Consider the following 57,671-nt stretch of genomic DNA (forward strand, 5'->3'; position numbering starts at 1 on the left):
AGATCACGCGGCGGTGGGCCAAGCGGGGAACACGCCCCTCGGCTCCCCATGACCAGCGCACCCAGTCCGCCTACATCTTCGGCGCCATCTGCCCCGAGCGCGGCGTCGGTGCCGCCCTGGTCCTGCCGCGCTGCGACACCCTGGCCATGCAGTGGCACCTGGATGAGATCGCATCCCAGGTGAGGCCGGGAGCCCACGCCGTCCTCATGCTCGATCAAGCGGGACGGCACACCACCGACAAGCTGACCGTGCCGGACAACATCACCATCCTACCTTTGCCGCCCCGCTCGCCGGAACTCAACCCGGTTGAGAACATCTGGCAGTTCATCCGCCAGAACTGGCTCTCCAACCGTGTCTTCGAATCCTACGATCAGATCATCGCTCTGTGCTGCCATGCCTGGAACAAGCTCATCGACCAGCCATGGAAAATCATCTCCATCGGTCGGCGCCAGTGGGCCCATGGGTTTTAATCAATGCAGGTTGGTATAAGTCCCTTCGCATTGGTTCTTTTCCAACCCTTTCATCCCGGCCCATGGCACGGATTGCCCCCTTGACCCGCCTCAAGGCGCGGCGACCGGCGATGGAGCACCATCCGCCGGTCGTTTGCTTCAGGATGCTTGTTCATGGCCACGATTCCGTTGATGGAACCCGTCTACAAGGGCTCGCAGGGGCCGGTGTTCTTCGCCGCCGGCTTCCGCCCGTTCTTCCTGTTCGCCGCCGTGCAGGCGGCGGTGATGCTGCCTTTGTGGCTGCTGGCCTTCGCCGGCATCCTGCCGGTGGGGCCCAACTGGAATCCGGTGGTCTGGCACTCCCACGCCATGGTGTTCGGCTTCGCCGGCGCGGCGGTGGGCGGCTTCCTGCTGACGGCGGTGCCCAACTGGACCAATTCCCATCATGTGTCGGGCAAGCCGCTGATGGCGCTGTTCGCGCTGTGGCTGGCCGGGCGGGTGGCCGTCGCCCTGGCGGGCGTGCTGCCGCCGGTCCTGGTCGCCGTGCTCGATCTCGGCTTCCTGCCGCTGCTGGCCTTCCTGCTGGCCAAGCCGCTGATTCAGGCGGGCAAGTGGCGCAACATCGTCTTCCTGCCCATTCTCGGCGTGCTGTGGCTGGCCGGGCTGTGCGCCCATGTCGAGGCCCTGACCGGCAATCCGGTGGGGCTGAAGGGCGTGACCCTGGGCATCTTCATCCTGCTTCTGATGATCGCCATCGTCGGCGGGCGCATCATTCCGTCCTTCACCCAGAACTGGCTGCGCATGCAGGGCCGTCCCGTGGATGTGGCGCCGGTGGGCTGGATCGAGCAGGGCGGGGCGGGGGGCGTCGTCGCCCTGGCCGGCCTCGCCCAGGTGTTCCTGCCGTCCACGCCGCTGGCCGGGGCGCTGCTGCTGGCCGCCGCCGCCATCCATGCCTGGCGGCTGTCGGGCTGGCACGGGCTCAAGACCGTCTCCAACCCCATCCTGGTCATCCTGCATGTGGGTTATGCCTGGATGGTGCTGGGCTTCGCCCTGCGGGCCTTTCGGCCTTCATGGACGCCCTGCCGCCATCGGCGGCGCTGCACGCGCTGACGGCGGGCTCGGCGGCCACCATGATCATCGCGGTGATGAGCCGCGCCGCCCTGGGCCATGCCGGGCATCCCCTGGTGGTGGCCAAGGCCACCGTGTGGGCCTACGGCCTGATTTCGGCCGGCGCCATGCTCCGCGTCATGGCGCCGGTGATTCCCGACGGCACTACGACGCTGACCATGGTCGGCGGCGTCGTGTGGAGCCTCGGCTGGGTCCTCTACGTCGTGGTCTACTTCCCCATCTGCACCCGGCCGCGCGCCGACGGGCGGCCGGGGTAAGGGGTATTTGGGCTATCGCCCAAGCCGGGCGACGGCTCCACCGGCCGGCAGCCGCAATCCTCGGGCCCCAGCCCGGCGGCGAGGCGGGCGGCCACCGGGGCGAAGAGATCGCGGCCGTGGAAGCTGGCCGACAGACGCTCGGGGCGCCAGACGATCTCCCAGGCGCGGAAGGTCCTGGCACGCCGCGCCAGGATCTCGAACAGGCCGTTGTCGGGACCGAGATAGAGCACGCCGTCCGCCTCGACCACCAGGGCCAGCCGCTCGCCTCCCACTCCGGGATCGATCACCGCCAGCACCACGGACTGGCGGGGAATGCCGGCGGCCAGGGCGGCCAGCAAATAGGCCGACGCCTGGGGATCGAAGCGGGGAGCGTCGGCGATCAGGTTGACCACCGGCTCGGCCGGCAGGGTCTGGCGGATGACCATCTCCATCTGGCCGAGATACGGCCCCTGCGCCCCGAAATCGGTGAAGAAGACGATCATCCGCTTGCCTCATTCCATCATGGGCTGCCGCCCATACCCGCTTGGGGCCTTGGGCCCCAAACCCCATTCATTAAATCAAAATGGGGTCCGGGGCATTCGCCCCGGATGGGCTTGGGCGATAGCCCAAATACCCTTACCCCGGCCGCCCGTCGGCGCGCGGCCGGGTGCAGATGGGGAAGTAGACCACGACGTAGAGGACCCAGCCAAGGCTCCACACGACGCCGCCGACCATGGTCAGCATCATCATGCCGTCGGGAATCACCGGCGCCATGACGCGGAGCATGGCGCCGGCCGAAATCAGGCCGTAGGCCCACACGGTGGCCTTGGCCACCACCAGGGGATGCCCGGCATGGCCCAGGGCGGCGCGGCTCATCACCGCGATGATCATGGTGGCCACCGAGCCCGCCGTCAGCGCATGCAGCGCCGCCGATGGCGGCAGGGCGTCCATGAAGGCCGAAAGGCCCAGCAGGGCGAAGCCCAGCACCATCCAGGCATAACCCACATGCAGGATGACCAGGATGGGGTTGGAGACGGTCTTGAGCCCGTGCCAGCCCGACAGCCGCCAGGCATGGATGGCGGCGGCGGCCAGCAGCAGCGCCCCGGCCAGCGGCGTGGACGGCAGGAACACCTGGGCGAGGCCGGCCAGGGCGACGACGCCCCCCGCCCCGCCCTGCTCGATCCAGCCCACCGGCGCCACATCCACGGGACGGCCCTGCATGCGCAGCCAGTTCTGGGTGAAGGACGGAATGATGCGCCCGCCGACGATGGCGATCATCAGAAGCAGGATGAAGATGCCCAGGGTCACGCCCTTCAGCCCCACCGGATTGCCGGTCAGGGCCTCGACATGGGCGCACAGCCCGGCCAGCCACAGCACGCCGAGAATGGGCAGGAAGACGATGTTGCGCCACTTGCCCGCCTGAATCAGCGGCTTGGCCAGCAGGAAGGCCAGCAGCGGCAGGAAGCCGAGATCGAGCACGGCGACCAGGACCGGCGGCAGCACGCCCGCCAGGGCGACGGCCACCCGCCCGGCCAGCCACAGCGCGAACAGCGCCATCAGCGGCTTGCCCGACACATGATGGGAATTGGTCCAGTTGGGCACCGCCGTCAGCAGGAAGCCGCCCACCGCCGCGCCGGCGAAGCCGAACACCATGGCGTGGGAGTGCCAGACCACCGGATTCCAGTTGGGCCCCACCGGCAGGATGCCGGCGAAGGCCAGCAGCCACAAAGGCAGCATCACCGCCGCCTGCACGGCGGCGAACAGGAAGAACGGGCGGAAGCCGGCGGCGAAGAACACCGGCCCCTGCGAGCCCTTGTAGACGGGTTCCATCAACGGAATCGTGGCCATGAACAAGCATCCTGAAGCAAACGACCGGCGGATGGTGCTCCATCGCCGGTCGCCGCGCCTTGAGGCGGGTCAAGGGGGCAATCCGTGCCATGGGCCGGGATGAAAGGGTTGGAAAAGAACCAATGCGAAGGGACTTATACCAACCTGCATTGATTAAAACCCATGGGCCCACTGGCGCCGACCGATGGAGATGATTTTCCATGGCTGGTCGATGAGCTTGTTCCAGGCATGGCAGCACAGAGCGATGATCTGATCGTAGGATTCGAAGACACGGTTGGAGAGCCAGTTCTGGCGGATGAACTGCCAGATGTTCTCAACCGGGTTGAGTTCCGGCGAGCGGGGCGGCAAAGGTAGGATGGTGATGTTGTCCGGCACGGTCAGCTTGTCGGTGGTGTGCCATCCCGCTTGATCGAGCATGAGGACGGCGTGGGCTCCCGGCCTCACCTGGGATGCGATCTCATCCAGGTGCCACTGCATGGCCAGGGTGTCGCAGCGCGGCAGGACCAGGGCGGCACCGACGCCGCGCTCGGGGCAGATGGCGCCGAAGATGTAGGCGGACTGGGTGCGCTGGTCATGGGGAGCCGAGGGGCGTGTTCCCCGCTTGGCCCACCGCCGCGTGATCTTGTTTTTCTGCCCGACCCTGGCCTCGTCCTGCCACCAGACCTCTACGTCGGTTCCGTGAGGCAGCTTGGCCCGGATCGCCGCCAGCTCGGAGGGGAAACTTTTTTAAAATCCTCGACGGCATCGCCGTTCTGGGCATGATGGCGGGGGCGGGCCGACAGCTTGCGGAAGCCCAGGGCCTTCAGTTCCCGCCCCAGCGTCGTCTCATCCAGCGAGATGCCGAAATCCTCGAAAATCCACAGGGCCAAATCCTTGAGCCGCCAGCGGACGACGCCATCCACCGCCGGGATCGGGCCGCGCTCCACTTTGTCCACCAAGGCCTGGCGTTGGGCGGTGTTCAGTTTCGACACCGGACCAGGAGCCTTGCGGTCGATCAGGCCAACCGGGCCGTGCGTGTTGAACCGAACAACCCAATCCCGGACAATTTGCAGGCCAACCCCGCCCAGCTTGGCCGCCGATCTCCTGCTGCCACCGTCGTAGATTGACGCCAGCGCCAGAAGACGACGCGTCTGGTCAGCATCCCTCGACCGACGAGCAAGAGCCCGAAGGACGGGACCATCATAATCGAGGCGAAGGGGGATCGGCGCTGCCACGGCAAATCTCCGGCTGTTTGCCAGAGTGACTCACATTCTGCCCTTCTTGGGAATCCCCTTCGTGAGTCGCGGTCAGCGCAGGCTGGTATTAGTCCCTTCGCGCATCCCCATTCCTTGTTGCTCATCACCGACGCCGCCACTCCGTTTCGTTGTAGCGGTCACGGGAGTCGGGGAAAAGATGGCGGAGCGGCATGGCTGTGGTGGTGGCGGACGAGCACTTCTTCTCGACGGCCAAGGCCGCAACCATACAGCGTCTCACTGTTGCCCCCCGAAAGTAAGTTATGAATCTGCCTTCTGCTGTTGTTTGGACGCCTGGGCCTGGACAAAGCTCAGGGCAGCCTTTAGCTTCTCCTGATTGTTGAATCTCGCCAGCACCTGCTTTCCAGCTATCTGCTTATGACTATCGGCAAGTTTCCGTTCCTGTTCGGCGGTAATTTTTCCCCACTTTTTTAGCCCCGCACACAATTGAACGGCAGACTCATAGAAGATGACCGCGTTTGACCACTGGGCGTATAACGTGTCCAAATCCAGATGAGATAGGTCACCCTCCTCAAGGAATTTGAGGAACAAATCTATCGCGGCCCTCAATTGAAAAGCCGCCGACATAAACGTGTAGTATGTGGCCGAAACCTCCTGGGGCAGCTTTGCGAGATTTTCTGCGGAAATGGTGAAATCTAAAAGTTCTGCGGCAGCCTCCTTCGCGTATTCCACAAAAAATGCGGCTTTCGCAATTTCAGCTTTATTAGCATCACTACCATCATGAATTATTTGAAATATCGCCGCAATAATTGCGTGAGACACGCCAAATTCAGAGAGCTTTGTTTCATCAAGTTTCTTTAAAAAATAATCTCTGTATGGCATATAAATTTTAGCCACCAAATCAACGCAGGTAACAATGTTTAATACGCGCACAAAGTAGACGTAGGCGAGCCTCCGCTCTTCCTGTCGTTTATTTCTCACAGCAAGACGCGTCTGAACAAAATAATTCAGGCCGGCTGCAATCAGCGCGCCCGCCGTACCGGAGAGCAACATTTGGGTCAGCGATGCGTCAGCCATAGGTTACCAGCGCGAGGTTAGAGCCTGCGGAAAAACTACCGTCTTCTCTCTCGCGAAGAAACCAGAAGCGTTGGCTGGGGGATTTGGGGGAGTAGGGGCGGCCGGCCGCTGGGCCATTTGTCACCCTGAACGCAGCAAAGGGCCTTTCAGGCAGAATCGGTAGCCGTTTCAGGCTGAAAGATGCTTCGCGGTGCTCAGCATGACGATAGGGGGGCACCGGATGGAAGGGGGATGCGCGAAGGGACGAGTCCCTTCGCACTGGTTTTTTGCCCCTCACCCCTCTCCCTGAGGGAGAGGGGTTTCCGGCTACATTCCCCGCACTTCGCCCAGGAAGCGGTCGACGCCGCTGCGCAGGGTTTCGGATTCCCGGGCCAGGCCGGCGGCGGCGGAGAGCAGTTCGCGGGCGGCGATTCCGGCTTCCGAGGCGGTGTGGCTGATGGAGGAGATGTGGCGCGACACTTCCTGGGCGCCGCCCGCCGCCTCGTGGACGTTGCGGGCGATTTCCTGGGTGGCGGCGCCTTGCTGGTCCACCGCCTCGGCGATGGCGGAGGCGATCTCGTCCATGCGGCCGATGGTCTTGCCGATACCCTCGATGGCGCCCACCGCGTCGGCGGTGGTGGACTGGATGGCGGCGATCTGCTGGCCGATCTCGTCGGTGGCCTTGGCGGTCTGGCTGGCCAGATGCTTGACCTCGTTGGCGACGACGGCGAAGCCCTTGCCGGCCTCGCCGGCCCGGGCGGCCTCGATGGTGGCGTTGAGCGCCAGCAGGTTGGTCTGGCCGGCGATGTCGTTGATCAGGCGCACCACCTCGCCGATGCGGTCGGCGGCCTCGGACAGGCCGCGCACCACGGAATCGGTCCGCCGGGCGGCGTCCACGGCGTCCCTGGCGATCTGGGTGCTCTCCTGCACCTGCGAGCCGATGCCGCGGATGGACGCCGAAAGCTCCTCGGCGGCGGCGGCCACCGTCTCGACGTTGGACGAGGTCTGCTGGGCGGCGGCGGCGACGGCCTGGCTCTCCTGCGAGGCCTGATCGATGGAGGTCGCCATGCCGTTGGCGGTGGATTGCATGCGTTCGGCGGATTCGTTGACGGTCACCACGGTGGACTTGACGCCGCGCTCCAGTTCGCCGGCCAGCTTCTCCAGGGTGGAGCGGCGCTCGGCCTCGGCCTGGCGGCGCTGCTCGGCCCGTTCGTCCGACATGCGCTTCATGGCCAGGGAATGCTCGCGGAAAACCTCGGCGGCACGGACCAGATCGCCGATCTCGTCACCCCGTTCGGCGCCCCTGATCTCCACGGCGGTGTCGCCCTCGGCCAGCTTGCGGATGCCGCCGGTGGCGGCGTTCATGCCGGCGACCACGTTGTTGCCGACCCACCACGACACCAGCAGCACCAGCAGCATCACCCCGGCGGCGACGCCGCCCAGCTTGGCGACCTCGGACCGGAAGGCGGCATCGACGTCATCGATGTAGATGCCGGAGCCCACCAGCCAGCCCCATTCCTCGACACCCTTGACGTAGGACACCTTGGGCACCGGCTGGTCGAAGCCGGGCTTGGGCCACAGGTAATCGACGAAGCCGGCCTTGTCCTTGTTGACCACGGTGATCATGGCCTCGAAGAACAGCTTGCCCGCCGGGTCCTTCAGACCCATCAGGTCCTTGCCCGCCATGTCGGGGCGGATGGGGTGGACCACCATCTTGCCGGCCAGGCTGTTGATCCAGAAATACTCGGTCCCGGCATAGCGCATGGCCTTGACCGCCTCGATGGCGGCGGCCTGGGCGGCCTCGGTGGTCATGGTTCCGGTCTTGGCCTGGGCGATGTAATGGGCGATGACGCTGTGGGCGGTCTCCACCACATGCTGGGTCTTCACCTGCCGCGCCGCCATCAGCTCCTCGCGGAGATTGGACAGGTTGATGGCGATGATTGCCCCCATGCCGAACAGGGACAAGACCACGATAAGAAGTATCTTGGCGCGCAGGCGCCAGTTGCTGATTGACATTCGCCGAGTATCCCAAGGCAGCCGTTAAGACGGACCCTCCATCCAATTCTGTTCTATGACAAACGTCTGAACTAGTCAATAAGTCCAAGTGTCAAAATGATATAATCATACCAAAGAAGGCAACCTATGCGGGATGTTGTCAGAACTGAAACTCGCCGGCACAAAAAGTCGGCAAGTCGAGCCTGATCACCCGATCAAATTCGATTTGACGATTTCAGAAAACAAATACTGTTGTATTGAACAACAAACGCCGCCCACCAGAGCCATTCTGGTATGACCAATCGGGAGGGCGCGATCAACATGATCGCCCCTCCCGATCACTTGCGTGGATCAGCAGGCCGGCAGGTCGCTGCTTCCCATGAGATAGGCATCCACGGCGCGGGCGGCCTGACGGCCTTCGCGGATGGCCCAGACCACCAGGCTCTGGCCGCGACGGATGTCGCCGGCGGCGAAGACCTTGGGATTGGAGGTCTGATAGGAGGTGGTGTCGGCCTTGACGTTGCCGCGCGGATCCTTGTCGAGACCCAGCCCGTCCACCAGCCCCTCATGGATGGGATGGACGAAGCCCATGGCCAGCAGCACCAGATCGGCGTCGAGCTTGAACTCGGTGCCGGGGATGGGCTGGAACCTGGAATCCACCTGGACGCAGTCCAGACCGGTGACCTTGCCGCCCTCGCCCGTGAACTTGACGGTATTCACCGACCAGCGGCGCTCGCAGCCCTCGTCATGGGAGGACGAGGTGCGCAGGCGGTTGGGCCACAGCGGCCAGGAGACGCCCTTGTCTTCCTTCTCGGGCGGACGGGGCATGATCTCGATCTGGGTGACCGAGGCGGCGCCGTGGCGGTTGGAGGTGCCGACGCAGTCGGCGCCGGTGTCGCCACCGCCGATCACCACCACCTTCTTGCCCGTGGCCAGGATGTCCTCGGCTCCCACCGCCTCGCCGCCATTGCGGCGGTTCTGCTGGGTGAGGAAATCCATGGCGAAATGCACGCCCTTCAGCTCGCGGCCGGGGACCGGCAGATCGCGGGGCTTTTCCGAACCGCCGGTCAGCACCACCGCGTCGAAGCCGTCCAGCAGGTCCTTGACCGGAAGAGTGACGCCCACATGGGTGTTGCAGCGGATCTCGACGCCCTCGGCCTCCATCTGGGCGACGCGGCGGTCGATGACGTCCTTCTCCAGCTTGAAGTCGGGAATGCCATAGCGCAGCAGGCCGCCCACCTTGGCGTTCTTCTCGAACAGGGTGACGGAATGGCCGGCGCGGGCCAGTTGCTGCGCGGCGGCCATGCCGGCCGGGCCGCCGCCCACCACCGCAACCGTCTTGCCGGTCTCGCGCTTAGGCAGATCGGGCACCAGCCAGCCCTCGGCGAAGGCGCGCTCCACCACCGCATGCTCGATGGTCTTGATGGCCACGGGGCTGTCGGTGATGTTGAGCGTGCACGCCGCCTCGCAGGGCGCGGGGCAGACGCGGCCGGTGAATTCCGGGAAGTTGTTGGTGGAATGCAGGACCTCCGAGGCCTCCTGCCAGCGGTTGCGGTACACCAGATCATTCCAGTCGGGAATGATGTTGTTGACCGGGCAGCCCTGGTGGCAGAAGGGGATGCCGCAATCCATGCAGCGCGCCCCCTGCTTGGCCAGCTCTTCGTCGGTCAGCGGCTTGGTGAACTCGCGGTAGTGCTTCACGCGCTCGGCCGGCGCTTCATAGCCGGGGGTCTGGCGGGCGAATTCCTTGAAACCGGTAGCCTTTCCCATGTCAGCGCCCTCCCCCGACTGCGACCTTGGGTTCCTGGGCCTTCTGCATTTCGAGCAGGGCGCGCCGGTAATCGACCGGCATCACCTTGACGAACTTCGGCATGTAGTACTCCCAGTTCAGCAGGATGTCGTGGGCCCGCTTGGACCCGGTGTAGTGCTGGTGGTTCCTGAGCAGCGCCTGGATGCGCGACGCATCGTCGCGGGTCATGTCGCCCATGACGTCCACCAGGCCGTGGCCTTCCAGGTCGCCGGCCTGGTTCTCGTGCTTGGAATTGGCCTCTTCCTCGGCGGCCACCGGCTCCAGCTCGACCATGGAGAGGTTGCAGCGCTTCTTGAAGTCGCCGGCCTCGTCCAGCACGTAGGCGACGCCGCCCGACATGCCCGCCGCGAAGTTGCGCCCCGTCGGGCCGATGACCAGCACCACGCCGCCGGTCATGTATTCGCAGCCGTGGTCGCCCACGCCCTCGACCACTGCGATGGCGCCCGAGTTGCGCACGGCGAAGCGCTCGCCGGCCACGCCGCGGAAATAGCACTCACCCTCGATGGCGCCGTAGAGCACGGTGTTGCCGACGATGATGTTGTCCTCGGCCGGATAGCTGAAATCCTTGGACGGATAGATGATCACCCGCCCGCCGGAGATGCCCTTGCCCACGTAATCGTTGCCCTCGCCTTCCAGCTCGAGCGTCACGCCCCGGGCCAGGAAGGCGCCGAAGCTCTGGCCGGAGGTGCCGGTCAGCTTGACGTGGATGGTGTCGCCGGGCAGGCCGGCATGGCCGTAACGCTTGGCCACCTCGCCCGACAGCATGGCGCCGACGGTGCGGTTGATGTTGCGCACCGGCTTCTTGATGCGCACCGACACCCGGTCTTCCAGGGCCGGCTTGGCCTCGGCGATCAGCTCGCGGTCCAGGATGTCGACCACGTCATGCTCCTGGGTCTCGCAATGACGCTCGGCCACGCCCGGCTGGGACGGAATGCGGTGGAACACCTTGGAGAAGTCCAGGCCCTTGGCCTTCCAGTGGTCGATGGCCTTGTTGACGTCCAGCAGGTCGGTGCGGCCCGTGAGCTCGGACAGCGAGCGCACGCCCAGCCTGGCCATCCATTCCCGCACTTCCTCGGCGACGAAGAAGAAGTAGTTGATGACGTGCTCGGGCTGGCCGACGAAGCGCTTCCTCAGCTCCGGGTCCTGGGTGGCGACACCCACCGGGCAGGTGTTGAGGTGGCACTTCCTCATCATGATGCAGCCCGCCGCGATCAGCGGCGCGGTGGCGAAGCCGAACTCGTCGGCGCCCAGGAGCGCCGCGATGATCACGTCGCGGCCGGTCCTGAGGCCGCCGTCGGCCTGCACCACGATGCGGCCACGCAGCTGGTTGAGCACCAGGGTCTGGTGGGTCTCGGCCAGGCCGATCTCCCAGGGGCTGCCCGCATGCTTGATGGAGGTCAGCGGCGAGGCGCCGGTGCCGCCGTCGAAGCCCGAGATGGTGACGTGGTCGGCCTTGGCCTTGGACACGCCGGCCGCCACGGTGCCGACGCCGATCTCGGACACCAGCTTGACGGAAATGCGGGCCGCCGGATTGACGTTCTTCAGGTCGTAGATCAGCTGGGCCAGATCTTCGATGGAATAGATGTCGTGATGGGGCGGCGGGCTGATCAGGCCGACGCCGGGGGTGGAGTGACGCACCCGGGCGATGACCTTGTCCACCTTGTGGCCGGGCAGCTGGCCGCCCTCGCCGGGCTTGGCGCCCTGGGCCATCTTGATCTGGATGTCGTCGGCGTTGACCAGATACTCGGCGGTGACGCCGAAGCGGCCCGAGGCCACCTGCTTGATGGCCGAGCGCATGGAATCGCCGTTGGGCAGCGGCACGAAGCGCTCCGCCTCCTCGCCGCCCTCGCCGGTGTTGGACTTGCCGCCGATGCGGTTCATGGCGACCGCCAGGGTCGAGTGGGCCTCATAGGAAATGGAGCCGAACGACATGGCGCCGGTGGCGAAGCGCTTGACGATCTCCTTGGCCGGCTCGACCTCGTCGATGGAAATGCCGTTACCGGCCGGCTTGATCTCGAACAGGCCGCGCAGCGTCAGGAGACGCTTGCTCTGGTCGTCGATGGCCTTGGAGAACTCGCGGAACTTGTCGAGCGAGCCCGAACGCACCGCGTGCTGCATGGAGGCGATGGTCTCGCTGGTCCAGGCATGGTCCTCGCCCCGGAGGCGCACGGCGTATTCGCCGCCCACATCCAGCGCGTTGCGGTAGACCGGGGCGTCGGAATAGGCGATCTGGTGGCGCCGCACGGTTTCCTCGGCGACGCCGGCCAGCGAGATGCCCTCGACCCGGCTGGAGGTGCCGGCGAAGTAGGTGTTGAGGAAGCCCGACGACAGGCCGATGGCGTCGAAGATCTGGGCGCCGCAATAGGACTGGTAGGTGGAGATGCCCATCTTGGCCATCACCTTGAGGATGGCCTTGGCCATGGCCTTGATGTAGCGCTTCTGCACCTCGTAGGAGGACAGCGGCTCGGGCAGGTTGGGGCGCATCTCCTCCAGCGTCTCGAACGCCAGATAGGGATTGATCGCCTCGGCGCCATAGCCGGCCAGCACGCACATGTGATGGATCTCGCGGGCCTCGCCCGTCTCCACCACCAGGCCCGCCTTGGTGCGCAGGCCTTCCCTGATCAGGAAGTGATGCACCGCCGACACCGCCAGCAGCGACGGAATCGGCACGTTGTCCGGCCCCACCGAGCGGTCGGACAGCACGATGATGTTGTAGCCCTCGCTCACCTTGGCCTTGGCCTGGCGGCAGATGCCGGCCACGGCGGCCTCCAGGCCGGCGGCGCCTTCCGAGGCCGGCCAGGTGATGTCGATGGTCACCGACTTGAAGCCGGATCCCGGCAGGGTCTCGATGCGGCGGATCTTCTCCAGGTCCTCGTTGGTGAGGATGGGCTGGCGCACTTCCAGGCGCTTGGCCTGGCCGCCGTCCTGGCCGAGACCCAGCAGGTTGGGGCGCGGGCCGATCAGCGACACCAGGCTCATCACCGATTCCTCGCGGATGGAATCGATGGGCGGGTTGGTCACCTGGGCGAAGCACTGCTTGAAGTAGTTGAACAGCAGCTTCGGCTTGGCCGACAGCACGGCGATGGGCGTGTCGGTGCCCATGGAGCCCACCGCCTCCTGGCCGGTGACGGCCATGGGCTGCATCAGGAACTTGACGTCTTCCTGGGTGTAGCCGAAGGCCTGCTGGCGGTCCAGCAGGGTGGAGGGATCGGGCTTGACCGTCTCGACCGGGATGTCCAGGTCTTCCAGCATGATCTGCGACTGGGCCAGCCACTCGGCGTAGGGCTTGTCGTTGGCCAGCTGGGCCTTGATCTCGGAATCGTCGATGATGCGGCCCTGTTCCAGGTCGATCAGCAGCATCTTGCCGGGCTGCAGGCGCCACTTCTTCTTGATGCGGTCCTCGGCGATGGGCAGCACGCCCATCTCGGAGGCCATCATGAACTTGTCGTCCTTGGTCACCAGATAGCGGGCGGGGCGCAGGCCGTTGCGGTCCAGCGTGGCGCCGATCTGGCGGCCGTCGGTGAAGCACACGGCGGCCGGGCCGTCCCACGGCTCCATCAGGGCGGCGTGGTACTCGTAGAAGGCCTTGCGCTTCTCGTCCATCAGCGGGTTGCCCGACCACGCCTCGGGGACCAGCATCATCATGGCGTGGGCCAGCGGATAGCCGCCCATGACCAGCAGTTCCAGCGCGTTGTCGAAGCAGGCCGAATCCGACTGGCCTTCGGGGATCAGCGGCCACAGCTTGGCCAGATCGTCGCCCAGGACCTTGGATTCCATGGTCTGGCGCCGGGCGTTCATCCAGTTGAGGTTGCCGCGCAGGGTGTTGATCTCGCCGTTGTGGCAGATCATGCGGAAGGGATGGGCCAGCCGCCAGGAGGGGAAGGTGTTGGTGGAGAAGCGCTGGTGCACCATGGCCAGCGCGCTGACCATGCGCTCGTCGGTCAGCTCCTTGTAGAACACGCCCACCTGATCGGCCAGCAGCATGCCCTTGTAGATCAGGGTGCGGGTGGACAGGCTGGGGATATAGAAGTCGCGTTCCGAGCCCTCGGGGGCCTTGTTGAACACCTGCTTGCGGATGACGAACAGCTTGCGCTCGAAGGCCTGCTGGTCGGGACAGTTGGCGCCCTTGCCGATGAACACCATGCGCACCACCGGCACGGTGGGCAGCACCGAGTAGCCGAGCGACGAGGAATCGGTCGGAACGTCGCGCCAGCCCAGCAGCGCCTGCCCCTCGGCCTTGACCAGGGCCTCCACATGGGCTTCGCACGCCTTGCGGATGGTCTCGTCCTGGGGCAGGAACACGCAGCCGGCGCCGTAGGCGCCCTCGGCCGGAAGGGTGATGCCCTGCTTGGCCGCCTCTTCCCGCAGGAAGGCGTCGGGCATCTGGATCAGGATGCCGGCACCGTCGCCCGCCTTGGGATCGGCGCCCACCGCCCCGCGATGGGTGAGATTGACGAGGATCTCCAGGCCATCGCGAACGATGTCGTGCGACTTGCGGTTCTTGATGTCGACGATGAAGCCGACACCGCAGGCGTCGTGTTCGTGGCGCGGGTCATAGAGTCCCTGTGCTTCGGGCAATCCGCTGATCTTCACTTCGTATTCCTTTATGCCGCCCCGCGGCCCCTACCGGCCGCAGAGACTGATGCAACACACCCAAACCGTCACTTGGGCGGGCAGACAGCCCCCCTCCCGATCACCTGCGGCGATCGGCCAAGTTGGACTTCATACGGCATTCCGCACTGTTCGCCAAGAGTAGGTTGCACCCTGCCCGCCGCCCTTGCCCGCGCCAGTGAAATGCGGCCCCTGACGACGGCCGGTTTTCGCAAGGCGCCGCCATAGACTTGAGGGGGCGCATCGGTGCCGTGCGCCCCCTCTTGTAAAATGGCGGATCAATTCCCTCATTCTTTGTCGAGGGGATCATAGACTTCGCCTCCCGGCAACTGGCCGCGAGCCCTTGGAATAGGGTGTTCACCCGATAGGCGCCGAGCAACAATTCCATGCTTTGACAGGGTGCGATTTTGATGGCCTTATTTGATGAATAATATTCAGGCGAGCATGAAGACGGGGATTACACCCGCGCCAGCCCGCCGGATTCAGGTCGCCGCAGGGAGGTGTCCGCATGGGTGACGACTTGATCGTCGAGACCCGCTCCTTGACCAAGGAGTTCAAGGGTTTCGTCGCGGTATCCGACGTCAACCTCAAGGTTCGCCGCCATACCATCCACGCGCTGATCGGCCCCAACGGCGCCGGCAAGACCACCTGCTTCAACCTGGTGACCAAGTTCCTGACCCCAACCAGGGGCCAGATCCTGTTCAACGGCACCGACATCACCCATACCCAGCCGGCCGCCATCGCCCGCCAGGGCATGGTGCGCTCGTTCCAGATCTCGGCGGTGTTCGGCCATCTGACGGTGCTGGAGAACGTGCGCGTCGCGCTGCAGCGCAAACAGGGAAAGTCGTTCCAGTTCTGGCGCTCGGGCGAATGCCTGGACGAGCTGAACGCCCGGGCCGAGGAACTGATCGAGGCGGTGGGCGTCGCCGAATACCGCGACACCCCGGCCGGGGAACTATCCTACGGCCGCAAGAGGGCGCTGGAGATCGCCACCACCCTGGCGCTCGACCCGGAAATGCTGCTGCTGGACGAGCCCATGGCCGGCATGGGCACCGAGGACGTCCGGCGCACCGCCGAGCTGATCCGCCGGGTGGCGGCCAACCGCACCATCCTGATGGTCGAGCACAATCTCAGCGTGGTCGCCGACCTGTCCGACACCATCACGGTGCTGAAGCTGGGCCGGGTACTGGCCGAGGGCACCTACGCCGAGATCACCGACAACCCCGAGGTGGTCGAGGCCTACATGGGCTCGGGCCATGGAGCGGCAGGCCATGGCTGATCCCGAAATCCTCCTCTCGGTCCGGGACCTGCACGCCCATTACGGCGAATCCCACGTGCTGCACGGCATGAGCTTCGACGTGCCCCGGGGCGAGGTGGTGACCCTCTTGGGCCGCAACGGCGTCGGCAAGACCACCACCATGCGCTCCATCATGGGCATCGTCGGCAAGCGCGCCGGATCGGTGAAATACCAGGGCACCGAGACCATCGGCCTCACCTCCAACCGCATCGCGCGCCTCGGCCTCGCCTATTGCCCGGAAGAGCGCGGCATCTTCTCCTCGCTGTCGGTCAGGGAGAACATGGTGCTGCCCCCGGTGATCAAGCCGGGCGGCCTGAGCCTCGACGAGGTCTACGCCCTGTTCCCCCGTCTGCTGGAGCGCGCCTCCAGCCAGGGCACCAAGCTGTCGGGCGGCGAGCAGCAGATGCTGGCCATCGCCCGAATCCTGCGTACCGGCGCCGACATGCTGCTGCTCGACGAACCCACCGAGGGCCTGGCCCCGGTCATCGTCCAGCAGATCGGCGACATCATTCGCACCCTTAGGGAGAAGGGCTTCACCATCCTGCTGGTGGAGCAGAACTTCCACTTCGCCGCCACCGTCGCCGACCGCCACTACGTGGTCGAGCACGGGCAGGTGATCGACATGATCCCCAACGAATCCCTGGCGGCCAACATGGACAAGCTGAAGAGCTATCTCGGCGTTTAATCAACGGGAGGACCCAAACATGGTGATGAAGAGGCTTCTGCTCGGCGCCGCGGCGCTGGCCCTGTCCACCGGCATGGCGCATGCCCAGTACAGCGACGGCAAGGTCAAGATCGGCATCATGACCGATCTGTCGGGCACCTATTCCGACCTGGCCGGAAAGGGCACCATCGTGGCCGCCCAGATGGCCATCGACGATTTCGGCGGCAAGCTGAACGGCCAGACCATCGAGCTGATCTCCGCCGACCACCAGAACAAGGCCGACATCGCGTCGGGCATTGCGCGGAAGTGGTACGACACCGAGCAGGTGGACGTGATCGCCGAGCTGGTGACCACGGCGGCCGCCATCGCGGTGCGCGAGGTGTCCAAGGAGAAGGGCAAGGTCGACCTGGTGTCGGGCGCCGCCTCGACGCCGCTCACCAACGACAAGTGTTCGCCCACCGGCTTCCACTGGACCTACGACACCTACGCCATGGCGGTGGGCACCGGCGACGCGGTGGTGAAGAACGGTGGCAAGACCTGGTTCTTCCTCACCGCCGACTACGCCTTCGGCCACAACCTGCAGGCCCAGACCGAGCGCGTGGTCAAGGCGGGCGGCGGCACGGTCAAGGGCGCGGTGAAGCACCCCTTCCCCAATTCCGACTTCTCGTCCTTCCTGCTGCAGGCCCAGGCCTCGGGCGCCCAGATCATCGGTCTGGCCAATGCCGGCGCCGACACCATCAACGCCATCAAGCAGGCCAAGGAATTCGGCATCACCCAGGCGGGCCAGTCCCTGGCCGGCCTTCTGGTGTTCATCACCGACGTGCATTCGCTGGGCCTGGAAAACGCCCAGGGCATGATGCTGACCACCGGCTTCTACTGGGACATGGATGATCAGACCCGCGCGTGGTCCAAGCGCTGGTCCGAGAAGATGGGCGGCGGCAAGATGCCGTCCATGGTCCATGCCGGCACCTATTCCCAGGTGCTGCACTACCTGAAGGCCGCCGCCAGCGCCAAGACCGACGAGGGCATCAAGGTCGCCGACGAGATGCGCAAGCTGCCGATTCAGGATTTCTTCGCCAAGAACGGCAAGATCCGCGCCGACGGCCGCATGGTCCACGACATGTATCTGGCCCAGGTGAAGAAGCCGTCCGAATCCAAGGGCCCCTGGGACTATTACAAGATCGTCCGCACCATTCCGGGCGACGAGGCCTACCAGCCGCTGTCCGAGAGCACCTGCCCGCTGGTGAAGAAGTAAGAGTGCCCGCAACCGACCTGTCATCCTGACGACCGAAGGGAGGAAGGATCTTTCAGCCTGAGGCGACAATCGCCATCGTCTGAAAGGTCCTTCGGCTTCGCCTCAGGATGACGGGTTGGATTGTTCGGGAAGTATAGAAGGGGGAGCCCCAAGCCCATGATGACCATTCTCGGCATACCGACCCAGGCCCTGTTCGGGCAATTGCTGCTCGGTCTCATCAACGGCGCGTTCTACGCCATGCTCAGCCTGGGGCTGGCGCTGATCTTCGGGCTTCTCAACATCATCAATTTCAGCCACGGCGCCCTTTACATGATGGGCGCCTTCGTCGCTTGGTTGGCCCTGAACTTCCTGGGGCTGGGCTACTGGCCCGCCCTGCTCCTCGCGCCCCTGGTGGTGGCCGTGGTCGGCATCGTCATCGAGCGCACCATGCTGTGCCGGCTCTACAAGCTGGACCACCTCTACGGCCTGCTGCTGACCTTCGGCCTCGCCCTGATCATCGAAGGCCTGTTCCGCGAGGGCTACGGCGTGTCGGGCCAGCCCTACGCCGTTCCCAAGGAACTGGCCGGCGGCTGGAACCTGGGCTTCATGTTCCTGCCCATCTATCGCGGCTGGGTGGTGGTGGCCTCGCTGATTCTCTGCCTGGGCACCTGGTACGCCATCGAGAAGACCAAGCTGGGCGCTTACTTGCGCGCCGGCACCGAGAATCCCACCCTGGTCCAGGCCTTCGGCATCAACGTGCCGCTGATGATCACGCTGACCTACGGCTTCGGCGTGGCGCTGGCGGCCATCGCCGGCGTGCTGGCCGCCCCCATCTATCAGGTCAGCCCCAAGATGGGATCGGACCTGATCATCGTGGTGTTCGCCGTGGTGGTGATCGGCGGCATGGGCTCGATCCTGGGCTCCATCGTCACCGGCTACATGCTGGGGCTGGTGGAGGGGCTGACCAAGGTGTTCTACCCCGAGGCCGCCAGCACCGTGATCTTCATGGTCATGGTGGTGGTGCTGCTGATCAAACCGGCCGGCCTGTTCGGCAAGGGAGCCTGAGGCCATGACCGTGACCGCCATTCCCTCGCGACAGAAAGCCTTCGTCCTGGCCCTGCTGGCCGTGGCGCTGGTCCTGCCCTTCACCGTCTATCCGGTGTTCCTGATGAAGGGGTTGTGCTTCGGCCTGTTCGCCGCCGCCTTCAACCTGCTGCTGGGCTATGTGGGCCTGCTGTCCTTCGGCCATGCCATGTTCTTCGGCTGGTCGGCCTATCTCACCGCCCATGCCGCCAAGGAATGGGGCCTGACCCCCGAAATCGCCATCCTGCTGGGCGTGGCGCTGGCCACGGTGCTGGGCGCCGTGGTCGGCTGGCTGGCCATCCGCCGCCAGGGCATCTACTTCTCCATGATCACCCTGGCGCTGGCCCAGCTGGGCTTCTTCGTGGCGGTGCAAGCCCCCATGACCCATGGCGAGGACGGCATCCAGGGCGTGCCGCGCGGCCATCTGTTCGGGCTGATCGACCTGTCCAACACCATGACCATGTACTATTTCGTGCTGGCGGTGTTCGTGGTTTCGCTGCTGTTCCTGCACAGGGTGGTGAATTCCCCCTTCGGGCAGGTCCTGAAGGCCATCCGCGACAACGAGCCCCGCGCCATCTCGCTGGGCTACGAGGTCACCCGCTACAAGCTGATCGCCTTCGTGCTGTCGGCCGCCTTCGCCGGCCTGGCCGGCTCGCTGAAAAGCCTGGTGTTCCAGCTGGCCTCGCTGGCCGACGTCAACTGGCACATGTCGGGCGAGGTGGTGCTGATGACCCTGCTGGGCGGGGTCGGCACCGTTCTGGGGCCGACGGTGGGCGCCTTCCTGGTGGTGGCCATCCAGGATTACTTCGCCGGAGTGGGCTCCTGGGTCATCATCATCCAGGGCATCATCTTCGTTGTTTGCGTGTTGTTGTTCCGTAGCGGTATGATCGGCGTGCTGGCGCCCTGGCTGAAGAGGCGCGGCATTACTGGCTGAGGTGGGGAGATAGGCTTTAGCATGCCGGAAACCGTATTGCGTCGCCGCGAGATGCTGGCGAACACCCCCCTGTTCGCGTCGGTCCGGACCGACCTGCTCGACGAGCTGGCGGCCAAGGCCAAGATGGTCAAGGTCGATGCCCGCGAGACGCTGTTCTCCAAGGGTGATCCCGGCGACCGGCTCTATCTGGTGGCCAAGGGCATGATCCGCATCGGCGTGCTGTCCGCCGACGGGCGCGAGGTGACCTACGGCCTGATCAAACCCGGCCAGCTGTTCGGCGAGATCGCCGTGCTGGACGGCAAGGAGCGCTCGGCCGACGCCACCGCCATGGAGGCCACCGAGCTGATCGCCCTGGAGCGCAAGGACGTCCACGCCTTCCTGCACAACCACCCGGTCCAGGCGCTCCACCTGATCGAGGTGCTGTGCGACCGCATCCGCAAGGCCGACAACCAGCTGGAGGACATGGTGTTCCTGTCCCTGCCGTCCCGGCTGGCCAAGCACCTGCTGATGCTCGACCAGACCCTGGGGACCAGGGCCAAGGCCGGCGCCCCCTCGACCATCAAGCTGTCGCAGCAGGAAATCGCCGACCATCTGGGCATCAGCCGCGAAAGCGTCAACAAGGTGCTGTCCAAGTGGGAACAGGCCGGAATCGTCACCCTGGGCCGGGGCCAGATCACGCTCAACAAGGTCGCCGCCCTGGAGGGGCTGACCTCCCTCGACTGATTTTCGGCTTGTGTGAGACTCTTCACAGACGCGGCACCCCGCCCGCCCCTACCTTGGTCCTGTCACGAATTGTTGTCCGTCCCCTCCTCGAACGAACGAACGGGACAGAAAGACGGGCCCGAGGGTGACTTTTGGGGCACTACCTCTGGGCAAAAGCCCCCGGCGTCGATCCTCCGCCGGGGGCTTTTTCCGTTCTTGCCCGCCGAGAGCCCTACCTCGGCACCATTCCCGCCAGCGGCTTGGTCAGCACCGTGGCGAACAGGGCCATCAGCACCATGGCCCCGAAGGTGGTTTCCGAGATCAGCCCGGCATCGGCCAGCAGGGTGAGAACCACCAGTTCCATCAGCCCCTTGCAGGTCAACAGGCCGCCCAGCATCCATGCCTCGCGCCCCGTGCAGCCGCCCATCCAGGCGGGCAGCGCCGAGACCAGCTTGCCGAGGATCGCCGCCGCGCTCATCACCCAGAAGATGGTCATGGCGCCGCCGCCCAGATCGATGCGGGTCTTCAGCCCCACCGAGATGAAGAAGAACGGCAGCAGCACCACCTGCACGAAGGTCTCGAAGCTGCCGACGATGGCCATGGCCAGGGTGCGGGGCATCACCGCCCCGAAGACGAAGGCGCCGATCACCGCGTGCAGCCCCATGGCCTCGGTGGCCAGCGCCGAGGCCGACAGGCCGATGGTCAGCAGCACCACGTCGCCGGGCGACACCCGGCCGCTGGCCTCGACGCCCGCGAAGACCCGCGACAGCAGCGGCCGGACCACCACCACCATGAAGCCGACGAACAGCTGGGCTCCGGCCGCCGCCCACCCCGCCGACCACGGGTCGCCCCCCTGGGCCACCGCCAGCAGCAGCGCCACCGCCACCCACAGGGCGGCATCGTTGAAGGCCGCCGCGCCGAGCGCCATGACACCCACCTTGTGCCGTTCCAGCCCCATCTCGCGCACCACGGCGCCCAGCACGGGAAGCGCCGTCACTCCCGCCGCGATGCCCATGGCGGCGGCGAAGATGGGCCGCGAGGCGAAGAAGCCGGCGGATTCGGGAATGGCGGCGAACAGCCACCAGCCGCCGAAGGCGCCGGCCAGGGTGGGAATCGCCACGCTGGACAGCGCCACCACCGAGAAGCACCGCCCCTGCCCCCGGATCTGGGCCAGATCGAAATGCAGGCCGATGGAAAAGGCGAAGAACACCACGGCAAGGCGCACCAGCCCATCGAGGGCGGCAAGCGAGGCCGGCGGGAACAGAAGCAGGGACAGCTGGGGCGCCAGCCAGCCCATCAGGCTCGGTCCGAGCGCGATGCCCGCCGCCATCTGCACGGCGGCCAGCGGCATCAGGCGGCCGACCGGCCCCAGACGCCACAGGCCATAGGGCAAACCGATGATCAGGGCGGTCTGGATGAGGAAAAGAGTCATGCCGGCAAACCTGTCATGATGCGGGCGGGACGCCCGCGCTCCCAAATAGGGGCCATGTCCCGGAGCGCGGGCGTCCCGCCCGCATCGGCCTTATCCGCCCCGGCTTTCCTTGCTCATCATCACCCGCCCGGCAACGGCGATGGCGATTCCCACCAGGGCCACCACGATGGTGGCGAGCGCGTTGATCTCGGGGCTCACCCCCAGGCGGACCTTGGAGAAGATGACGATGGGCAGCGGCGTGGCGCCGGGGCCGGAGACGAAGGCGGAGATCACCACGTCGTCCACCGACAGGGTGAAGGCCAGCAGCCAGCCCGCCGCCAGGGCCGGCGCGATGATCGGCAGGGTGATCTTCATGAACACGGTCAGCGGCCGGGCGCCCAGGTCCATGGCCGCCTCTTCCAAAGAGCGGTCCATGCTGGCGAGGCGCGAGCGCACCACCACGGTGACGAAGGACAGGCTGAAGGTGACGTGGGCGATGACGATGGTGGTCATGGATCGCCCGTCGGGCCAGCCCAGCATCTGCTCCATGCCGACGAACAGCAGCAGCAGGGCCAGACCGGTGATGATCTCGGGCATCACCAGAGGCGCCGAGACCATGCCGGTGAACAGGGCGCGGCCGGGAAAGCGCTGGAACCGCACCAGCACCACCGCCGCCAGGGTGCCCAGCCCGGTGGCGAGGCAGGCGTTGAGGAAGGCGATCTTGAGAGACAGCCAGGCCGCCCCCAGCACCTGCTCGTCCTGCAGCAGCTCGGCGTACCACTTGGTGGAAAAGCCGCCCCACACCGTCACCAGCTTGGAGGCGTTGAAGGAATAGATCACCAGCAGCGCGATGGGCAGGTAGAGGAAGGCGTAGACCAGCGCCAGGGTGGTGTAGAGGGCGAAGCCGCGGTTGTTCATCCCACTGCCCCCGCTGTCATCCCGACGACCATCGGGAGGAGGGATCTCGTCCTGATCCGATTTTTGCGATATGGCGACAATGGTCCAGGCGGAGATCCCTCGACTTCGCTCGGGATGACAGACAGCGGAACGGAAATGACAGCGCGGTTGTTCATCCCTCGCGCTCCGCCCTTTTGGCCTCGAAATGCTGGAAGATCATGATGGGCACCACCAGGAGCACCAGCATGGCCACCGCCACCGCCGAGGCCGTCGGCCAGTCGCGGTTGTCGAAGAACTCGGCCCACAGCACCTTGCCGATCACCAATGTGTCGGGGCCGCCCAGCAGATCGGGAATGACGAACTCGCCCACCGCCGGAATGAACACCAGCATGCAGCCCGCCACCACGCCCGGCATGCTGAGCGGCAGGGTGATGGCAAGGAAGGCGCGGAACGGCCGGCAGCCCAGATCGGCGGCGGCCTCCAGCAGCGACAGGTCCATCTTCTCCAGCGTGGCGTACAGCGGCAGGATCATGAACGGCAGGTAGGAATAGACCATGCCGATGGTCACCGCGACGTCGGTCTCGAGGATCTGCAGCGGCTCGGAAATAATTCCCAGCGCCATCAGCGCCATGTTGAGCAGCCCCTCGGTCTTCAGGATGCCGATCCAGGCGTAGACGCGGATCAGGAACGAGGTCCAGAACGGCAGCGCCACCAGCATCAAGAGCGCCTGCCGGTGGGCGCGCGGCGCGCGGGCGATGGCATAGGCGGCGGGATAGCCCAGCAGAAGGCAACCCAGCGTCGCCATGCCGGCCAGCTTCAGCGAGCCGAGATAGGCCAGCAGGTAGAGATTGTCGCCCAGCAGCGTGTTGTAGCCGGCCAGCGTGCCCTTGAACACGCCATCCACCCACAGCGGCATATAGGGCGGAATGCCCATCTGCGGCTCGGACAGGCTGATCTTCAGGACGATCAGGAAAGGCACCAGGAAGAACAGCAGCAGCCAGGCATAGGGCGCCAGCCCCACCAGGAAGCGACCGCCCCTGCCCTCCCCCAAATTCTTCATTTGGTCAGCACCAGGGAATCGGCGGGATGCCAGGCCAGGAACACCGGGTCGTCCCAGGTCAGGCGGCTTTCCTCGCCGTGATGCAGGTTGGTGCGCAGGGCCTGCACCTTGCGGCCCGAGGCGAGGCGCACGTGGTAGACGGAGACGTCGCCGAGATAGGCGATGTCGCTGACCACGCCTTCGGCCCAGTTCAGGCCCGCCTGCGGCCTGTCGCGGCCGATGATCATCTTTTCCGGCCGCACCATGACGGTGACCGCAGCGCCACCCGCCACCGCGCCGCCGCCGGTCACCGTCAGGTCGTGCTCCAGTTCCGGGCAGGAGACGGCGAGCGTCCCCTCGCCGCCCTTGGCGGTGCCTTCGAACATGTTGGCGACACCGATGAAATCGGCCACGAAGCGGGTGCCGGGATATTCGTAGATGTCCACCGGGCTGCCCACCTGCTCGATGCGGCCGGCGTTCATCACGCCGATACGGCTCGACATGGTCATGGCTTCGCCCTGGTCGTGGGTGACCATGACGAAGGTGATTCCCACCCGGTCCTGGATGTTGACCAGCTCCAGCTGGGTGGCTTCCCGCAGTTTCTTGTCCAGCGCCGCCAAGGGCTCGTCCAGCAGCACCACCTTGGGCTCCTTGGCGAGGCAGCGGGCGAGCGCCACGCGCTGGCGCTGGCCGCCGGACAGCTGGTGCGGCTTGCGGCCCGCGAACTTGCCCATCTGGACGAGGTCCAGGCTGGCCGCCACCTTGTCCCTGATCACCGCCGCCGCCAGCCCATCCTGCTTCAGGCCGAAGGCGATGTTGTCGGCGACGCTCATATGGGGGAACAGGGCGTAGGACTGGAACATCATGTTCACCGGCCGCTCATAGGGCGGCACATTGGTGACGTCCTGGCCATCGATGAGGATGCGCCCCGTGGTGGGGGTCTCGAAGCCGGCCAGCATGCGCAACAGCGTGGTCTTGCCGCAGCCCGAGGCGCCGAGCAGCGAGAAGAACTCGCCCTTGTGAATGGCCAGATCCACGTGCTCGACGGCGGTGAAGTCGCCGAACCGTTTGGAAATCCCCTCGAAGCGGATCAGCGGAACCGCCTGGGGATCGTTCCAGGGAGCATCCGCCTCCCGCTTGACCGCCGCCTGTGCCATGCCCTCAGCGACCCGTTTTGACGGTGGTCCACAGGCGGGTGCGCTCGCGCTCCTTGCCCATGTCGGCCGGGGGAACCTGGAACAGCTTGGCGGCAATCGCCTCGGGCGGGAACACCACCGGGTCGGCCTGGATGTCCTTCCTGATCAGGCTCTTGGAATCGAGCACCGGGTTGGCGTAGCCGGTCAGGTTGGTGAAGCCCGCCGCCACCTCGGGCTTCATCAGGAAGTCGATGAAGCGGTGGGCGTTCTCGGGATGGGGCGCATCCGCCGGAATCACCATGGAATCGATGTTGATCACCGCGCCTTCCTTGGGCACGACGATCTTGATGTTGACGCCCTTGCCGGCCTCGGCGGCGCGGTTGCGCGCCTGGACCAGATCGCCCACATAGCCGTGCGCCATGCAGATGTCGCCATTGGCGAGATCGTTGATGAACTTGGACGAGTGGAAATACTTGATGTTGGGCCGCACCTTGCCCACCGCCTCGGCCGCCGCCTTGAGATCGGCGGAGTCCAGCGAGGCGCCGTTCTTGCCCAGATAGGTCAGCGCGGCGGGGAACACCTCGGTCGGCGCGTCCAGCAGGCTGACGCCGCACCCCTTCAGCTTGGACACCTGGGCGGGGTCGAACAGGGCCGACCAGCCGGTGAGGTCCATGCCCGGCGCCGCCTTGGCCACCTTGTCCACGTTGTAGGCGTAGCCGGTGGGCGAGATGGCGTAGGGAACGGCGTAGAGATTGCCCGGATCGGCCGAGCGGTTCAGCGTCACCATCACCTGGGGGTCCAGGTTGCCGTAATTGGGCAGCTTGGAGCGGTCCAGCTTGCGGTGGATGCCGGCCTTGATCTGGTTGGCGAGGAAGGGCGAGGCCGACGGGAACACCACGTCGTAGCCCGACTTGCCGGCCTGCAGCTTGGCCTGCAGCACCTCGTTGCTGTCGTAGACGTCGTAATTGACTTTGATGCCGGTCTGGGCCGTGAACTTCTCCAGCGTGTCGGGAGCGATGTAATCCGACCAGTTGTAGACGTTCAGCACCTTGTCTTCCGCCGCCTGGGCCGAAGAAAGGACCGCAACCAGCGACACCGCGACAGCCGTCAAGGAAACGCGCATGACCTTATCCCCCAGCCAGGAAGCCTGATGCCGGGCCGCTCGCCGCCGTCCCGCGCGGGGCCGATATTTCCGGTCCCGGGAGTGCATTGTCAACGGGCAATGCTCAAAAAAAAGCCCGCCGGAGAAGAACTCCGGCGGGTCTCGCAGTTTGCGGGAGGTAACTCTAGTGATTCGAGGCCGAGGCCGCGCCGATTCCGGTCTGGGCGCGGACGTACTGGTCGTCGAACTGCGCCTTCTCCGCCTTAGCCGCCTCGCTGCCGTCCAGCTTGGAAACCAGGATGGTGACGGCGAAGGCGAAGGTCATGGAGAACAGGGCGGGATGCTCGTAGGGGAAGATGGGCGCCGCGTTGCCCAGCACCGCCACCCACACCGTCTTGGACAGCACCACGCAGGTCACCGCCGAGACCAGGCCGGCGATGCCGCCCCACAGGGCGCCCTTGGTGGTCAGGCCCTTCCAGTACATGGACAGGAACAGCACCGGGAAGTTGGCCGAGGCCGCGATGCCGAAGGTCAGGCCCACCAGGAAGGCGACGTTCTGCTTCTCGAACATGATGCCCAGCACCACGCCCAGCACGCCGAGAACCAGCGAGGCCAGCTTGGAGACGCGCATCTCCTCGGCCTCGGTGGCGTGGCCCTTGCGGATCACCCGGGCATAGATGTCGTGGGCGATGGCCGAGGCGCCGGCCAGAGCCAGCCCCGACACCACCGCCAGGATGGTGGCGAAGGCCACCGCCGACAGGAAGCCCAGGAAGATGTCGCCGCCCAGGGCCTTGGCCAGATGCATGACCGGCATGTTGCCGCCGCCCAGCAGCTTGCCGCCCACCTTGCCGCCCTCGAAGAACTGCGGGTCGGTGCCGACGATGCTGATGGCCGCCAGGCCCAGGATGCACACCACCAGGAAGAAGAAGCCGATGAAGCCCGAGGCGTAGAACACGCTCTTGCGCGCCTCCTTGGCGTTGGGCACGGTGAAGAAGCGCATCAGGATGTGCGGCAGCGCGGCGGTGCCGAACACCAGACCCAGCGACAGCGACACCGCCGAGACCGGATCGGCCAGCAGGGTGCCGGGCCCCATGATCTTGGCGCCCGCCTTGTGCGACGACACCGCCTTGGCGGCCAGGGTCTCGATGCTGAAGCCGAACTTGGACAGGGCCAGCACGCCCAGCAGGGTGCCGCCGCCCAGCAGCAGCACCGCCTTGATGATCTGCACCCAGGTGGTGGCGATCATGCCGCCGAAGGTGACGTAGACCACCATCAGCACGCCCACCAGGATCACCGCCACGGCGTAGTCGAGGCCGAACAGCAGCTTGATCAGCTGGCCGGCGCCGACCATCTGGACGATCAGGTAGAAGCACACCACGGTCAGCGACCCCATGGCGGCGAAGGTGCGCACCTTGGTCTGGTCGAGGCGGTAGGAGGCGATGTCGGCGAAGGTGTACTTGCCGAGATTCCTGAGGCGCTCGGCCAGCAGGAACAGGATGATGGGCCAGCCGACGAAGAAGCTGATGGTGTAGATGAAGCCGTCGAAGCCGGTGGCGAACACCATGGACGACAGGCCCAGCAGGGTGGCGGCCGACATGTAGTCGCCGGCGATGGCCAGACCGTTCTGGAAGCCCGAGATGCCGCCGCCCGCCGTATAGAAGTCGCTGGCCGACTTGGTGCGCTTGGACGCCCACCAGGTGATGCCCAGCGTGCTGGCGACGAAGACGAAGAACATGATGATGGCGGTGACGTTCACCGGCTGCTTTTCCGAGCCGCCGAGATCGCCGGGACCGGCCAGGGCGGGCGAAGCGACCAGCAGGGCCGCAATGGCGAGGGAGGCCGTACGGCCGACAGCCGCCATTGAGGCGGCGGCCAAGGGCGCGGAGGCGCCCGCCCGGCGAGGGGCAATGATAGTCCTATTCATTATTCCAGCACCTCGCGCACCACGTCCTTGTTCAGCTCCTCGAACTCGCCGTTGGCGAAGTGGGAGTAAAGGCCGGTCAGCAGCCACGACACCACGATGATGGCGGCGCCCACCGGCACGCCGACCGTCAGGGTCGAGCCCTCGGACAGCGGCGCGCGCAGGATGTTCGGCGCGAAGGCCACGATCATCATGAAGCAGTAATAGGCCCCCAGCACGATCACCGACAGGGTGACCGCCAGGCGCGACCGCTTGCGGACCAGTTCGTGGAATTTCGGATTCTGGCGAACCCGTTCGTAGATGGATGAGTTGGACATGTCCCCTCCGGAGGTTTTCCTTGGCCTCCCCACCTATCAAAGGAGCGTGTCCGAATTTTTCCCCAATTGTTGCCAATTGTTGCCGGGACGCTGCCATGCGGGATCATCAGCGCGGTTGAACTCGGCGAGCGTTTCACTAGACTCCGCCTCATGTCATCCTGAGCGTAGCGAAGGATCTTTCAGCCAGGAACGGTACCGCCTTGACCTGAAAGATGCTTCGCCGAGGCTCAGCATGACATCGACTCGGATCGCATGCTTTTTCCATGGCCCAAAGGCGGCCTTTCACCGGTCGGTACCTCGATGATCCGCTCGCGCCTGTTCTTCCGGCTGTTCTCGGCCATCCTCGCCGCCGTGGCGCTGTTCGCGGCGGCCATCTACGTCTTTTCCGTGCCCCTGATCGAGGAAAAGGCCTACGAGATCGAGCTGAATGCCAGCCGCACCATCCTGGACAACGTCTTCGCCATGGCCGGCAAGATCGACGGCAGCCTGGAGGACCGCCGGGCGCTCACGGTGGAGTCCTACAAGACCCAGTTGAAGAACGTGGTGTCGCTGGCCGCCTCGTACCTGGACCACGCCTTCGCCCGCGCCGACAAGGGCGAGATCAGCGAGGCCGAGGCGCGTCGTCTGGCCTTCGATGGCCTGCGCGCCTTCAAATGGGGCAACAACGACTACATCTGGGTGACCGACTACAATTCGGTGATCCGCTCCCACCCCGACCCCGAATTCCAGGGCCGCGACGCGTCGCGCGTCCAGGGGCCCGACGGCCGCGCCATACTGCCGACCATCATCGCCATCGCCCGGGACAAGGGCGAGGGCTTCCATACCTATCCCTGGCAGCGCCTGGGCGACACGAAACCCACCGAGAAGCTGTCCTATTTCATCGACCTGCCCCATCGCGGCCTGGTGATCGGCACCGGGGCCTATCTCGACGACATCGACCGCGAGGTGGAGCGGCGCAAGGAAGAGGCCATCGAGGATCTGCGCCAGGCCCTCCGCAACATCCGCATCGCGCGCACCGGCTACGTCTACATCTTCGATGCCGCCAAGCGGATGATCATTCATCCCAATCCCAACATCGAGGGCCAGGATTTCGGCACCCGCCCCGACCCCGCCACCGGGCGGCCCATCAGCGAGGAACTGATGGAGGTGGCCGACAGCGACCGGCCGCTCACCTATCTGTGGGACAAGCCCTCCGACCCCGGCAATTACGCCCATGAGAAGATTTCCTGGGTGCGGCATTTCAAGGGCTTCGACTGGTACATCGCCTCGTCGGTCTACGTGGATGAGCTGAAGCGCTCGTCGGCCGTGCTGGGCAACCGGCTGGTGACCATCGCGCTGGCCCTGATGGTGGTGGCCGGCGCGCTGGGCTATCTGGCGGTGGACTGGCTGACGCGGCCCCTGAACCGCCTGGCCGAGACCGCCGAGCAGGTGCAGGCCGGCAATCTCGACGCCCAGAGCGGCATTCGCCGCGACGACGAGATCGGCCTGCTGGCCGAGGCCCTGGACGGCATGGTGCGGCGGGTCAAGGACGACATCCTGACGCTGGACACCCGCGTGCGCGAACGCACCACCGAGCTGGAAGAGGCCGAGACCCGCCGCCGCCTGATCCTCGACGCCATTCCGGCCGCCATCGCCTATCTGGGCCGCGACGAGATCATCCGCTTCGTCAACCGGGGTTGGGCGGAGCTGGTGCGCCAGGACGCCGGTACCCTGATCGGCCGCGACCTCAAATCGGCCATCGGCCGCTTCGCCCACAATTCCATCCAGCCCCACATGGAGCGCACCTGGGCGGGCGAGGAGGTGACCTTCACCTATTCCTTCCCCCACCCCGACGGCCACGTGGTCACCACCCGCAATACCCTGATCCCTCAGCGCGCAGCCAATGGGGCCGTAACCGCCATGTTCGTCCTGGCGCTGGACGTCTCGGCGGAAAAGGAGACCGAGGCCCGCCTGATGGAGGCCCAGCGCATGAAGGCGGTGGGCCAGCTGTCCGGCGGGCTGGCCCACGACTTCAACAACCTGCTGTCGGTGATTTTGGGCAATCTGGCGGCGGCCCGCGACCGCTATGGCGAGGTCGATGGGCTGGATTCCTATCTCGAGCCGGCGGTGCGCGCCAGCCGCCGGGGCGCCGACATCACCTCGCGCCTGCTCGCCTTCTCGCGCCAGCAGCCCTTGAAGCCCCAGCCGGTGGACGTCTCCGCCCTGGTGCGCGAGGTCTCGGTGCTGCTGTCGCGCTCGCTGCCCTCCTCCATCACCATCACCGTTCCGGATGAAGGCGGCGAATGCTGGGCCATCGCCGATGCCAACCAGCTGGAGAACGCCCTGATCAATCTGGCGCTCAACGCCAGGGACGCCATGCCCGACGGCGGACGGCTGGAGATGGACGTGCGCCTGCGGACCGTCACGGATTCCCTGACCTTCGACGAACAGGTGGAGCCCGACGACTACCTGGAAATCCGCGTCTCGGACAACGGCACCGGCTTCGAACCGGAAGCCATGATGCGGGCCTTCGAGCCGTTCTACACCACCAAGCGCCTGGGCTCGGGCCTGGGGCTGTCCATGGTTTACGGCTTCGTCAAGCAGTCCCGGGGCTACATCACCCTGGACAGCCGCTTAGGCTCGGGCTCCACCGTCACCATCCTGCTGCCCCGCGCCGCGCCGGTGGCGGTGGACGGTGAGGAAGAGGATGCGCCGTCCTCGTCGTCCCGCTGGCAGGGCCAGCTGGCGCTGATCGCCGAGGACGACGCGGATGTCCGCGCCGTGCTGCGCGGCCAGCTGGTGGATCTGGGCTTCTCGGTGGTCGAGGCGGAAAGCGGCGACGAGGCCGCCGAACTGGTCAGCCAGATCGAGGGCCTGTCCCTGGTGGTCTCGGACATCGTCATGCCCGGTATGAGCGGCATCGATCTGGCAACGCGGATCAGGGGGGAACACCCCGCCCTTCCGGTAATTCTGATCAGCGGATTCTCCTTCGACACTAGCCCCGAGGCCGATGATCTGGTCATATTGCGCAAGCCATGGGAGATGTCCGACCTGGCCTCGGCGATCGCCCGGACGGCGGAGCCGTCGGACGCGGCTTGAGGGCAGGAAGGCCGGGGCTTGCGAAAGACCCGGCAGGCCCAAGGGGCCGCGCGCCTTATGGCGCGGGAGCCAGGCCGCCACCGGCGGCGCCCGGCGATTGAGGGGCAAGGGCGAAGGAATGAGCGGGAAAAAACGCATCTACGTCATCGACGACGAGCCGGACATCCGCGCCCTGCTGCGGCAGGTGCTGGAGGGCTACGGCTATCAGGTCACGCCGCTGGCCAGCGGCGCCCTGGCCCGTCAGGCGATCCGGCGCGAGACGCCCGATCTGTGCATCGTCGATCTCGGCCTGCCCGACATGGACGGCCTGACCCTGGTCCGCGAATTGTGGGAGGACGTGCGCTTCGGGGTGATCATCCTGACGGGGCGCGGCGGCGTCTCCGACCGGGTGCTGGGCCTGGAACTGGGCGCCGACGACTACATCGTCAAGCCGTTCGAGCCGCGTGAACTGGTGGCCCGGGTCAATTCCGTCATCCGCCGCCGCGAGCAGCTGGCGGCCAGCGGCGGGCCGGCGACCACCCGGGCATTCTTCGGCGAGTGGGTGTTCGAATCCGGCGATCTCAGCCTGACCCACGCCGATGGGCGGCAGGAGACGCTCACCGCCGCCGAGGCGCAGCTCCTCACCGCTTTGCTGCGGGCACCCAAGCGGGTTCTGTCGCGCGAACAGTTGCAGAGCGCCGAGCCGGAGAAGGACGACATCGCCTTCGACCGCGCCATCGACGTGCGCATCTCGCGCATCAGGAAGAAGATCGAGACCGACCAGAAGTCACCGCGCCTGATCAAGACGGTCTACGGGGCCGGCTACCTGTTCGCCGCCGACGTGACGTGGGAGTAATATCCCCTCGCCCGCTTGCGGGAGAGGGTGGCTCGGCGAAGCCGAGACGGGTGAGGGCGCGCGCGTCGGCGCGCCAAACGACTTAACAGGCCCTCACCCCGGCCCTCTCCCGCAAGCGGGAGAGGGAGAAGAAGGCCGAAGCTTTGCTTCTGTTATTCCAGCCCGCCGATATAGGCCGCCACCGCCTTCATCTCCAGGGTGGTCAGCTTGGTGGCCACCGCGTGCATGATGGACTTGTCGTTGGTGCGCGAGCCCGACACGAACTCCATCAGCTGGCTTTCCACATAGGCCGGATGCTGCCCGGCCAGACGGGGCAATTGCTCGGTCCCGTGGCCGGATGCGCCATGGCACGAGGCGCAGGGCGCGATGCCGGAATAGCGGTTGCCGTTGTGGAAGATGTACTTGCCCACGGCGGCGAAATCGCCGTCCAGGGGACGCTTGGACTGGGCCTTCTTGCCGCTGAAATAGGCGGCCAGCCCGGCGGCCTCCTCGTCGGTGAGGTCCTTGGCCATCTCGTTCATGGTGCCCTTGCGCCGGCCGTCGCGGAAATCCTTCAGCTGCTTGACCATGTAGGTCTCGTTCTGGGCGGCCAGACGGGGATAGACCGAGGTCGCCGCCTCGCCCTCCATGCCGTGGCAGAGCGAACAGCGCTCGGCGACGATCTCCTTGACCCGGGCCTTGATGTCCGCCGCCTGGGCCGGAACACCCAGCAGCAGGACGCATCCGGCCAGCATCGATCCAAAGCGCATCATACCCATGCCCCTCTCCTTTCGCCCATGTCGGACCTTCTGATTGCACCACGGCGGCCCCGCCCGTCCAGCGGAAACAATTCGTTATAATCCGGAGACACTTGGGCAATGACGGGCCGCTACAACCCTTCACAAAATACTGGAAGGGAGAGTCCATGATGTCCGCCAATCCCTATGAACTGGGTCTCGACAGGAACGCCGCCAATTTCGTCGCGCTGACGCCGCTCACCTTCCTGGAGCGCTCGGCCGCCGTGTGGCCCGACCGTCTGGCCGTCATCCACGGCCCGGTGCGCCGCACCTGGGCCGAGACCTATTCCCGCTGCCGCCGCCTCGCCGCCGCGCTGACCCGGCGGGGCATCGGCCTGGGCGACACCGTGGCGCTGATGGGCGCCAACACGCCCGAGACCTTCGAGGCCCATTTCGGCGTGCCGCTGACCGGCGCGGTGCTGAACGCCATCAACACCCGGCTCGACGCCGACGCCATCGCCTTCATCCTCAACCACGCCGAGGCCAAGATCCTCATCACCGACCGCGAGTTCTCACCGGTGGTGAAGAAGGCCCTGGCCGGCTTGGGCCGCGCCCTTCCGGTGATCGACATCGACGATCCCCAGTTCAAGGGCGGCGAATTGCTGGGCGAGAAGGATTACGAGGCGCTGCTGGCCGAGGCCGGGGAGGAAGCCCCCTGGACCATGCCCACCGACGAGTGGCAGGCCATCGCGCTGAACTATACCTCGGGCACCACCGGCAATCCCAAGGGCGTGGTCTACCACCATCGCGGCGCTTATCTCAACGCGGTGTCCAACGCGCTGTCCTGGCAGATGGGCGACGGCACGGTCTATCTGTGGACGCTCCCCATGTTCCACTGCAACGGCTGGTGCTTCCCCTGGACCATGGCGGTGGTGGCGGGAACCAGTGTCTGCCTGCGCCACGTGCGGGTCGATGCCATCATGGCCGCCATCAGGGACGAGAAGGTGACCAATTTCTGCGGCGCCCCCATCGTGCTCAACATGATCAACAACGCCCCCGCCGGCCTGAAGGACGGCATCAGCCATCCGGTCAAGGTGATGACCGCCGGCGCCGCCCCGCCCGCCCCCGTCATCGCCGGCATGGAGCGCATGGGTTGGGAAGTGACCCACGTCTACGGCCTGACCGAATGCTACGGCCCCACCGTCCAGTGCGTCTGGCACGACAAGTGGAATCCCCTTTCCATCGAGGAGAAGGCCCAGATCAAGGCCCGCCAGGGCGTGCGCGGCCCCATGCTGGAAGGCCTGATGGTCGCCGATCCCCTCTCGCTGGAGCCGGCTCCTAAGGACGGCAAGACGGTGGGCGAGATCTTCATGCGCGGCAACAACGTCATGAAGGGCTACCTCAAGAACGAGAAGGCCACCCAGGAAGCCTTCGAAGGCGGCTGGTTCCACACCGGCGACCTGGCCGTCTGCCATCCCGACGGCTATATCGAGATCAAGGACCGCTCCAAGGACATCATCATCTCAGGGGGAGAGAACATCTCGTCCATCGAGGTGGAGGACATCCTCTACGCCCACCCCGCCGTGCTGGAAGCCGCCGTGGTGGCGCGGCCCGACGAGAAGTGGGGCGAAACCCCCTGCGCCTTCATCGCTTTGAAGGATGGCGCGGACGCCACCGAAGCCGATATCATCGCCTTCTGCCGCGAGCGCATGGCCCACTTCAAGGTGCCCAAGACCATCGTGTTCGGCGGCCTGCCCAAGACCTCGACCGGCAAGGTCCAGAAGTTCATGCTGCGCCAGAAGGCCAAGGAGCTGTGATGATCAAGGTACTCGTCGCGATCAAGCGGGTGATCGATTACAACGTCAAGATTCGGGTGAAGTCGGACGGGTCCGGGGTCGAGACGCAGAACGTCAAGTTCTCCATGAATCCGTTCGACGAGATCGCGGTGGAAGAGGCGGTTCGCCTCAAGGAAGCCGGCAAGGCCACCGAGGTGGTGGTGGTGTCGGTGGGCCCGGCCGCGTGCTCCGAGACCCTGCGCACCGCGCTGGCCATGGGCGCCGACCGGGGTGTTCTGGTGCAGACGGACGACGAGGTGCAGCCCCTGGGCGTCGCCAAGGTGCTGAAGGCCCTGGTGGCCAAGGAATCCCCCGGCCTGATCATCCTGGGCAAGCAGGCCATCGACGACGACAGCAACCAGACCGGCCAGATGCTGGCGGCCCTGCTGGGCTGTGCCCAGGGCACCTTCGCCAGCAAGGTGGAGATCGGCGCCGATGCCGTCACCGTGACCCGCGAGGTCGATGGCGGCCTGGAGACGGTGACCCTCAAGCTGCCCGCCGTGGTGACCACCGACCTGCGCCTGAACGAGCCGCGCTACGCCAGCCTGCCCAACATCATGAAGGCCAAGAAGAAGCCCATCGACACGGTCAGCCCGGCCGATCTGGGCGTCGACGTGGCGCCCCGCCTGGTGACGCTGAAGGTGGAAGAGCCGCCCAAGCGCAAGGCCGGCATCAAGGTGGCCGACGTGGCCGCCCTGGTGGACAAGCTGAAGAACGAAGCGAAGGTGATCTGAACCCGGCTGTCATGCTGAGCGCGAGCGAAGCATCTTTCAGCCGCTGTTGGCGACGATCTTGGTGAAAGATCCTTCGCCTTCGGCTCAGGATGACGCGAAAGAGGACGAACGAATGACCATTCTGGTTCTGGCAGAGCATGAAGGCGGCGCTCTCAAATCCGCCACGCTGAACACCGTCACCGCCGCGACCAGGATCGGCGGCGAGGTCCATGTGCTGGTGGCCGGTTCCGGCATCGGCGCGGTGGCCGAGGCCGCCGCCAAGGTGGCGGGCGTCGCCAAGGTGCTGAGCGCCGATTCCGCCCTCTACGCCAACCATCTGGCCGAGCCCCTGGCCGCCCTGGTGGTCAGCCTCGCCGGCGGCTACAGCCACGTCCTGGCCCCCGCCACCACGTCGGGCAAGAACGTCAGCCCCCGCGTCGCGGCGCTGCTGGACGTGGCGCAGATTTCCGAGATCACGGCGGTGGTGTCGCCCGACACCTTCGTGCGTCCCATCTATGCCGGCAACGCGCTGGCCACCGTGCAGTCCAAGGACGCGGTCAAGGTGATCACCGTGCGCGGCACCGGCTTCGAGGCGGCCGCCGCCACCGGTGGCTCCGCCGCGGTCGAGACGGTCGCGGCCGCCGCCGATCCCGCCCTGTCCTCCTTCGTGGACAGCCAGCTCAGCAAGTCCGAGCGCCCCGAACTGACCAGCGCGCGCATCATCATCTCGGGCGGACGCGGCATGCAGTCGGGCGACAACTTTCCCCTGCTGGAAGCGGTGGCCGACCGCTTGGGCGCCGCCGTGGGCGCCAGCCGCGCCGCCGTGGACGCCGGCTTCGTCCCCAACGACTTCCAGGTGGGCCAGACCGGCAAGATCGTCGCCCCCGACCTCTACATCGCCGTCGGCATCTCGGGCGCCATCCAGCACCTGGCCGGCATGAAGGATTCCAAGGTCATCGTCGCCATCAACAAGGACGAGGAGGCCCCCATCTTCCAGGTCGCCGATTACGGCCTGGTGGCGGATCTCTTCAAGGTGCTGCCTGAACTGTCCAACGCCCTGGGAGGCTGATCCATGTCCACCTACATTCCGCCGCTCCGGGACATCCGCTTCACCATGGAAGAGGTGGTGGGCCTGGACGCCATCACCGCGCTCCCCGGTTTCGAGGACGCCACCGCCGACACCGCCGATTCCATCCTGACCGAGGCCGGCCACATCGCCGAGGGCATCCTGTCGCCCCTGAACCGGGTGGGAGACCAGGACGGCGCGGCCCAGGAAAACGGCGTGGTGCGGACCTCACCGGGCTGGAAGGAGGCCTGGACCACCATCGTGGACGGCGGCTGGAACGGCCTGCCGTTCTCGCCCGATTTCGGCGGCATGGGGCTGCCCAACCTCTTCAACCACGCCGTCCACGAGATGTGGCAGGCGGCCAACATGGCCTTCACCCTGAACCCCATGCTGACCCAGGGCGCCGTCAACGCCCTGTCCCTCTACGGCACCGAGGCGCAGAAGGCCTATTACCTGCCCAGGATGGTGACCGGCGAATGGACCGGCACCATGAACCTGACCGAGCCCCAGGCCGGTTCCGACCTCGCCGCCATCCGCACCAAGGCCACCCCGGACGGCGACGGATACCGCCTGTCGGGCCAGAAGATCTTCATCACCTACGGCGACCACGACATGACGGACAACATCGTCCATCTGGTCCTGGCCCGCCTGCCCGACGCGCCGCCCGGGGTCAAGGGCATCTCGCTGTTCGTGGTGCCCAAGATCCTGCCCGACGGTAGAAGCAACGACCTCAAATGCGTGTCGCTGGAGCACAAGCTGGGCATCCACGGCAGCCCCACCGCCGTGATGAGCTTCGGCGACCATGAAGGCGCCCTGGGCGAGCTGGTGGGCCAGCCCCATCGTGGCCTGGAATACATGTTCGTGATGATGAACCACGCCCGCCTGGCGGTGGGCCTGCAGGGCCTGGCCATCGCCGAGCGCGCCTACCAGCAGGCCCGCAACTACGCCCGCGACCGGGTGCAGGGCAAGCCGGTGGGCTGGACCGGCTCGGGCCCGGCCGGCATCGTCCACCACCCCGACGTGCGCCGCCTGCTGATGACCATGAAGAGCGGTATCGAGGCCATGCGCGGCATCCACTACACCGCCGCCGCCTGCGCCGACATCGCCCATCATCACCCCGAGCCCAACGCCCGCTACGAGGCCAGCCAGCGGCTGGAATTCCTCACCCCCATCGCCAAGGGCTGGTGCACCGAGCTGGGCCAGCACATCGCCTCGCTGGGCGTGCAGGTCCACGGCGGCATGGGCTACATCGAGGAAACCGGCGCCGCCCAGCACCTGCGCGACGCCCGCATCACCACCATCTACGAAGGCACCACCGCCATCCAGGCCAACGATCTGGTCAACCGCAAGATCCTGCGCGACAAGGGCGCCTTCGCCCATACCATGCTGGCGGAAACCGCCGGGCTGGCGGTGGAATTGTCGGCCAGCCCGCTCCTCCCCCTCCAGGCGGTGGGAAACAGGCTGTCCGAGGCGGCGGCGGCCGCCGCCCGGGTGGTGGACTGGCTGGTGGGCCTGGGCGGAGAGGACCCGCGCCTCGCCGCCGCCGCTTCCGTGCCCACCCTGGAACTGATGGGCATCGTGGCCGGCGGGCATCAGGTGGCCCTGGCCGCCAAGGTCGCCAAGGCGGCCATGGACCAGGGCCGCGACCATGACGGCTTCTACGCCGCCAAACTGGCCACCGCCCATTTCTACGCCGAGCACACCCTGCCCCATGCTGGCGCCCTGGAACGCGCGGTCGTCGGCGGTTCCGCCACCGTCATGGGGGTGGACGAGGCCATTCTGTAATCCCTCGAGCCACCCGTCACGAACTGGATGTCAAGGCCGGGCGGCAACGCCCGGCCTCTTCTTTTGCCCCAACCACCGGCACTCATGGCACCCAGCCACCTCAATTGGAAGTATACCAACACAAAATGGCAAGAAATTCCAATTGCGGACGGTAACGCCATACATCAATACTTTGATATTCGGCTGAAAGCCGAAGGCAAATACAAATGGCTTTCGACTTTGCATATGACACCACTAAAAGTTATTATCACCGACGACTCGATCATCACGGTCAAGAAACTGATTGTCCTGATGGAGGGGCTGGGCCATCAGGTGATCGCCACCGCCTCGACCGGACGCGGCGCCATCGAGGCCTATCGCAACCACCGTCCCGACCTGATGACCATGGACATTTCCCTGCCCGACATGGACGGCATGGAGGCCACCGCCCGCATCGTCGCGGAATTCCCCGCCGCCCGCATCATGATGGTGACCTCGCACGGGCAGGAGCGCATGGTCATTGATTCGCTGGACGCCGGCGCCAAAGGATATGTGCTAAAGCCAGTGCGAATCGAGAAACTCTCCGATATGATCGCCAAGATCATGGAGCGCGCCCCCTAGAGCGGCGCGGGCGAGAAACCGATGTCGGCAGCTTTTCCCGGTGGCAATCCTAGCGATCCCGGTTATTGGGAAGTCATCTTCGACGTCATCCCGTTCCCGGTCTATGTGGCCGACAGCAAGACCTATGACGTCATCTGCGCCAACCGCGCCATGATGCAGCGGGTCGCCGTCAGGCCCGGCGACAAGTGCCACGCCGCCATCAACCAGCAGGCCGAGCCTTGCAGCTTCTGCCGGATGCAGGAGTTGGAAAGCATCGCGGCCTGCGGCACCAACTACCTGGAATTCGAGCTGTTCAACGACATCGACGACCGCTGGTACCAGTTGCGGGAAACCATGGTGGCGTGGTTCGACGGGCGGCGCGCCAAGTATTCCATCGCCGTGGACATCAGCGCGCTCAAGGAGGTGCAGAACGCCCTGGCCGAGGCCCACGCCGAACTGGCCCTGAAGAACCGCCGCCTGAACGGAGCCCTGCTGTCCGAGCAGGAAGTGACCCTGAACCAGCGCAATTTCCTGTCCATGGTCTCCCACGAGTTCCGCATGCCGCTGTCCATCATCGCGGGCGCGGCCCAGGTTCTGGAACTTTATGCCGGCGACAAGCCCGAGGCCGATGAGGAGATCGCCAAGATCGACCGCGCCGTCCATCGCATGTCCAACCTGATCGACGTCTGCCTGGCCGACGACCGTTTCACCTCGGCGGTGGCGGCGCTGCAGGTCCGTACGGTGGACCTGTCCCAGCTGCTCATGGACATTTGCCGGGAGAAGACGGAACTGGGGGGGCAGGAGCGCCTGAGCGCCAACATCCCCCCCTCGGTCACCCTCACCGCCGACCCCGTCCTGCTGCGGGTCGCCGTATCCAATCTGGTGGACAACGCCTTCAAGTACTCGCCGCCCGGCAGCGGCCCCGTCCTGGTCGGCCTGGAAGCCGATCTCTCCGAGGCCCGCATCTCCGTCACCGACAACGGCCCGGGCATTCCCGCCGACGAAGCCGACCGGGTGTTCGAGAAGTTCTACCGCTCGCCCTCCGCCACCGGCACGCGGGGGGCCGGACTTGGCCTCTACATCGTCAAGCAGATCGCGGAAAGCCATGGGGGCCGGATCGGGGTCGAACCCGGACCGACCGGAGGAACGGTGTTCACCATCACGATTCCGGTCACTTCCGGCTAAGGTACCCCCTCTGGAAGGGATCGCGCAGGTTGCGAATTCATGGCAATATCCCCGCCGGCAGCCCACTGGCCGGTTCCACGCAAGGATCGACACCGAATGGCCTTCAATAAAACCATCATTCCCCGCGTCATGGCTTCGATTCTCGGGCAGACCAGGGAAGTGCTGGCCGCCGAGGCGGTGATCGCCGTCGATGGGGCGGAAACCTTCGATTGCGACGTCACCAAGCTTCACCTTCACGACATGACGGTGATCGCCGGGCTGGGCGGCCCCATCAGCCTGCTGATCGCCTTCAGCTTCGAAAGCTCGCTGCTGGAGGCCCTTTACACCCGGGTCACCGCCGATATCGAGGTGCCCCCCGGCGAGGAGGATCTGTACCGGCGGGAGACCGCCGCGGAAATCGTCAACACCATTCTTGGGCTGTGCACCACCGATTTCCAGAACATCGAAGAGAGTATCGCGCTGTCCCCACCTGTGATCATCGAGGATGCGCGTTGCATTCATCGACCAAAAAACGCAGTATTCGCCAATATGCGGATACGTACCGAAAGAGGTATCGTCAGCGTAAGCTTCGTCGGTCCGCGCGACCTGTTTGATGACCACCTGAACTATCAATCCTAGGGCGGAACCGATGTCAGCGCTTAAAGTCCTCATCGTCGATGATTCCCTTATCGCGGTTAAGAAGCTGACCCTGATGCTGGAGGGGATGGGCCATCAGGTGGTGGGAACCGCCGGAACCGGGGCCAAAGCGGTGGATGCCTACCGCACCAGCAATCCCGATCTCGTCACCATGGACATCACCATGCCCGACATGAACGGCGTCGAGGCCACCGCCAGGATCATCGGCGAGTTCCCTTCGGCCCGCATCATCATGGTCACCTCCCACGGGCAGGAGCGCATGGTCATCGATTCGCTGGACGCCGGGGCCAAGGGCTACGTGCTGAAGCCGGTGCGGGCGGAAAAGCTTTCGGACATGATCGACAAGGTCATGGCCCGCTCGACCTGAACCGGGGACGTCCCACCCCATGACCTCGCCCTTCCCAGGCCTCAATCCCGGCGATCCCGGCTACTGGGAAGTGATCTTCGACGTCATTCCGTTCCCGGTCTACGTGGCGGATTTCACCACCCACGAGATCATCTGCACCAACCGCGCCATGCGCCAGAAGGTCGGCGTGGTGCAGGGACGCAAGTGCTTCGAGGCCATCTACCAGCAAACCCACCCCTGCCGCTTCTGCAAGATGCCGGAAATGGCGGCCCAGGGTGTGGAGACCTCGCTGGAATTCGAGCATTTCAACGACCGCGACGACCGCTGGTACCAGTTGCGCGAGACCATGCTCACCTGGTTCGACGGAAGGCGCGCCAAGTACTCCATCGCCGTGGACATCAGCGCCTTGAAGGGCTTCCAGAACGCCCTGGCCGAAGCCCACGCCGAACTGGCCCTGAAGAACCGCGACCTGGAAAAGGCCGTCACCCAGGCCCGCGACGCCGAACGCGCCAAGAGCGAGTTCCTGGCGGTGATGAGCCACGAGATCCGCACCCCCATGAACAGCATCCTGGGCATGGTCCACCTGCTGATGGACCGCCCCCTGGCCGCCGAGGACCGCGAGAAGCTGGCGGTGGTCCACGATTCCGGCGCCGCCCTGCTGGGCATCATCAACGACATCCTCGATTTCTCGCGCCTGGAAGCCGACGGCGTGCAGTTCGAGACCGCCCCCTTCCACCTGGGCAACACCGTCGAGGGCGTGGTGTCGCTGTTGCGGGGCCGCGCCTCGGAAAAGGGCCTCAGCCTGTCGCTGGACGCCCCCGATCCGTTGCCCGGCTGGGTCGGCGGCGACGGCGCCCGCCTGCGCCAGGTGCTGATCAACCTGATCGGCAATGCCGTCAAGTTCACCGCCCAGGGCGGCATCGTCCTGCGTCTGGCCCGGGTGGCCGGGGCGAACCGCTATGAATTCTCGGTGATCGACACCGGCATCGGGCTGGACGCCGAACAGGCGGCCTCGCTGTTCCAGCCCTTCCATCAGGCCGACGCTTCCATCAGCCGGCGTTTCGGCGGCTCGGGCCTGGGGCTGGCCATCTGCAAGAAGCTGGTCGAGGCCCAGGGGGGGGCCATCGGCGTGGACAGCGCCAAGGGTCTGGGCAGCCGCTTCTGGTTCCACCTGGATTTTCCCCCGGCCGCCGCCCCGACCGTCGAATCGTCGCGATTGGACGCCCCGCCCGTGCGCCCCCTGTCGATCCTGCTGGCCGAGGACAACGTCTTCAACCAGAAGGTCGCCGCCGGTCTGCTCACCCGCGAGGGCCATCGCGTCACCGTGGCCTGCAACGGCCTGGACGCGCTGGACAAGCTGCGGCAGGAGAATTTCGACCTGATCCTGATGGACATGCAGATGCCGGAAATGGACGGTCCCGAGGCGGCCCGGCGCATCCGCGCCATGCCCGGCCCGGTGGCCTCCATGCCCATCATCGCGCTCACCGCCAACGCCATGGCGGAAGACGTCGCCCGCTGTCGGGCGGCCGGCATGGACGCCCACGTGGCCAAGCCCATCGACCCGCTGCTGCTGCGCTCCACCATCGCCGAGGTCCTGATCCGCCAATGCCCGGAGACCAGCCGAAGCGAGGGAGGCTATTCCCTCACCCGCATGGCCGAGCAACTGGGCAGCGAGAACGCCGCCATCCTGGCCCGCACCTTCGTGGACAGCGGCGAGGAGATCTGCGGCCGCCTGGAGGATGCCGGCGGCGATCCCCGGCTGGTGGGGGCCGCCATCCACGAGTTGAAGGGCCTGGCCGCCTATTCCGGCACACCCTGGCTGGAAAACCTGGCGATCGCCATCGGCAAGGCCCTGCAGGACGGGGATACGGACGAGGTCCGACGGATGATCGGCCGCCTGCGCCGCCAGTGGGACGAGACCAAGGCAGACCTGACCCGGCAGTTCGGCCTGTAATCGGGTCTACGAGCCGCTCCCCGCTCTCCCCATATCAACGACAACGCCCACTGCCCGAGATTGCCTCCATCATGAGCCATTGCCTGGTGATCGACGATTCCAAGCTGATCCGGACCATCCATTGCGGCATGCTGACCCAGCTCGGCCTGACGGTGAGCGAGGCGGAAAACGGCGAGGAAGCCCTGAGCGCCTGCGCCTCCCGGATGCCGGACATCATCCTGGTGGACTGGAACATGCCGGTGATGGACGGGTTCACCTTCCTCAAGACCCTGCGCGCCATGCCGGCGGGAAAGACCCCCAAGGTGGTGCTGTGCACCATCGAGAGCGATTTGGACCACATCTCCCGCGCCCTCGCCGAGGGCGCCGACGAATACATCATGAAACCCTTCGACGTGGAGATTCTGGCCACCAAGCTGATGGCCGCCGGGCTCCCCCTGTCGCCCCATCCGCGACGCCCCGATCCCCTGGCCGACGGGAGATGACGGCAAACCTGCTGATCCTGGGCGGCACCGCCGAGGCCGCCGGTCTGGCCCGCATCCTGGCCGGGGATGCCGGCCTGCGGGTCATCTCGTCCCTGGCCGGCCGCACCGGGGCACCCCGCCTTCCCCCCGGTGAATGCCGCGTCGGCGGCTTCGGGGGCGAAAGCGGCCTGGCCGAGTATCTGCGCCGCGAAGCCATCGCCTTGGTGGTCGATGCCACCCATCCCTTCGCCGGCCGCATGGGATGGAACGCCGCCCGGGCCTGCGCCGCCCGGGCGGTGCCGCTGCTGCGCCTCGACCGTCCCGCCTGGGTGGCGGGGCCGGGGGATCGCTGGACCGAGGTGGGCGGCTGGGACGAGGCAATCCCGCTTCTGCGCCGCGCGGCGAAGCGGGTCTTCCTGGCGGTGGGGCGCCAGGAGCTGGCCCCCTTCGCCGGGCTGGAAGAGGCGTGGTTCCTGCTGCGCTTCGCCGAACGGACCCCGCCGACCGGTCCCACCCCCGCCCGCTTCGCCCTGATCGCCGATCGCGGCCCCTTCACCCCGGAGGGGGAGCGCGCCCTGCTGCGCGCCCATGGCATCGACACCATCGTCTGCCGCAACAGCGGCGGAGCCGCCGCCGGGGCCAAGCTGGTCGCCGCCGCCCAATTGAACCTGCCGGTGATCATGTGCCGCCGCCCGCCCCGCCCCGAAGGCCCCAGCGTCGGCTCGGCCGAGGAGGCCGCCGCCTGGGTCAGGGCGACACTGTCAGGCCCGGGACGTCAACCCGGCCCGTAGAGCTGCCGGGCACGCTTCTCGAAGGCGCCGACCATCAGCTTGACCGCCTCGTTGAACAGGGCGCCGATCATGGTCTGGAGCAGCTTGGAGCGGAACTCGAAATCCACGTAGAAGTCGATTTCCGTTCCCTGGGGGTGGGGCTTGAAGATCCAGTGATTGTCGAGGTGCTTGAACGGCCCCTCGGTATAGGTGACGTCGATGCGGCCGGGACGCCCCAGCGTCACCTTGGAGGTGAAGCGCTCCCTCACCATCTTGAAGCCGATCACCAGATCGGCGAAGAACACGTCGCCATCGCGAGAGCGGATACGCGACGCCACGCACCACGGCAGGAATTCGGGATAGCGGGCCACGTCGGCCACCAGCTCGAACAATTGCTCCGGGGTATAGGGCAGGACGCGCTGCTCGGCGTGGGTCGGCATCTTACCCCTGGCGGCGAAGACGTTCGGCCTTCAGCGCCTCGAAATCGCGGTCGGCGTGATGGCTGGAACGGGTCAGCGGGGTCGCCGCCACCATGAGGAAGCCCTTGGCCCGGGCGATATCGCGGTATTCGGCGAACTCGTCGGGGGTGACGAAGCGCTCGACGGCGGCATGCTTCAGGGTCGGCTGCAGGTACTGGCCGATGGTGATGAAATCGACGCCGGCCGAGCGCATGTCGTCCATGACCTGCAGCACTTCGTCCTTCTCCTCGCCCAGGCCGACCATGATGCCCGACTTGGTGAAGATGGCCGCATCGGCCTCCTTGGCGCGCTGCAGCACGCGCAGCGAATCGAAATAGCGCGCCCCCGGCCGGATGGCGGGATAAAGGCGCGGCACCGTCTCGAGATTGTGGTTGAAGACGTCGGGCCGGGCGGTGGCGATGCGCTCGACCCCGTCGCCCTTGCCACGGAAATCAGGCGTCAGCACCTCGATGGTGCAATGGGGCGAGGTGGCGCGGATGCGCTCGATGCAGGCGACGAACTGGAAGGCGCCGCCATCGGCCAGATCGTCCCGGTCCACCGAGGTGATCACCACGTGCTTCAACCCCATGGCCTTGACCGAATCGGCCAGATGCTCGGGCTCGGCCAGATCGATGGCGCCCTTGGGATTGCCGGTCTTGACGTTGCAGAAGGCGCAGGCCCGGGTACAGGTGTCGCCCAAAATCATGAAGGTGGCGTGCTTGTGCTTCCAGCACTCGCCGATATTGGGGCAGGCCGCCTCCTCGCACACCGTGTGCAGGTTCTTTTCCCGCATCAGCCGGCGCACTTCCGCCGCCTCTTCCGAGGTCGGGGCCTTGACCCTGATCCAGTCGGGCTTGCGCGGACTGATCTGGTCCGGCTTCCTGGCTTTTTCCGGGTGGCGAAGGGGCTGCGTGTCGCTCATGGCTTGGATATCGTCCAGCATTGGCCGCGGGTCAAGGATTTCTGAACCACGAAGGCGCAAAGGCACGAAGGAGCACGAAGAAATCTTTGCCTCTTCTTCATGCCCTTCGTGCCTTCGTGGTGAAAATGCCGGCTAGAAGTGAACCGCCCTTCCGTAAGCGTCCAGCACCGATTCGTGCATCATTTCCGACAGCGTCGGATGGGCGAAGACGGTGTGCATCAGCTCGGCCTCGGTGGTTTCCAGGGTCTTGGCGACCACGTAGCCCTGGATCATCTCGGTGACCTCGGCGCCGATCATGTGGGCGCCCAGCAATTCGCCGGTACGCGCGTCGAACACCGTCTTGATCATGCCCTCGGTCTCGCCCAGGGCGATGGCCTTGCCGTTGGCCATGAAGGGGAAGCGACCGACCTTGACGGTATAGCCCTTGTCCTTGGCCTTGGCCTCGGAAAGGCCCACCGACGCCACCTGGGGATGACAGTAGGTGCAGCCGGGGATCTTGCGCATGTCCAGCGGATGGACGTCGGGCAGGCCCTTGATCTTCTCCACGCAGATCATGGCCTCGTGGCTGGCCTTGTGCGCCAGCCAGGGCGCGCCGGCGATGTCGCCGATGGCGTAGATGCCCGGCTCGTCGGTGCGGCAATAGGGATCGGTGATGACGTGGGTGCGTTCCACCTTCACCCTGGTGCCTTCCAGGCCGATATTCTCCACATTGCCGACGATGCCGATGGCGGTGATCACCCGGTCGACGGTCAGCTCATGGGTCTTGCCGCCCGCCTCGATGGTGACGGTGACGTCGGCGGCGTTCTTCTTGAGCCCCTTGATGTTGGCGCCGGTGAGGATCTTCATGCCCTGCTTCTCGAAGCTCTTCTGGGCCATGGCGCTGATCTCGGCGTCTTCCACCGGCAGGACGCGGTCCATGGCCTCGGCCACGGTGACCTGGGCGCCCAGGGCGTTGAAGAAGCTGGCGAACTCGATGCCGATGGCGCCCGAGCCGATGACCAGCAGACGCTTGGGCATGGTGTCGGGAACCAGGGCTTCCTTGTAGGTCCAGATGAACTTGCCGTCGGGCTCGAAGCCGGGAAGGATGCGGGCCCGCGCGCCGGTGGCCAGGATGATGTGGGGCGCCGAGATGGTGGGCTTGCCCTCGATGGCCACCTTTCCACCACCCGCCAGCTTGGCGGTGCCGTCGATGACGGTGACCTTGTTCTTCTTCAAGAGGTGCTTGACGCCGCCCTGCAGCTGAGCCGAGACGCCACGCGAGCGCGCCACGATCTTGGCCAGGTCGAACGAGGCGCCGGGCGCCGACAGACCATAGGCATCGGCATGCTGCATGTTGCGGTAGACTTCCGCCGAGCGCAGCAGGGCCTTGGTGGGAATGCAGCCCCAGTTGAGGCAGATGCCGCCCAGGTGCTCGCGCTCCACCAGCGCGGTGTTCATGCCCAGCTGGGCGGCGCGGATGGCGGCCACATAGCCGCCGGGGCCGCCGCCGATGACGATGATGTCGAAGCTGTTCTCGGCCATCTTTCTCTCCAGTCTAGTCCGGCGAGCCGGGGAAAATCATGTTCAGGCGGCCTTCGATCTCCATGTCGTAGGCCTCGGCCAGCCGCCAGACATGCAGCCCCAGCAATTCGCGGAAGGCCCCCAGCAACTGGTAGAAAACGAAGGTCGGCATCTGATAGCGCCGTCCGGTGCGCCGGTCCCACGACTCGGCCTCGGTAATGTATTTGCGGCAGGCGGCGCGCATGGCGGCCAGCAGGTCCTGAGCGGGCGTGGCGGGCGGCAGCAGTTCGGCGGTCTCGCCGATCAGGCGCTTGGCATCGACCACGGCGCGGTAGCAACGCTCCTGCTCTTCCGGCAGGACGCCGCGATTGCAGAAGGCGGGGTTGTTCTCGATCATCGCCACCAGACCCGCCAGGGCCGAACGCTCGGCGACGGTCCCTGCGGGAAACGGCGTCACCGGCATGCCCGGTTGCCGGGGCATCTCCCTCACTCTCAAACCCATCTCACTCCCTCCCGGTTTCTTATTGCCCGGACAGCGGCCGCCAGGCCTGGTCCAGGTCGAAACTCAGATCGTGCTCGGCCACGTAATGGTCGAGAAAGGCGTCGAAACCGCCGAATTCCAGTTCGATGAAGGTCTCCAGCGCCTTGGCCTTGTCGCGGTAGAGCCCCATCAGGTCGAAGCGCCAGCCGGCTCCCGCCCGCTCGGCGGTGACCAGACTGCCCTGGTCCTCGCCGTCGAACAGGCAGCGGAAGGTCAGGCGATCCGGCCCCTGCTCCACCACCAGATCGCCCAGCTCCCAGGCGTCCATCATGACGTCGAGATAGGGAAAGGCGGTGAAGCCCAGGACGAAGGCCGGACCCGGACCCGCCCCGCTCAGATCGGCGGGTTCGGGCATGCCGCGATAGCGCAAAACCCAGAAGCGGGACAGCATGTCCACCGCCTCCAGGGCGTCGCGGTCGCCATGGGCGAACAGCGTCAGAAGTTTCTCGCCCCAAGCCAGGGATTCGCCGGCCAGCCGTCCCGCGATGAACGGAAAGCGCTCATCGCGGAAATCGGCCTTCAGGCTGGTGAAGGCGGCGAGCACGGCCTCGCGGCTCATGGCTCCGCCCTCCCTACAGCAGCATGGACAGCGGGTCTTCGATCAGCTTCTTGAAGGCGGCCAGGAACTCGGCCCCCACCGCGCCGTCCACCACGCGGTGATCGACGGAGAGCGTGCAGGTCATCACCGTGGCGACCGCCAGGGCGCCGTTCTTCACCACCGGGCGCTGCTCGCCCGCCCCCACCGCCAGGATGCAGCCCTGGGGCGGGTTGATGATGGCGGCGAAGTCCTTGATGCCGAACATGCCGAGATTGGAGATGGTGAAGCCGCCGCCCTGGAACTCCTCGGGCTTCAGCTTGTTGTCGCGGGCCTTGGCGGCCAGCGCCTTCATCTCGTTGGAGATCTCGGCCAGCCCCTTGTGGTCGGCATGATGGACGATGGGGGTGATGAGACCCGACGGCGTCGCCACCGCCACCGAGATGTCGATGTCGGTATAGCGCTTGATCGCCTCCTCGCCCCACGAGGCGTTGGCGGCGGGCACCTTCTTCAGGGCCAGCGCCACGGCGCGGACCACGAAGTCGTTGACCGACAGCTTGTAGGCATCCGACCGGCCATTGAGGTCGGCGCGCACCTTCAGCAGGGCGTCCAGCTCGCAGTCGATGGACAGGTAGAAGTGCGGAATGGTGCTCTTCGCCTCGGTCAGGCGCCGGGCGATGATCTTGCGCATGGAGGAGTTGGGGATCTCCTCGAAGGCCGGCTCGAACGGGCTGGCGGCGGCGGGTGCCGGGGCAGCCTTGGGCGCCGGCGCGGCAACGGCCGGAGCCGGAGCGGCGGCGGGAGCGGCCTTGGCGCCACCACCGGCGATGGCGGCTTCCACGTCGGCCTTGACGATGCGGCCATGGGGGCCGGAGCCCTTCACCGCCGCAAGGTCCACATTGCCGTCCCTGGCGATGCGCCTGGCCAGGGGCGAGGCGAAGACACGCCCTTCATCGGAGCGCGGGCGTCCCGCCCCCTGTTCGGCGGCGACTGGAGCGGCGACGGGTGCGGGCGAGACGCCCGCGCTCCCAGTAGCCGCCTTGGGGGCCGGAGCCGCCACAATAGCCGAGGCATCCTCGCCCTCTTCCAGCAGCACGGCGATGGGAGTGTTGACCGCCACGCCCGAGGTGCCGCCGGCCACCAGGATCTTGCCCAGCACGCCTTCATCGACGGCCTCGAACTCCATGGTCGCCTTGTCGGTCTCGATCTCGCACAGGATGTCGCCGGACTTGACGGCGTCGCCCTCGGCCTTCAGCCACTTGGCCAGATTGCCCTCGGTCATGGTCGGCGAGAGGGCGGGCATCAGGATTTGCACAGGCATGTTGTATCCCCCCTCTTAGCGGCGGTAGCAGACGGAACGGGCGGCGGCAGCCACCTGCTCGGCCTGCGGCAGGGCCAGCTTTTCCAGATTGGCGGCGTAAGGCATGGGCACGTCGGCCCCGGCCACCCGTACCACCGGCGCGTCCAGCCAGTCGAAGGCATGCTCCATCATCAGGGCGGCGATTTCCGAACCGATGCCGGCCACCGGCCAGCCTTCCTCCACCGAGACGATGCGGTTGGTCTTCTGGACCGAGGCGACGATGGTATTGGTGTCCAGGGGGCGGATGGAGCGCAGGTTGATCACCTCGGCCTCGATGCCCTCGGCCTTGAGGATCTCGGCGGCGTCCAGCGCGATCTGCACCATGCGGGAATAGGCGGTGATGGTGACGTGGGCGCCGGCCCGCTCGATCTTGGCCTTGCCGATGGGCAGGACGAAATCGGGATCATCGGGCACGTCGAAGCTCTGGCCGTAGAGCAGCTCGTTCTCCAGGAACACCACCGGATTGGGATCGCGGATGGCGGCCTTGAGCAAACCCTTGGCGTCGGCGGCGCTCCACGGCGCCAGCACCTTCAGGCCGGGGCAATGGGCGTACCACGAGGCGTAATCCTGGCTGTGCTGGGCGCCGACGCGGCTGGCCGCGCCGTTGGGGCCGCGGAACACGATGGAGCACGGCTGCTGGCCGCCCGACATGTACAGCGTCTTGGCCGCCGAGTTGATGACGTGGTCGATGGCCTGCATGGAGAAGTTCATGGTCATGAACTCGACGATGGGCTTCAGGCCGGCATAGCCGGCGCCGCAGGCCAGGCCGGCGAAGCCCATCTCGGTGATGGGGGTGTCGATGACCCGCTCGGCCCCGAATTCCTCCAAGAGACCCTGGCTGACCTTGTAGGCGCCCTGGTACTGGGCCACTTCCTCGCCCAGCAGGAAGACGTTGGCATCGGCCCGCATCTCCTCGGCCATGGCGTCGCGCAAGGCTTCGCGCACCGTCTGGCGCTTATAGGAGGCGTAGACCTTCTCCTCGGGCGCCGGGGCGGCGGCCAGGGGAACGGCGACCGGGGCCGGGGCGGCGGCGGCGACAGGCGCCGGAGCGGCGGCGGCCGGAGCCGGGGCGGCGGACAGCGCCGAGGCATCCTCGCCCTCTTCCAGGATCACGGCGATGGGGGTGTTGACCGCCACGCCCTCGGTACCGCCGGGCACCAGGATCTTGCCCAGCACGCCGTCCTCGACGGCCTCCATCTCCATGGTGGCCTTGTCGGTCTCGATCTCGGCCAGCACGTCGCCGGATTTGACGGCGTCGCCCTCGGCCTTCAGCCACTTGGCCAGCTTGCCCTCGGTCATGGTCGGCGACAGCGCCGGCATCAGAACTTGAATCGGCATGTTATGTCCCCCTCGCCTTAAGCTTCGATCAGCACGTCGGTCCACAGCTCGGACGGATCCGGCTCGGGACTGGACTGCGAGAACTCGGCGGCTTCGGTGACGATCACCTTGACCTCGCGGTCGATCTCCTTGAGACCGGCCTCGTCGATCAGCCCTTCCGCCAACAGCTTTTCCTTCAGCTGGTCGATGGGATCGTGCTGTTCGCGCATCTTGGTCACCTCCTCCTTGCTCCGGTACTTGGCCGGGTCGGACATGGAGTGGCCGCGATAGCGGTAGGTGTTCATTTCCAGGATGTAGGGCCCCTGGCCCGAACGGGCGTGTTCCAGCGCCCGGGCGGCGGCGTCGCGCACGGCGATGACGCTCATGCCGTTGACCGGCTCGCCGGGAATGCCGTAGGCCGCGCCGCGCATGTACAGCTCCTGGCCGGCGGCGTGGCGCACCGTCGAGGTACCCATGGCGTACTTGTTGTTCTCGATGACGAACACCACGGGCAGCTTCCACAGCGCCGCCATGTTGAACGCCTCGTAAACCTGACCCTGGTTGACGGCGCCGTCGCCGCAATAGACGTGGGCCACGCCGTTGTCCTTGGAATACTTGTGGGCGAAGCCGAGGCCGGTGCCCAGCGGCACCTGGGCGCCGACGATGCCGTGACCGCCGTAGAAGCGCTTCTCGCGCGAGAACATGTGCATGGAGCCGCCCTTGCCGCGCGAATAGCCGCCGGCGCGCCCCGTCAGCTCGGCCATCACCCCCTTGGGGTCCATGCCGCAGACCAGCATGTGGCCGTGATCACGGTAGGAGGTGATGCAGGAATCCGTCGGCCCCGCCACGGCCTGCATGCCGACCACCACGGCCTCCTGGCCGATGTAGAGGTGACAGAAGCCGTTGATCAGTCCCATGCCATAAAGCTGTCCCGCCTTTTCCTCGAACCGGCGGATCAGCAGCATCTCGCGATAATAGCGGATGAGTTCCTGAGGGGTGGGTTCGGCCGCCCCCCGTTCCTTCTTCTTGGTGGCCATGGTTCCTCCCGGATCCTGAATCGTTCAATGGACGGATAGGTAAACTAACCTTCCCTATTTTGCAAGCCGCATTTCGCTAAAAAACCCTTGTTTCGTAACGCCGTACTTATCGTTAACTGAACTTTGGTTATTTGCGAGCGGATTGCTGCGGCGCAACATTAACGGGTACTGTTGGACTCCCGGGCCAATGCCGCGGCCGTACCGCTTCCCCCCTCATGTGGGGAGGCCGGTCCATGACGGAAAGACTACCCATCCCGGCCATCGCCCGCCCTACTCGACGGTCGGGTCTTCCGGGGGAACGGCAATCGTGGTACTTACAGAACCCATACAGGACCAGGGGAACCAATGGGCACCAGGGAAAGACCGGGATTGTCCGCCCGTGCGGCGCGATGGGTGATGATCGTCGTCCTCGCGGCGAGCAGCAGCGCCTGCAACGTAACGCCCACCTACGAGCGTCCGAAGCAGGAGATTCCCACCAGCTTCCGCAATCCCCTGCCCGAACCCTCGCCGGAAATGCCCAAGCCGCTGTCCAAGTGGTGGACGATCTTCGGTTCCGAGGAACTGAACACCCTGGTGGAAGAGGCGCTGGCCAACAACCACGACCTCAAGGCCGCCGCCGCCCGCATCCGGCAGGCCGACGCCACGGCCGGTTCCGCCGCCGCAGCCCTGCTGCCGACCATCACCGCGTCGGGCAAGCGCAGCGTGGATTCGCCCCAGGGCGGCCAGGGCGCCGACCCCAATCCGCCCACCAACCGCACCCACCGCCTCAGCTCGGCCTACGTCTCGGCCAGCTGGGAAGTGGACCTGTGGGGCAAGCTCCGCGCGTCCGAGGCCTCGTCGCTGGCCACCGCGCTGGCCAACGTCCACGACCGCGAGGCGGTGGGCCTGGCCCTGGTTTCCGACGTGGTGCAGAGCTACATCCAGTATCTGGAAGGCATGGACCGCGAGACGGTGACGCGGAGCAACATCGCCAACATGAAGGCCATGTACCAGGCGGTGAGCGAGCGGGTGCGCCTGGGCGAAAGCTCGAACCTGGAACTGGCGCAGCAGCGCAACGTGCTGGCCCAGACCGAGGCGACCATTCCGCCCATCGTCCTGACCCGCGAGCGCGCCTTCAACAAGCTGGCCGTGCTGCTGGGCCGTCCGCCCCAGACCCTGGCGCTCAGCGGCCGGACGCTGCGCGACCTGCGGGTCCCGGAGGTATCGGCCGGCCTGCCGTCGGATCTTCTGCTGCGCCGCCCCGACATCCGCAAGGCCGAAGCCAACATGATCGCCGCCAACGCCAATATCGGCGTGGCCCGCGCCAAGCTGTTCCCCACCCTGTCCATCACCGGCGACCGCGGCTGGGCGGCCCAGTATTTCGACAACATCACCAAGCCGACCAGCATCTTCTTCACCCTGGCCGGCACCATGGCCGCCACGCTGTTCGACAACGGCAAGACGCGCTCGGACATCGAATACAGCGAGGCCAAGTACCGCGAGCTGGTGGAGAACTACCAGCAGACCATCCTGGTCAGTCTCCGCGACGTCGAGGACGCGCTGATGGCCGTGCGCCTGCAAGGCGACCTCGAGGTGGCGCAGCAGGAAGTGCTGCAGGCCTCGCTCGACGCCTACGGCCTCAGCTCCGAGGCGTTCCGCCTGGGAATGGTCGATTACCTCAACGTGCTGGAAACCCAGCGGACCCGATTCCAGGCCGAGGATTCCAAGGTCCAGGCCCGTTTCGGCCGCCTGGAGGCCGCCATCAGCCTGTACAAGGCCTTGGGTGGCGGCATGGAGCTTGATGAGGGCGCCGAGGAACCCCAGGCGGCGCCCGCGCCGCCCGCCGGTCAGAGCGGAACTCTGAACACGCCGGCCGCACCGGCCCCGGCGCAGGCTCCGCAACCGGCCGCCGCCCCGGCGACCGAGGCGCCCCCGCCACCGGCCGCGCCGCGCCCGCCGGTCGAAGCCGAGCAGAGCCCGACGTCGCCGGCCGCCCGGCTGTCGCCGCCGGCACCACCGGCTCGGGCCGCCGCCCCGGTGGTGGAAGCCACCGTCGGCGCCGGCACCGAACCGGCCGCCTTCCAGGCCCCCGTCGACATGCAGGTGCCGTCCATGGCCCCGGCCGACATCTATGAGACGGCGGCGTTCAACGACAACGCCAGCTAGGCCATGGAAACGCTGCAAGCCTACTGGTCCGGCAAGGAACTGGTCACCAACGGCCTGATCCTGCTGCACATGATGGGTGCCCTGGCCACCGGGCTGATGATCGGCTACGAGCGCTCCTATCACGGACGGGCGGCGGGTCTTCGTACCTATGCCCTGGTCTGCATGGCCTCCACCGCCCTCACCGTGGTCAACGGCTATCCCGGCATGTGGTATGCGGGCCTGTCCGATACGCCGGGCATCGCCGACCCCACCCGCACCATCCAGGGCATCATGACGGGTATCGGCTTCCTGGGCGCCGGCGTGATCATGAAGGAGGGGTTCAGCATCCGGGGCCTGTCCACCGCCGCCTCCATCTGGGTGACGGCGGCCATCGGCGTGCTGATTGGCGTCGGCTTCTATGTTGCGGCCCTGTTCGGCGCGTTCTGCACGGTGGTGGTGATGACCGCCGCGCGCCGCATCGAGAACGCCCTGCCCCACCAGACCGCTCTGCACCTGACGCTGACCTATCTGCACAACCAGACGCCGCCGGCCGAGGAAATTCACGCCATGCTGTCGCGGCACGGCTTCGTGGCCCGCGACTGGAGCTTCCAGCTGGAGGACGGCGGCGAGCTGTTCCAGTACCAGATGTCGCTGCTGGCCGAACGCGCCCCCGCCCCGCTGGAACTGCTCGACACCCTGTCCAAGACTCAGTCCCTGGCCGGTTTCCGCCTGTCTCCCGCCCGCTCGTAGGGTCAGTCCGCCGCCAGCAGGCTGAAATGGAAGGTGGAGCCCCGGCCGGGCTCCGACTCCGCCCAGATCCGTCCGCCGTTGTGCTGCACCAGCTTGCGGCAAATGGCCAGGCCGATGCCGGTGCCGTCGTAGGTCTGGCGCGAATGCAGGCGCTGGAACAGGGTGAAGATGCGGTCCAGCGAGGCCGGCTCCATGCCGATGCCGTTGTCGGCCACGGAGAAGACCCAGCTCGGCCCGTCCCGCCGGGCGGAAATGCGGATGCGCGGAACGGTGTCCCCGCGTCGGTACTTGATGGCGTTGCCCACCAGATTGAGGAAGATGCGGGCCAGTTCCACCCGCCGCGCCGACACCATGGGCATGGTGCCGATCACCTCGACCACCGCCCCGGATTCGTCCATGGCGGCGCCGAGATCGGCCAGGGCCTCGTCCAGGGGAAGCCGGCTGTCCAGGCGCTCGGGCTCGCCGTCGTCGTGGCGCAGCCGTGAATAGTCGAGAAGATTGGCGATCATCTCCTGCATGCGTTTGGTCCCCTGGACCGCGAAGGCGATGAACTCGTCGGCGTCCTTGTCCAGCCGGCCGCGATAGCGCCGCCCCAGCAGCTGGACGTAGCCGGCCACGTTGCGCAGCGGCTCCTGCAGGTCGTGGCTGGCGATGTAGGCGAATTGCTGCAGGTCCTCGTTGGATCGCTGCAGGCTCTCCAGCAGGCTTTCGCGCTCGGCCTCGGCCCGCAGGCGGTCGGTGACGTCCCGGACCACCGACAGCACCGCCGGCCGCTCGTCCAGGCTGACCCGGGTGGAGACCACCTCGGTCTCGATGGTCTCGCCCTCGGCGGTGAGGTAGCGGGACGAGCCGCTGGAAACGCCGTCGGGCCGGGCCAGCACGGCTTCGACCCGTAGAGCCAAGGCGTCGCGGCTGTCGGGATGGACGAAGTCGAAGATTTCACGTCCGGCCAGGGATTGCCCCTCGGGCACCTTCAGCATGCGCGACGCCTGGGTATTGGCGAACAGGATGCGGCCGTCGCGATGGACGATCACCGCCATGGGGGCGGTCTCCATCAGGGCGCGGTAGCGCTCCTCGCTCTCGGCCATGTGCCGCTGGGCGCGGCGCTGCCGTCCGGCGTAGACCGCCCAGCCGAACGACACCAGGGCGGTCAGCACGAAAAGAATGACCCCCATGCCGCGGGTCACCCGCAATTCGCCGTCATCGCCAGACCATCCACCCCTGGGCCAGCCCCCCTTGGGGATCGCCGCCATGGCCCAGGTCCCGTCGGGCAGGGTGACCTCCATCTCCACCGGCGCGCGGGCGAAGATCGTCTCGTCGCCCCAGATCATCGCTCCCGCCTTGCCCAAACCGTCGCGGCCGCGCAGCGCCAGGTCCAGGGGCAGCGTTTCGGCGTCGATTCCCGACGCGGCGAAGACCTTGGAAATGTCGATCACCACGCTGATCAGGCCGAACAGCCTGGCCTCGCCGCCGCCGGAATCGGGCAGGAAGACCGGCACCCGGCCGATCAGCGCGGTCCCCCCCTGGATCAGGTTCACCGGCCCGGCCACCACCGGCTTGCGGCTCCGGATCGCCCGCTCCACGGTCGGCCACTGGTCGGGTCGGTCGCGGTAATCGGCGCCCAGCACCGCCCGGTTGGGGGCCACGGGATAGACCGAGGTGATCACGGTGCCGCGCGACATGGTGAGATTGCGGACGGAATCGTAGTCCTGCGTGACCAACGAGGCGGCACGGGCGAAATCGCCGTCGCTCATGCCGTCGTGAAAGATGATCTGAGCCACCAATCCCCGCGTGATGAGCAGCGGAGCGGTCAGGTTGTATTCCAGGCGGGCGCGCAGCACGCTGAGCTGGGACACCAGTTCGGCCCGTGCCGCCTCGTGCCGGCGCTCCGATTGCAAGGCGTAAAGCTGCAGCAGCGCCAGACCCGAGCACAGTGTGACGAAGGCGGCCATGACGAACGGAAGCCATGTGGATGGCCTCCTGGCATCGCCGCCGATATTCAGTCTGCCGGGCATGCCGCCCTCTTCAACCCCAAACCCATGCCTTGGTTATACCACCAATCGCATGAAGACCCAAATCCACCGGAAGGCGAAACGGTCACAAAGGCAGGTTGTTGTAGAAATGCACCAGACCGGGCGCCACCCGGCGGCGTTCGGTCTCGGTGCCGCCCACCGTCTGCATCAGCTTGCGCAGGAACATGCGGTCGCATTTGGGCATTTCGAAGAACGCCTTCATGGCGATGAGATCGCCGCCATACTTGGGCAACTCGCGGATGACGCGGACGATGGCGTCGCGGAAGGCGCCCTCGCGCGCCTGATCGTGGCGGTCCTTGGGATGGAACTCCTGCTGGTAGAGCAGGGCGACCTCGCGCCAGGCCTCGATCAGGGCCTCGGGCTCCCAGCGGATCACCGAATGGAGCAGCGGAATGTCGCTCTCGTCCGGCGACGGAAAGCCGCCGGCCTTGGCCCAGTCGTGGAACACCGCCCAGGGATCGTCGGCCTTGGCGTGCTTGGCTCCCACCCCTTCCGACTTGTAGGCGGCCCAGCGGGAATCCCAGGTGTCGAGGATGGGATTGCCCTGCCCGCCCTGTTGCAGGATGCCGATCAGCCGGTTGGGGCCGCTGGAATCCCAGGTCCGGCTTTCCGACAGTTCCTTGATGCGCTTGGTGGTGCGGATGTCGGGCAGGACGAACTTGCGCAGCAGGGCCTCATAGCAATTGGCGAAGCCGGGCGAAATGATGAAGGGCAGCGGAATGTGCGGGCGCAGGCTGGCGGCGCCGGCCGGATTGACCACCAGCACCTGCAGGGCGCGACGGGCATAGCGGGCCAGGGTCTCGTCGAACATCTGGCGGAAGTTGTCGAAGGCGATGGGCGCCTCCTCCTCCACCTCGATCACCGCCGGGGGCGGCTCGGGCGCCACCACCGGGGCCACGCCCTTGGCCCGGTTGACCAGATACTTCTTGGTGACGTCGAACAGCAGCCAGCGTTCCTTGTCGCGGGCGTCGTCGGGACCGGGCGGCAGCAGCCCGTCGAAATGCTGGTCGGCGGCGGCGCCGAGCTCCTCGACGTCCATGGCCGCCACGGCGCGGTCCAGGATGGTGTCGAA

47 protein-coding genes and 1 pseudogene (1 of these 48 running past the window's edge) are annotated in these 57,671 nt (G+C 66.3%); 23 read left to right on the plus strand and 25 right to left on the minus strand.

Annotation, left to right across the window (positions count from 1 at the left end; all coding sequences use genetic code 11):
• Both ACV4UZ_RS07850 and ACV4UZ_RS07855 read left to right on the plus strand, forming a co-directional pair.
• Nucleotides 1–470 (plus strand): IS630 family transposase (locus ACV4UZ_RS07850; protein ID WP_491600340.1); only part of this gene is annotated, 470 nt, incomplete at its 5' end.
• 264 nt (nt 471–734) lie between these two features.
• Nucleotides 735–1,834 (plus strand): annotated as a pseudogene (locus ACV4UZ_RS07855) (NnrS family protein).
• Here the strand turns inward: ACV4UZ_RS07855 and ACV4UZ_RS07860 are convergent.
• The 7 genes from ACV4UZ_RS07860 to gltB all read right to left on the minus strand — a co-directional run bounded on the left by ACV4UZ_RS07860 (nt 1,786) and on the right by gltB (nt 14,293).
• Nucleotides 1,786–2,316 (minus strand): SAM-dependent chlorinase/fluorinase, encoded by a 531-nt coding sequence (locus ACV4UZ_RS07860; protein ID WP_491600341.1) that lies wholly within the window; start codon nt 2,314–2,316, stop codon nt 1,786–1,788. The pseudogene ACV4UZ_RS07855 and the gene ACV4UZ_RS07860 sit on opposite strands and share 49 nt — an antisense overlap.
• A gap of 133 nt (nt 2,317–2,449) precedes the next feature.
• Nucleotides 2,450–3,661, minus strand: coding sequence for an NnrS family protein (locus ACV4UZ_RS07865; protein ID WP_491599525.1), 1,212 nt, complete (start codon nt 3,659–3,661; stop codon nt 2,450–2,452).
• 153 nt (nt 3,662–3,814) lie between these two features.
• Nucleotides 3,815–4,875 (minus strand): IS630 family transposase gene (locus tag ACV4UZ_RS07870; RefSeq protein WP_491599526.1). Its coding sequence is split into 2 segments (ribosomal slippage): nt 3,815–4,383 and nt 4,383–4,875, totalling 1,062 coding nucleotides; the frame shifts between segments, so codons are not numbered across the junction.
• A 279-nt stretch (nt 4,876–5,154) separates the two neighbouring features.
• Nucleotides 5,155–5,931, minus strand: a complete 777-nt coding sequence (locus ACV4UZ_RS07875; RefSeq protein ID WP_491599527.1) for a hypothetical protein — start codon at nt 5,929–5,931, stop codon at nt 5,155–5,157.
• 306 nt (nt 5,932–6,237) lie between these two features.
• Entirely contained in the window at nt 6,238–7,926 is a 1,689-nt protein-coding gene (locus tag ACV4UZ_RS07880; protein ID WP_491599528.1) for a methyl-accepting chemotaxis protein, read from the minus strand.
• Nucleotides 7,927–8,256: 330 nt separating this feature from the next.
• A complete protein-coding gene (locus ACV4UZ_RS07885) occupies nt 8,257–9,675 on the minus strand; it encodes a glutamate synthase subunit beta (RefSeq protein ID WP_491600342.1) in 1,419 nt (472 codons plus the stop codon).
• A gap of 1 nt (nt 9,676) precedes the next feature.
• A complete protein-coding gene (gene gltB, locus ACV4UZ_RS07890; RefSeq protein WP_491600343.1) occupies nt 9,677–14,293 on the minus strand; it encodes a glutamate synthase large subunit in 4,617 nt (1,538 codons plus the stop codon).
• Nucleotides 14,294–14,834: 541 nt separating this feature from the next.
• On the opposite strand from gltB, the gene ACV4UZ_RS07895 reads away from it, so the two are divergent.
• The 6 genes from ACV4UZ_RS07895 to ACV4UZ_RS07920 all read left to right on the plus strand — a co-directional run bounded on the left by ACV4UZ_RS07895 (nt 14,835) and on the right by ACV4UZ_RS07920 (nt 20,261).
• Entirely contained in the window at nt 14,835–15,605 is a 771-nt protein-coding gene (locus tag ACV4UZ_RS07895) for an ABC transporter ATP-binding protein (RefSeq protein WP_491600344.1), read from the plus strand.
• A complete protein-coding gene (locus ACV4UZ_RS07900; protein ID WP_491600345.1) occupies nt 15,598–16,308 on the plus strand; it encodes an ABC transporter ATP-binding protein in 711 nt (236 codons plus the stop codon). The genes ACV4UZ_RS07895 and ACV4UZ_RS07900 overlap by 8 nt, the downstream gene beginning before the upstream one ends.
• Nucleotides 16,309–16,333: 25 nt before the next feature.
• Nucleotides 16,334–17,542, plus strand: a complete 1,209-nt coding sequence (locus ACV4UZ_RS07905) for an ABC transporter substrate-binding protein (protein ID WP_491600346.1) — start codon at nt 16,334–16,336, stop codon at nt 17,540–17,542.
• Nucleotides 17,543–17,698: 156 nt separating this feature from the next.
• Nucleotides 17,699–18,586, plus strand: coding sequence for a branched-chain amino acid ABC transporter permease (locus ACV4UZ_RS07910; protein ID WP_491600347.1), 888 nt, complete (start codon nt 17,699–17,701; stop codon nt 18,584–18,586).
• A gap of 4 nt (nt 18,587–18,590) precedes the next feature.
• The gene (locus ACV4UZ_RS07915; protein WP_491600348.1) at nt 18,591–19,538 is read left to right on the plus strand and encodes a branched-chain amino acid ABC transporter permease; all 948 of its coding nucleotides are present in this window, start codon (nt 18,591–18,593) and stop codon (nt 19,536–19,538) included.
• A gap of 21 nt (nt 19,539–19,559) precedes the next feature.
• Entirely contained in the window at nt 19,560–20,261 is a 702-nt protein-coding gene (locus ACV4UZ_RS07920; RefSeq protein ID WP_491600349.1) for a Crp/Fnr family transcriptional regulator, read from the plus strand.
• Nucleotides 20,262–20,472: 211 nt separating this feature from the next.
• On the opposite strand, the gene ACV4UZ_RS07925 is transcribed toward ACV4UZ_RS07920, so the two are convergent.
• The 7 genes from ACV4UZ_RS07925 to ACV4UZ_RS07955 form a co-directional block, all read right to left on the minus strand.
• Entirely contained in the window at nt 20,473–21,672 is a 1,200-nt protein-coding gene (locus ACV4UZ_RS07925; protein WP_491600350.1) for a cation:proton antiporter domain-containing protein, read from the minus strand.
• 90 nt (nt 21,673–21,762) lie between these two features.
• Nucleotides 21,763–22,569, minus strand: coding sequence for an ABC transporter permease subunit (locus ACV4UZ_RS07930; protein WP_491600351.1), 807 nt, complete (start codon nt 22,567–22,569; stop codon nt 21,763–21,765).
• Nucleotides 22,570–22,720: 151 nt separating this feature from the next.
• Complete coding sequence (locus ACV4UZ_RS07935; protein ID WP_491600352.1) at nt 22,721–23,608, minus strand: ABC transporter permease subunit; 888 nt, start codon at nt 23,606–23,608, stop codon at nt 22,721–22,723.
• Complete coding sequence (locus ACV4UZ_RS07940; protein WP_491600353.1) at nt 23,605–24,744, minus strand: ABC transporter ATP-binding protein; 1,140 nt, start codon at nt 24,742–24,744, stop codon at nt 23,605–23,607. Before ACV4UZ_RS07940 ends, ACV4UZ_RS07935 begins: the two co-directional genes overlap by 4 nt.
• Nucleotides 24,745–24,748: 4 nt before the next feature.
• Nucleotides 24,749–25,846 carry a polyamine ABC transporter substrate-binding protein gene (locus tag ACV4UZ_RS07945; protein WP_491600354.1) on the minus strand — a complete coding sequence of 366 codons (1,098 nt, stop codon included), beginning with the start codon at nt 25,844–25,846 and terminating at the stop codon, nt 24,749–24,751.
• A 163-nt stretch (nt 25,847–26,009) separates the two neighbouring features.
• Nucleotides 26,010–27,686 (minus strand): cation acetate symporter, encoded by a 1,677-nt coding sequence (locus ACV4UZ_RS07950; protein ID WP_491600355.1) that lies wholly within the window; start codon nt 27,684–27,686, stop codon nt 26,010–26,012.
• 62 nt (nt 27,687–27,748) lie between these two features.
• Nucleotides 27,749–28,063: a DUF485 domain-containing protein gene (locus tag ACV4UZ_RS07955; protein WP_491600356.1), complete on the minus strand. Its 315-nt coding sequence runs from the start codon at nt 28,061–28,063 to the stop codon at nt 27,749–27,751.
• 300 nt (nt 28,064–28,363) lie between these two features.
• On the opposite strand from ACV4UZ_RS07955, the gene ACV4UZ_RS07960 reads away from it, so the two are divergent.
• Nucleotides 28,364–31,141: a cache domain-containing protein gene (locus ACV4UZ_RS07960; protein ID WP_491600357.1), complete on the plus strand. Its 2,778-nt coding sequence runs from the start codon at nt 28,364–28,366 to the stop codon at nt 31,139–31,141.
• A gap of 118 nt (nt 31,142–31,259) precedes the next feature.
• Nucleotides 31,260–31,976, plus strand: a complete 717-nt coding sequence (locus tag ACV4UZ_RS07965) for a response regulator transcription factor (RefSeq protein ID WP_491600358.1) — start codon at nt 31,260–31,262, stop codon at nt 31,974–31,976.
• A 152-nt stretch (nt 31,977–32,128) separates the two neighbouring features.
• Here the strand turns inward: ACV4UZ_RS07965 and ACV4UZ_RS07970 are convergent, their stop codons facing one another.
• Nucleotides 32,129–32,734 (minus strand): c-type cytochrome, encoded by a 606-nt coding sequence (locus ACV4UZ_RS07970; RefSeq protein ID WP_491600359.1) that lies wholly within the window; start codon nt 32,732–32,734, stop codon nt 32,129–32,131.
• Between the two features lie 146 nt (nt 32,735–32,880).
• Between ACV4UZ_RS07970 and ACV4UZ_RS07975 the strand changes: the two genes are divergently transcribed.
• The 11 genes from ACV4UZ_RS07975 to ACV4UZ_RS08025 all read left to right on the plus strand — a co-directional run bounded on the left by ACV4UZ_RS07975 (nt 32,881) and on the right by ACV4UZ_RS08025 (nt 44,043).
• The gene (locus ACV4UZ_RS07975) at nt 32,881–34,509 is read left to right on the plus strand and encodes an acyl-CoA synthetase (RefSeq protein WP_491600360.1); all 1,629 of its coding nucleotides are present in this window, start codon (nt 32,881–32,883) and stop codon (nt 34,507–34,509) included.
• Between the two features lie 2 nt (nt 34,510–34,511).
• Entirely contained in the window at nt 34,512–35,261 is a 750-nt protein-coding gene (locus tag ACV4UZ_RS07980) for an electron transfer flavoprotein subunit beta/FixA family protein (RefSeq protein ID WP_491600387.1), read from the plus strand.
• A gap of 112 nt (nt 35,262–35,373) precedes the next feature.
• Nucleotides 35,374–36,309: an electron transfer flavoprotein subunit alpha/FixB family protein gene (locus tag ACV4UZ_RS07985; protein ID WP_491600361.1), complete on the plus strand. Its 936-nt coding sequence runs from the start codon at nt 35,374–35,376 to the stop codon at nt 36,307–36,309.
• Between the two features lie 3 nt (nt 36,310–36,312).
• Nucleotides 36,313–38,091, plus strand: a complete 1,779-nt coding sequence (locus ACV4UZ_RS07990; RefSeq protein ID WP_491600362.1) for an acyl-CoA dehydrogenase — start codon at nt 36,313–36,315, stop codon at nt 38,089–38,091.
• Nucleotides 38,092–38,175: 84 nt separating this feature from the next.
• Entirely contained in the window at nt 38,176–38,691 is a 516-nt protein-coding gene (locus ACV4UZ_RS07995; protein ID WP_491600363.1) for a response regulator, read from the plus strand.
• 21 nt (nt 38,692–38,712) lie between these two features.
• The gene (locus ACV4UZ_RS08000) at nt 38,713–39,855 is read left to right on the plus strand and encodes a sensor histidine kinase (RefSeq protein WP_491600364.1); all 1,143 of its coding nucleotides are present in this window, start codon (nt 38,713–38,715) and stop codon (nt 39,853–39,855) included.
• A gap of 39 nt (nt 39,856–39,894) precedes the next feature.
• On the plus strand, nt 39,895–40,473 hold the full coding sequence (locus ACV4UZ_RS08005; RefSeq protein ID WP_491600365.1) for a chemotaxis protein CheX: 579 nt from the start codon (nt 39,895–39,897) through the stop codon (nt 40,471–40,473).
• A 10-nt stretch (nt 40,474–40,483) separates the two neighbouring features.
• A complete protein-coding gene (locus ACV4UZ_RS08010; protein WP_491600366.1) occupies nt 40,484–40,858 on the plus strand; it encodes a response regulator in 375 nt (124 codons plus the stop codon).
• A gap of 19 nt (nt 40,859–40,877) precedes the next feature.
• A complete protein-coding gene (locus ACV4UZ_RS08015) occupies nt 40,878–42,791 on the plus strand; it encodes a sensor histidine kinase (RefSeq protein WP_491600367.1) in 1,914 nt (637 codons plus the stop codon).
• Nucleotides 42,792–42,862: 71 nt separating this feature from the next.
• Nucleotides 42,863–43,273 (plus strand): response regulator, encoded by a 411-nt coding sequence (locus tag ACV4UZ_RS08020; protein ID WP_491600368.1) that lies wholly within the window; start codon nt 42,863–42,865, stop codon nt 43,271–43,273.
• Nucleotides 43,270–44,043: a cobalt-precorrin-6A reductase gene (locus tag ACV4UZ_RS08025; protein ID WP_491600369.1), complete on the plus strand. Its 774-nt coding sequence runs from the start codon at nt 43,270–43,272 to the stop codon at nt 44,041–44,043. The genes ACV4UZ_RS08020 and ACV4UZ_RS08025 overlap by 4 nt, the downstream gene beginning before the upstream one ends.
• On the opposite strand, the gene ACV4UZ_RS08030 is transcribed toward ACV4UZ_RS08025, so the two are convergent.
• The 8 genes from ACV4UZ_RS08030 to pdhA all read right to left on the minus strand — a co-directional run bounded on the left by ACV4UZ_RS08030 (nt 44,028) and on the right by pdhA (nt 51,692).
• On the minus strand, nt 44,028–44,462 hold the full coding sequence (locus tag ACV4UZ_RS08030) for a type II toxin-antitoxin system RatA family toxin (RefSeq protein ID WP_491600370.1): 435 nt from the start codon (nt 44,460–44,462) through the stop codon (nt 44,028–44,030). The two genes, ACV4UZ_RS08025 and ACV4UZ_RS08030, sit on opposite strands and share 16 nt — an antisense overlap.
• A gap of 1 nt (nt 44,463) precedes the next feature.
• Nucleotides 44,464–45,441 carry a lipoyl synthase gene (gene lipA / locus ACV4UZ_RS08035; protein WP_491600388.1) on the minus strand — a complete coding sequence of 326 codons (978 nt, stop codon included), beginning with the start codon at nt 45,439–45,441 and terminating at the stop codon, nt 44,464–44,466.
• 93 nt (nt 45,442–45,534) lie between these two features.
• A complete protein-coding gene (gene lpdA / locus ACV4UZ_RS08040) occupies nt 45,535–46,923 on the minus strand; it encodes a dihydrolipoyl dehydrogenase (RefSeq protein WP_491600371.1) in 1,389 nt (462 codons plus the stop codon).
• 13 nt (nt 46,924–46,936) lie between these two features.
• Nucleotides 46,937–47,383 carry a DUF6650 family protein gene (locus tag ACV4UZ_RS08045; protein WP_491600372.1) on the minus strand — a complete coding sequence of 149 codons (447 nt, stop codon included), beginning with the start codon at nt 47,381–47,383 and terminating at the stop codon, nt 46,937–46,939.
• 40 nt (nt 47,384–47,423) lie between these two features.
• Nucleotides 47,424–48,002 carry a hypothetical protein gene (locus tag ACV4UZ_RS08050; RefSeq protein WP_491600373.1) on the minus strand — a complete coding sequence of 193 codons (579 nt, stop codon included), beginning with the start codon at nt 48,000–48,002 and terminating at the stop codon, nt 47,424–47,426.
• Between the two features lie 13 nt (nt 48,003–48,015).
• Nucleotides 48,016–49,299: a pyruvate dehydrogenase complex dihydrolipoamide acetyltransferase gene (locus ACV4UZ_RS08055; protein WP_491600374.1), complete on the minus strand. Its 1,284-nt coding sequence runs from the start codon at nt 49,297–49,299 to the stop codon at nt 48,016–48,018.
• 15 nt (nt 49,300–49,314) lie between these two features.
• The gene (locus ACV4UZ_RS08060) at nt 49,315–50,676 is read right to left on the minus strand and encodes a pyruvate dehydrogenase complex E1 component subunit beta (RefSeq protein ID WP_491600375.1); all 1,362 of its coding nucleotides are present in this window, start codon (nt 50,674–50,676) and stop codon (nt 49,315–49,317) included.
• 17 nt (nt 50,677–50,693) lie between these two features.
• Nucleotides 50,694–51,692, minus strand: a complete 999-nt coding sequence (pdhA, locus tag ACV4UZ_RS08065; protein WP_491600376.1) for a pyruvate dehydrogenase (acetyl-transferring) E1 component subunit alpha — start codon at nt 51,690–51,692, stop codon at nt 50,694–50,696.
• A 396-nt stretch (nt 51,693–52,088) separates the two neighbouring features.
• Here pdhA and ACV4UZ_RS08070 point away from each other — a divergent pair, with 396 nt between their 5' ends.
• Together ACV4UZ_RS08070 and ACV4UZ_RS08075 are read left to right on the plus strand one after the other, a co-directional pair.
• A complete protein-coding gene (locus ACV4UZ_RS08070; RefSeq protein ID WP_491600377.1) occupies nt 52,089–53,837 on the plus strand; it encodes an efflux transporter outer membrane subunit in 1,749 nt (582 codons plus the stop codon).
• Nucleotides 53,838–53,840: 3 nt separating this feature from the next.
• On the plus strand, nt 53,841–54,566 hold the full coding sequence (locus ACV4UZ_RS08075) for an MgtC/SapB family protein (protein WP_491600378.1): 726 nt from the start codon (nt 53,841–53,843) through the stop codon (nt 54,564–54,566).
• Between the two features lie 2 nt (nt 54,567–54,568).
• Here the strand turns inward: ACV4UZ_RS08075 and ACV4UZ_RS08080 are convergent, their stop codons facing one another.
• Nucleotides 54,569–56,581 (minus strand): ATP-binding protein, encoded by a 2,013-nt coding sequence (locus tag ACV4UZ_RS08080; protein WP_491600379.1) that lies wholly within the window; start codon nt 56,579–56,581, stop codon nt 54,569–54,571.
• A gap of 82 nt (nt 56,582–56,663) precedes the next feature.
• Nucleotides 56,664–57,671, minus strand: the 3' portion of a protein-coding gene (locus ACV4UZ_RS08085) for a hypothetical protein (protein WP_491600380.1). The gene runs 162 nt beyond the window's last position; only the last 1,008 of its 1,170 coding nucleotides appear in the window; its start codon lies beyond the right edge, outside the window; it ends in the stop codon at nt 56,664–56,666.

It is taken from the genome of Paramagnetospirillum sp., from assembly GCF_058402745.1.

Excerpts from the sequence above, each read along its gene's own strand:
- ACV4UZ_RS07860 (WP_491600341.1), bottom strand. The coding sequence starts at position 2,316 with ATGATCGTCTTCTTCACCGATTTCGGGGCGCAGGGGCCGTATCTCGGC.
- ACV4UZ_RS08045 (WP_491600372.1), bottom strand. The coding sequence starts at position 47,383 with ATGCCCCGGCAACCGGGCATGCCGGTGACGCCGTTTCCCGCAGGGACC.
- ACV4UZ_RS08015 (WP_491600367.1), top strand. The coding sequence starts at position 40,878 with ATGACCTCGCCCTTCCCAGGCCTCAATCCCGGCGATCCCGGCTACTGG.
- ACV4UZ_RS07885 (WP_491600342.1), bottom strand. The coding sequence starts at position 9,675 with ATGGGAAAGGCTACCGGTTTCAAGGAATTCGCCCGCCAGACCCCCGGC.
- ACV4UZ_RS08075 (WP_491600378.1), top strand. The coding sequence starts at position 53,841 with ATGGAAACGCTGCAAGCCTACTGGTCCGGCAAGGAACTGGTCACCAAC.
- pdhA (WP_491600376.1), bottom strand. The coding sequence starts at position 51,692 with ATGGCCACCAAGAAGAAGGAACGGGGGGCGGCCGAACCCACCCCTCAG.
- ACV4UZ_RS08030 (WP_491600370.1), bottom strand. The coding sequence starts at position 44,462 with ATGCCGACCCACGCCGAGCAGCGCGTCCTGCCCTATACCCCGGAGCAA.
- ACV4UZ_RS08060 (WP_491600375.1), bottom strand. The coding sequence starts at position 50,676 with ATGCCGATTCAAGTTCTGATGCCGGCGCTGTCGCCGACCATGACCGAG.
- ACV4UZ_RS07905 (WP_491600346.1), top strand. The coding sequence starts at position 16,334 with ATGAAGAGGCTTCTGCTCGGCGCCGCGGCGCTGGCCCTGTCCACCGGC.
- ACV4UZ_RS07965 (WP_491600358.1), top strand. The coding sequence starts at position 31,260 with ATGAGCGGGAAAAAACGCATCTACGTCATCGACGACGAGCCGGACATC.
- ACV4UZ_RS07930 (WP_491600351.1), bottom strand. The coding sequence starts at position 22,569 with ATGAACAACCGCGGCTTCGCCCTCTACACCACCCTGGCGCTGGTCTAC.
- ACV4UZ_RS07945 (WP_491600354.1), bottom strand. The coding sequence starts at position 25,846 with ATGCGCGTTTCCTTGACGGCTGTCGCGGTGTCGCTGGTTGCGGTCCTT.
- ACV4UZ_RS07985 (WP_491600361.1), top strand. The coding sequence starts at position 35,374 with ATGACCATTCTGGTTCTGGCAGAGCATGAAGGCGGCGCTCTCAAATCC.
- ACV4UZ_RS07960 (WP_491600357.1), top strand. The coding sequence starts at position 28,364 with ATGATCCGCTCGCGCCTGTTCTTCCGGCTGTTCTCGGCCATCCTCGCC.
- ACV4UZ_RS07925 (WP_491600350.1), bottom strand. The coding sequence starts at position 21,672 with ATGACTCTTTTCCTCATCCAGACCGCCCTGATCATCGGTTTGCCCTAT.
- ACV4UZ_RS07940 (WP_491600353.1), bottom strand. The coding sequence starts at position 24,744 with ATGGCACAGGCGGCGGTCAAGCGGGAGGCGGATGCTCCCTGGAACGAT.
- ACV4UZ_RS07935 (WP_491600352.1), bottom strand. The coding sequence starts at position 23,608 with ATGAAGAATTTGGGGGAGGGCAGGGGCGGTCGCTTCCTGGTGGGGCTG.
- ACV4UZ_RS08005 (WP_491600365.1), top strand. The coding sequence starts at position 39,895 with ATGGCAATATCCCCGCCGGCAGCCCACTGGCCGGTTCCACGCAAGGAT.
- ACV4UZ_RS07975 (WP_491600360.1), top strand. The coding sequence starts at position 32,881 with ATGATGTCCGCCAATCCCTATGAACTGGGTCTCGACAGGAACGCCGCC.
- ACV4UZ_RS07880 (WP_491599528.1), bottom strand. The coding sequence starts at position 7,926 with ATGTCAATCAGCAACTGGCGCCTGCGCGCCAAGATACTTCTTATCGTG.
- ACV4UZ_RS08025 (WP_491600369.1), top strand. The coding sequence starts at position 43,270 with ATGACGGCAAACCTGCTGATCCTGGGCGGCACCGCCGAGGCCGCCGGT.
- ACV4UZ_RS07895 (WP_491600344.1), top strand. The coding sequence starts at position 14,835 with ATGGGTGACGACTTGATCGTCGAGACCCGCTCCTTGACCAAGGAGTTC.
- ACV4UZ_RS07910 (WP_491600347.1), top strand. The coding sequence starts at position 17,699 with ATGATGACCATTCTCGGCATACCGACCCAGGCCCTGTTCGGGCAATTG.
- lpdA (WP_491600371.1), bottom strand. The coding sequence starts at position 46,923 with ATGGCCGAGAACAGCTTCGACATCATCGTCATCGGCGGCGGCCCCGGC.
- ACV4UZ_RS07955 (WP_491600356.1), bottom strand. The coding sequence starts at position 28,063 with ATGTCCAACTCATCCATCTACGAACGGGTTCGCCAGAATCCGAAATTC.
- ACV4UZ_RS08020 (WP_491600368.1), top strand. The coding sequence starts at position 42,863 with ATGAGCCATTGCCTGGTGATCGACGATTCCAAGCTGATCCGGACCATC.
- ACV4UZ_RS07900 (WP_491600345.1), top strand. The coding sequence starts at position 15,598 with ATGGCTGATCCCGAAATCCTCCTCTCGGTCCGGGACCTGCACGCCCAT.
- ACV4UZ_RS08010 (WP_491600366.1), top strand. The coding sequence starts at position 40,484 with ATGTCAGCGCTTAAAGTCCTCATCGTCGATGATTCCCTTATCGCGGTT.
- ACV4UZ_RS07970 (WP_491600359.1), bottom strand. The coding sequence starts at position 32,734 with ATGGGTATGATGCGCTTTGGATCGATGCTGGCCGGATGCGTCCTGCTG.
- ACV4UZ_RS07950 (WP_491600355.1), bottom strand. The coding sequence starts at position 27,686 with ATGGCGGCTGTCGGCCGTACGGCCTCCCTCGCCATTGCGGCCCTGCTG.
- ACV4UZ_RS08055 (WP_491600374.1), bottom strand. The coding sequence starts at position 49,299 with ATGCCTGTGCAAATCCTGATGCCCGCCCTCTCGCCGACCATGACCGAG.
- ACV4UZ_RS08070 (WP_491600377.1), top strand. The coding sequence starts at position 52,089 with ATGATCGTCGTCCTCGCGGCGAGCAGCAGCGCCTGCAACGTAACGCCC.
- ACV4UZ_RS07865 (WP_491599525.1), bottom strand. The coding sequence starts at position 3,661 with ATGGCCACGATTCCGTTGATGGAACCCGTCTACAAGGGCTCGCAGGGG.
- ACV4UZ_RS07995 (WP_491600363.1), top strand. The coding sequence starts at position 38,176 with ATGGCACCCAGCCACCTCAATTGGAAGTATACCAACACAAAATGGCAA.
- ACV4UZ_RS08050 (WP_491600373.1), bottom strand. The coding sequence starts at position 48,002 with ATGAGCCGCGAGGCCGTGCTCGCCGCCTTCACCAGCCTGAAGGCCGAT.
- ACV4UZ_RS08000 (WP_491600364.1), top strand. The coding sequence starts at position 38,713 with ATGTCGGCAGCTTTTCCCGGTGGCAATCCTAGCGATCCCGGTTATTGG.
- ACV4UZ_RS07990 (WP_491600362.1), top strand. The coding sequence starts at position 36,313 with ATGTCCACCTACATTCCGCCGCTCCGGGACATCCGCTTCACCATGGAA.
- ACV4UZ_RS07915 (WP_491600348.1), top strand. The coding sequence starts at position 18,591 with ATGACCGTGACCGCCATTCCCTCGCGACAGAAAGCCTTCGTCCTGGCC.
- ACV4UZ_RS07920 (WP_491600349.1), top strand. The coding sequence starts at position 19,560 with ATGCCGGAAACCGTATTGCGTCGCCGCGAGATGCTGGCGAACACCCCC.
- ACV4UZ_RS08080 (WP_491600379.1), bottom strand. The coding sequence starts at position 56,581 with ATGCCCGGCAGACTGAATATCGGCGGCGATGCCAGGAGGCCATCCACA.
- ACV4UZ_RS07875 (WP_491599527.1), bottom strand. The coding sequence starts at position 5,931 with ATGGCTGACGCATCGCTGACCCAAATGTTGCTCTCCGGTACGGCGGGC.